Genomic DNA, 51,798 nt, shown 5'->3' on the forward strand with positions numbered 1-51,798 from the left:
CCCGGGTCGAGTGGTCGAAGGGCTGGGCCTACACCGAGCAGGCCGCGTGGAGCGACGAGGAGGTGCTGGGCACGGCGATCCCGGGCTCCTTCGGGGAGTCGGTGTGGGGGCAGGCGGCGGGCACCTTCGACCGGCTCGATCCGCACGGGGTGTTCGGGAACGCCTTCCTGGACCGACTGTTCGGCTAAGTCGTCTCTGATGGCGTCGCCACACCCTTCGGGCGTCCCGACCTAGGGGTGAACGGCAGCCGCGGACAAGGTGACCACCCGGTCGAACCGGCTGTCGAGAGCCTCGTCACCGTGGTGCACGACGAGGAGGCCGCGCCCGTGGGTGTGCTGTTCGAGCGCCCGCAGCACCAGGTCCCTGCCGGTCTCGTCGAGATTCGCGAACAGCTCGTCGACGAGGTACACGTCCGCGTCCTCGCACAGGAGCGCCGCGACTCCGGTCCGCTGTCGCTGGCCGGACGACAGTTCCGAGGGGAGTTGGTCGGCCAGCCCGTCCAGCCCCATGACCATGCGCAGCCGCTCGTCGGCGACCAGTTCACGCACGGGCAGCGGGGGCAAGTTGACCGGAGCGGTCAGGGCGGCCACCCGGGTCGGCAGGGTGACCATCCCGCAGTCGGGGGCCAGCGTTCCGGAGATGAAGTGCAGGAGCGTTGTCCTGCCGCAGCCGTTGAGGCCCCGGAGCAGGACGTGCTCGCCGGCGCCCATTTCGAAGTCCTCGATCGTCACGTCCGCGCCGTCGCTGTACCCGACACGGGCGGCTTGGACCAGCACCATCCGTCCCTCGTCGTGGTACGCCGACGCCCCGAGGAGCGCAGAGCGCCGATCCGCTTGAGCACGGCGGTGTTCCGGCGGGCCTGCGGGATCATGTGGACGAGGTCGAAGATTCCGGTGACGGCCCGCCACAGCGAGTTCACGAAGGCGAGGAAACTGCCGAACGACATCCTGCCGACGAACACGAAGTACGCTCCGATGATCATCGACGTGGTGTCGGAGAGGCTCGCCGGCGCCTGCTGCGCGGCATGGGCGCGTCGGTCCGGCAACGGCGCACGGGGACCGAGCACGTGCCGCCGGATCTGCGCCGGTACGGGGTCACCGTCCGTGAGTTCGAGGTGGCCCGGCTGCTCGCCGAGCGAATCGGCAACAAGGACATCGCCGGCTGGCTGCACATCTCGCCGCGGACCGTGGAGAAGCATGTGGCGAGCCTGCTCCGGAAGACCGGCCACTCCGACCGCGCCGCTTTCGCCGCCGCCGCCCGCGGCCTGGTGGCTGAGCGCGCGCACCACCTCCGGAGCGTCGTCGGCCCGCATGCGGCGGTGCCGGCCTTCGGCCGGAGCCTGTCCCGGTGATCATGTGCGGAGCCGGGTGGTTAGGCTGTTCGCAGATCATTGAGAACGGGGAGAATCGTGATCAGCTGGCCGACCGCCCTGACCAAGGCGGGCATCACCGATCCGCGACTGCGGCGCGCCTACGACGCCCAGCGCGGGCTCGTCCGCAGGTTCGCGCTCCACGAGTACGTCGCGGTACGGCTGTTGCTGCCGGCGGAGCTGCATCCGCCGGTCATCGCAGCGGTGGCCTACATGCACGTGACCGACGAACTGATCGACACCGGTGACGTGGACGTCCGTACGGCGATCCTCGAATCCTGGGACGCCGAGACCACGGCGGCCCTCGACGGCAGTGAACCGCCCGACCAGGACGCCCTGTTGGCGCTCCGGAACACCGCGCGCCGCCACCCGCACATGGCGGCCCGGGTGCGTGCCTTCCTCGACGGCGCCCAAGTCGAGGCGAGTTGGACCGGCTTCGAGACCGAAGCCGACTTCCAGGCGTACGTGGACAGTTACGCGCTGCCCGCCCTGATGCTCACCGCGTCGCTGCTCGCGCCCGATCCCGACGCCGGAGCCGACGAGCCGTTCGTCCGAGGGTGCCGCGCCCTGATCGAGGGCTTGCAGCGCACCGACTTCCTGGCCGACCTCGCCGAGGATGCCGAGAACGGCCGTATCGGCATCCCGGAGGATGAACTGGTCCGTCACGGGCTGAAGTTCGAGGATCTGCGGAGCAGGTCCGAGGCGTGCGTGCCCGCGCTGGACCGTCTGGTCCGGGCGCAGGCCGATCTCGCGGAGGCCACGCTGACGGAGGGCCGTCGGCTTCCCGCTCTCGTCGCGCCCGAGTACCGGCCGTTTCTCGACGCCCTGATCGCCGTCCAGGAACTGCGGCTCCGTGCGGTGCGTCGCGAGGGCGGAGGGCTCCTGCGGCGTGGGGCGAGTCCGGCGGCTTTCGCCTCCTTGCGTGTCCTGGCCCGGGAGTACCGTCGCGCGCGGGCGGAGCGACGCCGGGCGCGGTAGCTCAGCGGGGCGTCAAGTGGGCCTGCACGGTGGGTCCGTAGCGGTCCACGATGGTGTCGATCGCGGTCGCGCGCAGTCGGGTGCCGCGGGCGATGCCGTACATGACGCCGAGGCCGAGCAGCGTCGCCACGGCGAGTTCGGCGCGCAGGGCGGCGTCGGGGCCGGGGAGACGTTCGGCGAGGCGGTCGACCACGTGGGCGCGGAAGTTGACGCGCAGGATGTCGCCGTGGTCGCCCTGGAGGGGCGCGAACGCGATCCGCAGCAGCGGGTCGGCGCCCCGCTCGCGCTGGCTGACCAGGACGTGCCGGACCATGTGGCGGCCGAGTCCGTCGAGCGGGGCGTCGAGGAGGTCCTCCGCGTCGGTCTCGAAGGACATGACGCGGGCGAACAGGGCGTCCTTGTTGCCGAAGTACTTGAGGATCAACGGCGCGCTGACACCGGCGCGTTCGGCGACGGCCTTGAGGGTGATGTCGGCGTGCGCGTTGCGGGCGAGGAGGTAGCGGGCGGCCCTGAGGATGGCCGCCTTGGTCGCCTCGGCGTCCCGGCGTGCGGGCGGGGACGCGGTGGGTGGAGTGGTGCTCACGGCACTCATGCTCCCTCCAACGCCCCGTCCCGCGCGCCCTCGGCACGCTCGCGGGCGGGCCACGTCTCGTCGGAGGCGGGGTCGCCCGGGATGGTCAGTGCCGCCGCGCACGCCACCAGGGCGATCACGCCGGCGATGGCGAACGCCATCAGGTATCCGTGCAGCGTGGGCAGCGGGAGCCCGTCGACCAGGCTGGTGTGGTGCACCAGTACGGCGGCCACCACGGCGCTGGAGACGGCCTGGCCGATGGTGCGCATCAGGACGTTGACGCCGTTCGCGGACGCGGTCTGGCCGGCCGGGACGGCGCGCAGGATGAGCGTGGGCAGCGCGGAGTAGGCGAAGGTGGTGCCGGTGGCCACGACCGTCGCGCCCAGGATGATCGTCCACAGGTCGCGGCTGTCGGCGATGCGCACCACATAGCCGAGCGCGATGATCGCGGCGCCGATGGCGAGTGTGATGCGCGGGCCGCGGGCCGCCGAGATCCGGGCCGAGACGGGTGAGAGCAGCAGCATGGTGATGCCGCCGGGCAGCAGGCACAGGCCGGTCTGGACGATGGTCAGTCCGAGCCCGTATCCGGTGGTCTTGGGCGCCTGCACCAGCTGGGCGGTGACCAGGGAGTTGGCGTAGAACGCGAAGCCGGTCAGCAGGGCCGCCACATGGGACAGGCCCACCCGGGGCCGGGACACCAGCCGCAGGTCCACCAGCGGTTGTTTCACCCGGAGTTGCTGCCACCACCACAGGCCGAGCACGACGACCGTGGCGAGGAACAGCGCCAGGATCCGCGCACTGCCCCACCCCCACTGGCCGCCCTGGGACACCCCGAGCAGCAGACACACCAGTCCTACGGCGAGTCCCAGCGCGCCCAGCACGTCGAAGCGGCCCGGCTCCCTGACCGGCGACTCGCGCACCGCCCACCAGATCCCCCACACTCCGATCGCGCCGAGCGCGCTGGTCGCCCAGAACATGACGTGCCAGTTGGCGTACTGCACGATCAGCGCCGCGAGCGGCAGTCCGAGTGCGGCGCCGATACCGACCGTGGAACTCATCAGCGCCACCGCGCTGCCCCGGCGTTCCGGGGGCAGTTCGTCCCGCAGGATGCTGATCGACAGGGGGACGACGGCCGCCGCGGCACCTTGCAGGGCGCGGGCGAAGATCAGTACGCGGATGTCGGAGGACAGGGCGCACATGACCGAGCCGACGGTCATCAGAGCGAGGGCGCTGGTCAGGACCCGTCGCTTGCCGTACATGTCGCCGGCCCGGCCGAGCACGGGGGTGAGGACGGCGCCGGAGAGGAGGGTCGCGGTGACCATCCAGGAGACGGCGCCCGCGGAGGAGTGGGTCAGCCGGGGCAGGGACGGCAGCAGCGGGACGACCACGGTCTGCATGACCGCCATCAGGATCCCGCCGAACGCCAGCACCGGAACGGTGAGCCGGTCCCGCAAGGGAGTCCGCCCGGCGAGGCCGCCGGGCGGGTCGGGTATCGGGACGGGCTGGCCCATGGGCACTCCAGCTGGCATGAAAAAAGAAGGTGAATGACTATTCACCCTAACTGGTGAATAGTCATTCACCCAACCTCCCCAGGCCGCTCGCGGAGGGCGCCCTACTTGCGGGAGGCGAGCGCCCTCGCGTGCACGGTCCGCGCGACCTTGGGGCCGAGCCAGCGCTTGAACCGGCGCAGCGGCTCCAACCGTCCCGCCGCCTTGTCGAGGCCGTAGTACACCTGGGGCGGGACGTACGGCAGCAGGGGCGAGTGGCGCTGGCCGAGCAGGGCGAACATGCGGTGCGGGGGCAGGTGGATGTAGCGCTGCAGGTTCTCGTACCACTGGGCGCTGTAGCGGGCCGCGCTCTGGATCGACAACAGGGCGGATCTACGGCGCTGTTCGTAGGCGGCGAGGGCCTGCGGCAGCTCGGTGTGGTCGCGCAGGGCGTCGGCGAGCGCGATGGCGTCCTCCAGGGCGAGGGTGGTGCCGGCACCGATGGAGTAGTGGGTGGTGTGGGCGGCGTCGCCGAGCAGGACGAGGTTGTCGCGGTGCCAGGTGCGGTTGGTGAGGGTGCGGAAGTTCAGCCACTGGGCGCTGCCGTCGGCCGAGGCGCGGCCGATCAGGGAGTGGCCGTCCAGCAGGTCGGCGAAGAGCTTCTCCAGCAGGGCGAGTCCGTCGGCCTCGGCCGCGGTGTCGAGGCCGAGGCCGGTCCAGGTCTCGGGTGCGCACTCGATGACGCAGGTGCTGCCCTCGGGGCCGAACGCGTAGCCGTAGCACCAGATCCAGCCGTGGTCGGTCTCCACGAAGGCGAAGGTGAAGGAGCCGAAGACCTTGCTGGTGCCGAGCCAGATGTACTGGTTGCGGCCGGGCTTGAGTTCGGCGCCGAAGTGGTCGGCGTGCCGGGTGCGCAGCGCGCTGTTGACACCGTCGGCGGCCACGATCAGATCCGCGTCGGGCAGGTCGTCGGCCGTCACCTCGCACTCGAACTCCAGCCGCACGCCCAGAGATCGGGCCCGTTCGGCGAGGATCCTGAGGAGTCGGTGGCGGCCGATGCCGTGGCCCTCGTCTCCGGGCTGAGTGGTCGTCAGGTCCCGGATGCGGGCGACGCCGTCGCTCCAGCGCACCGAGTGCTCGTCGACGGCCTGCGCCGACTCGGGGTCGTACTCCCGGAGTTGGTCGAGCAGTCCGCGCCAGTACGTCACGCCCCAGCCGTAGGTCGAACCCTCGGGGTTGCGCTCGTAGACGGTGATGTCGTGGGACGGGTCCTGACGCTTCAGCAGGATCGAGAGATACAGACCGGCGGGCCCGCCTCCGACACAGGCGACCTTCACGCGCACACCCCTGGGGATTACTCAAAGTGGTCAAGTGGAACCGCAGAGTAGCAGGCTGGAGGGACAGTCCTGCCACATCCCCGCCGGGACTCGAAGGCCACCAGGCCCCCCTCACCGACCCGGTGTTCTGGCTGTGCCGCGCCTGCCTACCATCGGACGGTGGACTGGGGAACTCTCGCGGGCACCGCCCTCGGCGCGATTCTGGGCGTCGGCACGACACTGCTCGCCGAGCGGTCACGGTGGCGACGGGAGAACACGGCGCGCGAGCGTGCCGTCAAGCAGCGGTTGTACGCCGAATACCTCGGGGCGCTTTCGCTCACCACGCACCGGCTCCGGGACCTGAAGCGCAACACCGGCCTGACCAGGGAAGAACGCATCAGGCAGGCGGGCGAGATCCTGGGCTCCACCGACGCCTACCAGCTCCGCTACCAGATGCTGATCATCGCCCCCGAGCCGCTCGGCGACACGGCCAACCGGGCGTTCAGAACGGTCCGGGACCTGCGGGACCGCTTCGACGGACCAGACGTCAGCGCCGACCCCGAGTGGTCGTCCACCATGGCCGCCGTCGGCCAGGCGCTCAACTCCCTGCGTACGGCGATGCGTTCCGATCTCACCGTGGAGTGAACCGGCCCGCCGGGATGCTTATGCCTCGGCCGTGCGGCACTCCGGGTGGCCCCAGCCCTGGGGGTTCTTGCTGATGGGCTCGCCGGCCGCGTAGGCGCGGCCGCACAGGCAGCGGCCGGGGAACTTGGCCTTGATGGTGCGGGAGGCCGAACCGGCGCTCTTGCGGGGCGACTTGGCGCCGGCGGAGCGGGCGGGCTTCTTCGGGGTGTCGGGCGAGGGGGGCGGCTCCGGGGAGCCGAGGTCGCTGCCCGCGGGCTCCTGGACGATGGCCGCCTGGCTGGCCGCGCGGTCGGCGAAGTCGTTCAGCGGGTCGCCGTCGACCTGGTGGGCGGGGACGTAACGGAACTCGACCGAGCGGCCGTCGAGGAGTTCGTCGATGCGGACGACCAACTCCTGGTTGGCGACGGGCTTTCCGCCGGACGTCTTCCAGCCGTTGCGCTTCCAGCCGGGCAGCCAGGTGGTGACGGCCTTCATGGCGTACTGCGAGTCCATGCGGATCTCCAGCGGCACGTCCGGTGCGGTCGCCGTCAACAGGCGCTCCAGCGCGGTGAGTTCGGCGACGTTGTTGGTGGCCTTGCCGAGCGGCCCCGCCTCCCAGCGGGCCGGGCTCTCCTTGTCGTCCGACACGACCCACGCCCAGGCCGCAGGACCGGGATTCCCCTTCGAAGCCCCGTCGCACGCGGCCACCACACGTTCACGCATGCGCCCGATCATGCCATGGCCGCGCGACGGGCTCGGCGTCCCCCTCGGCGAGCGGGGTCCGCCCGAGATGCGGCGTTCACAGCGACTGCTAATATACATGTGTCAATTAGCCCACCTTTTGGGGTTCCAGATGTTCAGTGCGGACACAACCGCCGCCGAAGTGATCGACGGCGTCGACCTGCACGGCCGCCGGGCCGTGGTGACCGGAGCCAGTTCCGGGATCGGGGTGGAGACGGCCCGGGCGCTCGCCGCGGCGGGAGCCGATGTCACCCTGGCCGTACGGGACACCGACGCGGGTGCCCGGGTGGCGGAGCGCCTGGCGAAGGAACTGCCGCCCGGATCGGGGCAGTTGACGGTGGGGCGGCTCGATCTGGCCGACCGGTCGACGATCGCCGCGTTCGTGGCGGCCTGGCAGGGCCCGTTGCACATCCTGGTCAACAACGCCGGGGTGATGGCCACCCCCGAACTCACCCGCACGCCCGAGGGCCGCGAATGGCAGTTCGGCGTCAACCACCTCGGCCACTTCGCCCTCACCACCGGCCTCCACCCGGCCCTCGCGGCGGCGGACGGCGCACGGGTCGTGTCGGTGAGCTCCATCGGCCACCTCTTCTCCCCGGTCGTCTTCGACGACCTGGACTACCGCTTCCGCCCCTACGACCCCTGGACCTCGTACGGCCAGTCGAAGACGGCCAACGCCCTGTTCGCCGCCGGTGCCGCCGAGCGCTGGGCCGACGACGGCATCACCGCCAACGCGCTGATGCCGGGCAACGTCGGTGACACGTCGCTGGCCCGGCACATGGACATGGACCAGGTGGCCGCCTTCATCGCCTCGGGCGAACTCGCGCTGCCGCCGCAGAAGTCGGTCGAGCAGGGCGCCGCGACCTCGGTACTGCTGGCCGCCTCGCCGACCGTCCAGGGCGTCACCGGCCGCTATTTCGAGGACTGCGCCCCGTCCGAGCCGGTCACCGAGCGGGCCGGTGCCGTCGCCGGCGTCGCACCGTACGCCCTGGACCGGGACAACGCGGCCCGCCTGTGGGCCGTATCCGAAGATCTCGTCCGCTAGCGCCCTACGCTGCGCGCATGATCTCGCGACAAGAGCAATTGGCCCGGGTGCGCCGCCAGTTGTGGCGACCCCCGCGCCCCCACGGCGAGCAGCCGCGCGAGCGGGTGGTCGGGCCGCTGGAACTCTTCTACGACCTGGTCGTGGTCGTACTGGTCGCGCAGGCCGCCCACCATCTGTCCGGGGAGCTCGACTGGCGCGGACTGGGTCTGTTCGCGGCGGTGTTCGCGCTGGTGTGGATCGCCTGGCTCAACGGCAGCCTGCACCACGAGCTGCACGGGCACGAGGACGCGCGCGGCCGGAGCATGTTCCTGCTGCAGATCCTCGTGCTCGTCCCGCTGGGCGCGTTCATCCCCGGCGCGGGCGGCACACGCGGAGCCGCGTTCGCCGTGGACGCGGGGGTGCTGTTCGCGGTCCTGGCGCTGTTGTGGCTGCTCGCCTCGCGCAGTGACACCCCCGAGTTCCGGCGCCCCAGCATGCTGTACGTGACGGGGACGGCGGCCTGCGCGGTCGTGCTGGCGGCGAGCGCCGCCCTGCCCGCGGACGCGCGCGTCCTGACGTGGGGTGTGCTGGCCGTCGTCTACCTGGCGGGGTTCGTGTTCATCATCGGGAGAGCCATTCCGGAACAGGTGGTCGCGCTCAGCGTGACCGACGCGCTCACGGAACGGTTCGGGCTGTTCATCATCATCGTGCTCGGCGAGAACGTGACCGGGGTGGTCGACGGACTGGCCCACGAGCCGACCAACGCGCTCACCCTCGCCGTCGGGCTCGTCGCCGTGGTCGTCGGGTTCGGCGCGTGGTGGACCTACTTCGACTTCGCCGGGCACCGGCTGCCGCGGCCCACGCGCGCCGGCGCCCTGCAGTGGATGGTGGTCCACCTGCCGATCACGGCCGCCGTGGCCGCCATGGGTGCCGCGATGGTCGGCCTCGTCGAGCACGCCCACGACAGCCGGACCCCTGCGGCCACGGCCTGGGTGCTCTGCGGGGGCGCGGCCGTCGTGCTCTGCGCGACGATGGTGCTCGCGGCGTCCCTGCGCCACTGGAACGAGAACCCTGGGCTCTATCGCCCCCTGGCCCGCACATGCGTCGCCATGGCCGTCCTGTGCGTGGGAGTCGGCGCCCTGCGCCCGGCCCCGCTGGTCCTCGGCCTGGCGCTCGTGCTGCTTTTCGGCATCCCCTGGGGAGTCGCCGTGGCCAATCGCGTGTCCCACTACGAGGAGGTGGCCATGTGACCCCGAGCGGGTCGGCGGCTTCCTGCGGCGGGACCGGAGTGGGCGTCGCCCATGACAGAGTGCGACGTGATCACAAAGCCGCGGACCAAGGAGGGCAGAGCACTGAGCGACCGGATCGATCCGCGCATCACCCGTACGACGCGGGCCTTCGAGGAGGCCATCGTGGAGCTGGCCGGCCGACGGCCCGTCTCACAGATCACGATCGGCGAACTGGCCGACCGGGCCGGCGTCACCCGGGCCACGTTCTACAACCGCTACAGCTCCCCGCTGGACCTGCTCATCCAGGTGCTCCACGCCGACCTGGAGCGCGGCCACCGGCTGGAGGCCGAGCGCCGTACGCAGGGCGACCCGGCCCCCAAGCTGCTGCGCCTGGCCACGGCGGAGGTCGCCGACCACGTCGAGCGGTACCTGCCGATATACCGGCACGCCCTCGACGACCCGGCGGACAGCGGTGTGTACGAGGCGCTCGTGCACCACTTCAGCGACTACACGCTCGCCTTCATGGCCGACGGCCACCACCCGGGACTCCCCGAGGCCAACCGTCAGGTGATCGCGCAGTTCATGGCACGCGGCTTCGCAGGAGCCATCAGGGCCTGGCTCGACGACCCATCCGTCACGAAGGACGACCTGGTCGACGCCGCCGTGGCCTGCGCTCCCGCCTGGTGGGCGGCCGACGGGAGCTGATGAACGGCCTCGGCTAGACGTCCGTGCTCGTCGGCAGCTCTCCCTTGGTCGTGGTCACGTCGATCACCGTGAACGCGGCGCCCTGCGGATCACTCAGGGCCGCGAACCGCCCGAAGGGACTGTCCATGGGGCCGAAGCGGACGATGCCGCCGAGCTCGGTGGCCTTGGCGACGGCCTCGTCACAGTCGGGGACGGTGAAGTACACGTTGACGTACGACGGCACCTCGGGCGGGAACTCGTCGCCCATCGCCATCCGGCCCAGCACCGTCTCGTCGCCGACGTTGTACATCCGGTAGTCCATGCCACCGCCGTCCATCTGCTTCTGCGCGTACGGGAAGACCGCAGCGAAGAACGCGTCCGCCTTCGCGGGCTCGCGGGTGAAGACCTCGGCCCAGGCGTAGGCGCCGGGCACGCCCGTGGCCTCGAAGCCCTCGTGGGTGCCGCCCTGCCAGACGCCGAAGACGGCGCCGCTGGGCTCACTGGCCAGGCACATCGTGCCGAAGTCGCCGACCTTCATCGGCTCCATCAGCACTTGACCGCCGTTCTCCCGGATCTTCGCCGCGGTGGCCGCCGCGTCCGGTGACGCGAGATAGAGGCACCACTGCGAATGCCCCTCCTGGCCCGGCATCGGCGGTACGACGGCCGCTACGGCCTTGTCGTCGACGAAGGCCTGCGTGTAGCTGCCGTACTCCGACGACGCGTCGCCGAAGGTCCAGCCGAGGACCTCGCCGTAGAAGCGCTTGGCCCCCTCCACGTCGCTGAACATCGCGTCGGCCCAACAGGGGGTTCCCTCAGGTTGTACGGCCATGATTGCGGCCCTCTCCGATAGGTCGGGTTGTCCGAATTCTCACGCTAGTCACCCGGAGAGCGAGGCGCGCGCCGAACGCCGCGTTCCGTTCCACACTGGACGTATGGCGGATACGACGACGATGCGCGCGTGGGCCGTGACCGAGCCGGGGCCGGTCGAGGAGGGCGCTCTCCGGTGGGTGGAGAAGCCGGTGCCGGTGCCGGGTGACGACGAACTGCTCGTGCACGTGCGCGCGTGCGGGGTGTGCCGGACCGATCTGCATGTCACCGAGGGGGATCTGCCGGTGCGGCGCCCGGGGGTGACTCCGGGGCACGAGGTCGTCGGGGAGGTGGCGGGGCTCGGGGCGGCGGTGAACGGGTTCGCGCTCGGTGACCGGGTGGGCGTCGCGTGGCTGCGCCGTACCGATGGCACCTGCGCGTACTGCCTGCGCGGGGCCGAGAATCTCTGCCCGCGCTCCGAGTACACCGGCTGGGACGCCGACGGCGGTTACGCGGAGTACACGACCGTACCGGCCGCGTTCGCCCACCGACTGCCCGCCGGCCTGGACGACGTGGCCCTGGCACCGCTGCTGTGCGCCGGGATCATCGGCTACCGCGCGCTGCGCCGAGCCTCACTCCCGCCGGGCGGCCGGCTCGGTCTCTACGGCTTCGGGGGCAGCGCCCATCTGTGCGCCCAGGTGGCGCTCGCCGAGGGGGCCACCGTGCATGTGCTGACCCGGGGCCGGGCGGCGCGGCGGCTCGCGCTGGAGCTGGGGGCGGCCTCGGCGCGTGACGCGTACGAGGCGCCGCCGGAGCCGTTGGACAGCGCGATCCTGTTCGCGCCGGTCGGCGACCTCGTGCCGGTCGCGCTGCGCGCCCTCGACCGGGGCGGGGTCCTCGCGGTCGCGGGCATCCACCTCAGCGACACACCGCCCCTGGACTACGAGCACGAGCTGTTCTACGAGAAGGAGTTGCGCAGCGTCACCTCCAACACCCGTGCGGACGCGAGGGAGTTCCTCGGCCTGGCCGCCCGGCATGACGTGCGCGCGACCACGCACGCCTATCCGCTCTCGCGGGCCGCGGACGCGCTGACGGATCTGAAGGCAGGCCGCTTCGACGGGGCAGCGGTGCTGGTGAACGACCTCAACGGGTAGGCGGCGCACGGGGTTTCGCGCAGGTGAGGCGTTCCAGCGCCCTGCGCGCCGGGGCACGGGAACGATCGCTTCCTCTCCCCGCCTCGATCGACGGTTTACACCCTCCAGGGCGTGAAGCCGCCCCCTGCGCGCGGTTCCCGGCCCCGGGCAGGACTGTTTGGCTTGTACACCGACGACGCGCTCACCCCTGTTCACCTCCCGGGAGGGAATGTGTCCACTCCGGAAAGCGCCCACGGACCCGCCACCGACGAACCCGACCCCTCGACGCCCGGCAACGGACAACCCACCAGCCTCAGCACCCTGGCGGCACGTCAGCTCGCCACGACCACCAAGTCCGAACCGCAGATGCAGGCCATCACCTCGCGGTGGCTGCTGAAGATGCTGCCCTGGGTGGACGTGCGGGGCGGCGCCTACCGCGTCAACCGGCGGCTCCAGCTCCGCGTCGGCCGCGGCCGGGTGCAGTTCGAGCAGAACGGCGCCGACGACATCAAGGTCATCCCCGAGACACTCACCGAACTGCCCGTGTTGCGCGGGTACTCCGACACGGCGGTCCTGAAGGAGGTCGCGGGCCGGTTCCGGGTCCGTGAGGTGCGGGCCGGCCAGATCCTCTTCGAGGCCGGACAGCCCGTCACCGAGGCCTACTTGGTCGTGCACGGCCGCTTCACCCGCTACACCACCGGCAAGTACGACGAGGAGGAGATCCTCGGCGTCGTCACCGACGGCGACCAGATGGGGGACGAGGCGATCGGGCAGTCCGACCCCCTGTGGCTGAGTTCCGTGCGCGCCGAGACCGCGGGCGTCCTGCTCGTGCTGCCCTGGGACGTCGTGGACGAATTCACCGACCGCGTACCGTCGTTGGCCGCGCATCTGGAGGCGTACGCCGAGCAGCAGCGGCTGCCGATGAACCGCAAGGGCGAGGCCGACGTCCCGGTGCAGGCCGGTCATGTGGGTGAGCCGACGCTGCCCGGCGGCTTCGTCGACTACGAACTCGCCCCGCGCGAGTACGAGTTGTCTCTCACCCAGACCGTGCTGCGGGTGCACACCCGGGTCGCCGACCTCTACAACGACCCGATGGACCAGACCCAGCAGCAACTCCGCCTCACCATCGAGGAGATCCGCGAGCGGCAGGAGTGGGAGCTGGTCAACAACCGGGAGTTCGGGCTGCTGCACAGCATCGACTACACCCAGCGTATCAGCACGTTCACCGGTCCGCCGACCCCGGACGACCTCGACGAACTGCTCGCCATGCGACGCAAGACGCGGCTCTTCCTCGCCCATCCGAAGGCCATCGCGGCCTTCTTCCGGCAGTGCAACCGGCGCGGTCTGGTGCCCGGCACGGTGAATGTCGAAGGGCACGAGATCCCCGCCTGGCGCGGTGTCCCGTTCTTCCCGTGCGGCAAGATCCCGATCACCCCGCAGCACACCAGCAGCATCATCGCGCTGCGCACCGGCGAGGCCGACCAGGGAGTCGTCGGGCTGTTCCAGACCGGTATCCCCGAGGAGTTCCAGCCCGGTCTGAACGTGCGCTTCATGGGCATCGACTCCGCCGCGATCATCCGCTACCTCGTCACCGCGTACTACTCGATGGCCATCCTGGTCCCCGACGCGGCGGGGATCCTCGAAAACGTCCAGATCGGCCGGACCGCCGAATGACGGCGTGGAGCACTCCATGACCACACCCACCACGACCTCCCTCCCGCTGCCGGGGCCGCCGAACCTGGCCCGTACCGTGCGGGCCAGGCGCACCGGGGCGATCCCCGGCCTCACGTACCGGCCCGCGGCCCCCGCCGACCCGGAGAAGGCCGCGGAGATCGACCGCAGGCTGGAGGCCTGGGCCCGCGGCCACGATCTGTTCCCGGCCGCGTGGGACGGGGACTTCGCCGGGTTCCGGTTCGGCCGGGCCGTGGTGCTCCAGCACCCTGGGGCGCTCGACCTCGAACGGCTCACCGCCGCGGGCGAGTTGCTGCTCGCCGAGAACATCGTCGACAACTGCTACTGCGAGGAGGACGAGGACAAGGGCGGCTCGCACCGCGGGCTGGGCGGACGGCTGATCTTCGGGCAGTCGGCGCTCGACCCGTTCCACTCCACCCCCGAACTGGAGGCGGAGTGGCGGCACGGAACGCAGGCCGACGGCCCGCTGCGTTCGTACCACTTCGCGCTGAAGGACTACGCCCTCCTCGCCACCCCCAGCCAGACCGACCGGTTCGTGCACGACATCGCCCGGCTCCACCTCGGCTATCTCGCCGAGGCCGCCTGGGCCGAGATCCGGTACAGGCCGCGCGTCTGGGAGTACCTGGTGATGCGGCAGTTCAACAACTTCCGCCCCTGTCTGTCGATCGTGGACGCGATCGACGGCTACGAACTGCCCGAGCAGGTCTACGCCCGCCCCGAGATCCAGCGGATCACGGCCCTCGCCGGCAACGCCACCACGATCATGAACGACCTCTACTCCTTCACCAAGGAGCTGTCCGACCCCGACCACCTCAACCTTCCGCAGGTCGTCGCAGCCAACGAGCGGTGCGGACTGAAGGCGGCCTATCTGAAGTCCGTCGAGATCCACAACCGGATCATGGACGCCTTCGAGGAGGAGTCCGCGGTGCTGTCCGCGGCCTCGCCCCTCGTCGAGCGCTACACCCAGAGCCTCGCCGCCTGGGTGGCCGGCAACCACGAGTGGCACGCGACCAACACCCACCGCTACCACCTGCCCAACTACTGGTAACACACCGGTCCCTGACGCCCTGTCAGACGTATCACGCTAGGAGTCACCGTTGACCACCGCCGACGCCGGCACCACAGCAGCACCGGTGCCGACCCAGTCCACGTACCAAAACCGTGTCGCGGACTACTGGAACGCCGAAGAGAACCCGGTCAACCTCGACCTCGGGCAGATCGACGACCTGTACCACCACCACTACGGAATCGGCGGGGCCGACGAGTCCGTGCTCGACGAACCCGACCCCGTCCGGCGCCGGGAGCGGCTCACCGCCGAACTGCACCGCCTGGAGCACGCACAGGCCGAACTCCTCGCCTCCCTGCTCGGTCAACTCACCCCCGCAGACCGGGTCTTCGACGCCGGCTGCGGGCGCGGCGGCGGCAGCGTGGTGGCGCATCTGCGCCACGGCTGCCGGGCCGACGGGGTCACGATCTCCGCCAAGCAGGCCGAGTTCGCCAACGCCCAGGCACGCAAGCGGGGCATCGACGGCAAGGTGCGCTACCACCACCGCAACATGCTCGACACCGGCTTCCCGACAGGCGAGTTCGCCGCGTCGTGGAACAACGAGTCCACGATGTATGTGGAGTTGGACCTGCTGTTCGCCGAGCACGCCCGGCTGCTGCGCCGCGGCGGACGCTATGTGGTGATCACCGGCTGCTACAACGACACCTACGGCCGGGCCTCGCGCGAGGTGTCCCTCATCAACGCCCACTACATCTGCGACATCCACCCCAGGTCGGAGTACTTCCGGGCGATGGCCCGCAACCGGCTGGTGCCGGTCCACGTCCAGGACCTGACCGAGGACACCATCCCCTACTGGGCGCTGCGCAAGCAGGCCGACCATCTGGTCACGGGGATCGAGGACACCTTTCTGACCGCCTACCGCAACGGCAGCTTCCAGTACCTGCTGATCGCGGCCGACCGGGTCTGACTCTCGCCGCCCGGCGATCCTGGAGGCCGCCTCCGGGAGGCCGGGCGCCGGATCCAGCACGTCCCGCGTGCCGTGTGCCCGCAACAAGCGCACGGTACGTGAGGCGCGCACCAAGGCAATGCCCGCCTCACGCTTGCGCTGACCGATCTGCCGGCGTTTCCGGAGAGCCCCGAGTAGTCGTGTCGGGCGTCTTCCTCCTGTCGCCCGGCTGTGCTTGCCTGAGGGGCCGTTTTCCGGTGCCCGGGGCGGGAGTTGCCGTATGCGGAAGCCGTGGATCGTGGGTGTGGTGCTGGCCGGAGTGCTGCTCGGCGCGTGCACGGACCCGGCGTCCGGGCCCGAGGCCGCACCGCCCACCCCCTCCGTGCCGGTCACGTCGGCCGCCACCACGCGGCAGCAGGCGCCGGTCTCGCCGAGCAGTGCTCCGGTGGTGAAGTCGGCGCCCCGTGTGCTGTATCTCGGGGACTCCCTCGCGATGGAGAGCCAGAACGTGCTCGGGCGGGCACTGCGCGGCGAGTTGGACGCGACGTACACGAGTGCCCCGTACTCGGGGACGACGCCGTGCGACTACCTGGAGGGCACCAAGGAGGGTTCGCTGGTCCCGGCCGGGGACAAGGCGGCCGTGCTGGTGCGTGCGCTGCACCCGGACTTCGTGGTGCTGCAGTTCTGGGGCAACGCGTGGGGCTACACGCCCTGCATGGACGGGATCACGTACGACGCCGACCGGGAGGCGTACTTCGACCGGTACGCGGCCGACATCAGGAAGCTCACCGCGCAGATCGCGACCGCCGGGGGCGCCCAACGGCCCACGATCGTCTGGGTGTTGCAGGGTCCCGACCCGATCACGCCCGAGCGCGTCCAGGCCGTGAACGCGCTCTACGAGTCGCAGGCCGGGTCCACGGGCGACATCGTCGCCGACGCCGGCCGGACCGTGAGCCGCACCGGAGCCCGCTACACCTGGACCCAGTACCTCCCCTGCACCGCCTACGAACGCGCCCACCCCGACTACTGCACCCAGCCGGCCAGCGGCCGCACGGCCCTGCACCTCGACAAGGACTACCTGCACTTCTGCCTGGCGCCGACGACATCGACGCCCAGGCCGTGCCCGGTGCCCTCCCCCGGCATCCTGCGGATCGCCCGGGAGATCACTCGGGTGATCGGCGCCCAAGTTCCGTCTCGATGAGGCGGTTGAGGTGACGGCGGGCGTCCTGGGTGCTCAACGGGGGTGCCTGGCGCAGCCGTTGCAGGGCGAGGCCGTCGGCGAGGGCGGCGAAGCGGACCGTGAAGCCGTCGAGGTCGTCGGCGCTGAACTCGCCGTCGGTGACGCCCCGTTGGGCCAGTGCGCGGATCTGCTGGTGCCAGGTCTCGTAGCGGTGGGCCTGTCCGCCGCTGAAGGCCTCGTCCGTGCCCTGTTCGCCCGCGTTCCAGTAGTCGAACCACATGCGCCAGTGCCGGTCGGTGTCCTCGGTGAACAGCGCGTCGACGAGCAGCCGCAGCGCCTCGGCCCCGCTCGTCGCCTGTTCGGCCGCCTCGCTCAACTCGGCGTAGTAGCGCTCGATGTGCAGGACCATCGCCTCGGAGAGGATCTCCTGCACACTGCCGAAGTGGTAGGTGACGGTGCCGACGGAGACCCCGGCCGCCGCCGCCACGTCCCGTACACCGACCGCCGCGTAACCCCGTTCCGCTATCAGCGGGACGGCCGCCTCGACGATGAGCCGTCGGCGCACCTCCGTGGGCTGGCGGGTACGGTCGGCGGCGGCGACGGCACGACGCGGGGACTTCGGGGCCGCCGGGGACTTCTCGACCTGCCGAGGCTTGGCGGCCTGTGAGGGCTTGGCGGCCGTCATCCCGACGTCCTCGGGGTGGTGCGGTGCCATGCTCGCTTGGCCACTGTCTCTCCGTTCGCCCGCGCTTCGACGCGACTGTCCATGACGAAGTCCGCGGCCGTGGCGCGCAGCTCCGTCCGCGCCATGATCTCAGCGTCCCACTCGTCCCCGCGCCGCAACCGGATCCGCCACTCGGACACGGCCCGCGCGGACAGCGGGTCATCACCGCGGATGCGGTACGTCTCCCGCGCGCTCTCCTCGAAGCGCAGCCCGTCCGGATACGTCCGTGATCCCCCGTAGTTGGGATCGACCTCCAGCGTCCACTCGCCCTTGGCGACATCGTGCGTGACGAGTCGCTCGGGGGTCGGCTCGGCGGGCTGGTCGTAGGTCACGTCGAGCGGTGTGGCCTGCTCGGGCTCCTCGAAGCGGATCGGCGGCTCAACTCCGGCTTCCCGAACGGGCAGTTGTACGGCGCTCTCGGCCGGGACGACCCGCAGCTCGCCGCGCTCGCCGTGCGGCCAGACCCACGGCCAGTAGGTGTCGGAGACGGCGAGCCGGATGCGGTGGCCGGGCGGGACGGCGTAGCCGATGCCGGTCAGCTCGAACTCGACGTCCTCGTACGTCCCCGGTGTCCACTCGACGGCCCGGTCACGGCCGTGCCTGCTCAGCAGGTTGAGCACGCCACGGGTGACGAGCGTGGACGAGCCGTCCGGGGCCACGTCGCACAGGCGGGCGATGACATGGGCGCGCGGGGTGGTGCTGTCGAGGCGGAGCCGGACGCGCGGGCGGCCGAGGATCTCGACGCGTTCGGTGAGCGGTTCGGAGTCGAAGCAGACCGAACGGCCGTCCTCCTCGCGCTGGTCCGGCGGCAGGTCGCTCGCGTTGCCGAAGGGGAAGAAGCGGCCGGCGTCGAGGCCGGTGTGCTGTGGGGAGCGCACGACGACCGGGACGGTTCCGGTGCCCAGCGGGCGCTCGTCCCAACCGACCTTCGGGGACGGCCAGTTGGTGTCCCCCACCCAACGGCCCGGCAGCACGTCGTACGACGTCGCCGGCGGGACCGGGTCGGTGATCCAGGCCCGCAGCAGCGGCTCCCCCATGACTCCCGTGTCGATGCCCTTGAGGTGCTGGTCCCACCAGCGCAGGGTCTCCTGGAGGAAGCCGATCGCCGGGCCGGGCGGCAGTCCCCGGTCGGGGTACTGGTGTGACCAGGGACCGATGATCCCCCGGACGCGATCGCCGGGCAGGTTCTCGACGAGCCTCAACACCGCGTCCCGGTACGGGTCGTTCCAGCCACCGACCGCGAGGACGGCCGCGTCGATCGCGGTGTAGTCCTCGCAGACGCTGCCGTGCTTCCAATAGGCGTCGCGCTGTTGGTGTTCGAGCCAGGTGTGGAGGAAGGGTTCTAGGGCGTCGAGGCGTTCGCGCCACATCGGCAGCCAGCGGTCCGTGCCGACGTTCGTGGGGTCCGGCGGACGGGACGCGAAGGCGAGCATGGTGCCGGCCCAGGCGAGCATGTCGATGCCCAGGACGGCGCCGCCCGTGTAGTGGACGTCGTTGTCGTACCGGTCGTCGGTCGAGCAGACGGTGACGATCGCCTTGAGGGGTTCGGGGGCGAGGGCGGCGATCTGGAGGGAGTTGAAGCCGCCCCAGGAGATGCCGAACATGCCGACCTTGCCCGTGCACCAGGGCTGTGCGGCAAGCCAGTTGACGACATCGACGCCGTCGGCGAGTTCCTGCGCGTCGTACTCGTCGCCGGGCAGGCCCTCGCTGTCGCCGTGGCCCCGGATGTCGACGCGGACGGAGGCGTAACCGTGTCCGGCGTACCAGGGGTGGCGCTGGGCGTCGCGGGGCGCGGTCCAGTCGCTCTTGCGGTACGGGAGGTATTCGAGCAGTGCGGGTACGGGGTCCGACTCGGCGTCGACCGGCCGCCAGATACGGGCGTGCAACCGGGTCCTTCCGTCCCGGGTGGGGATCCAGACGTCCTCACGGACCACCTGGCGGTCGAACTGGTCTCGGTACTTCACAGAATTCCTTCCGCCACGGGGGCGTTGAGGGGGCGCCAGCGTCGGACGCGGTGGCCGTCGTCACCTTGGTCGGTCCAGATGTCGTCCCCGTCCGCCGCGTCGGCCCAGTCGGCGGTGTCGTCGACGTAGGGCTGTGCGTCGGGGTCGGGTTCGAGGGCGGCGGCCATGAGCTGGCGGGTGTAGGGGTGTTGGGGGTCGGCGAAGACCGTCTCCGTCGGGCCCTCCTCCACGACAACTCCGTGGCGCAGTACGACGACCCGGTCCGCGATGCCCCGTACGACGGCCAGGTCGTGACTGATGAACAGGCAGGCCAGATCACGCTCGCGCCGCAGGTCGTCGAGGAGCCGCAGCACGTCGGCCTGCACCGACACATCGAGGGCGGTGGTGATCTCGTCGGCGATGAGGACGTCCGGCTCGCCCGCCAACGCCCGGGCGATTCCTATGCGTTGACGCTGGCCGCCGGAGAGTTGCGCGGGCAGGCGGTCGGCGAGGGACGGGTCGAGGCGTACGTCGGCGATGAGTTGGCGGGCCCGCTCGGTCGCCTCCGTACGGTCGGTCACCGTGCCGAAGAAGCGCAGGGGGTGGCGGACCGCGTCGCCCACGGAGCGGCGGGGGTTGAGCGAGGTGTCGGCGTTCTGGAAGACGAGCTGGACCCGGCGGCGCAGGGACAGCGGCCGTTGCTGCGCGGGGCGGGCCAGGTCGCCGTCCGCGTGGTTCATCGTGCCGCCGGACGGGGTGCGCAGCCCGGCCAGGGTCCAGGCAAGGGTGGACTTGCCGCTGCCCGACTCGCCGACGAGGGCGAGGACTTCGCCGCGCCGGACGTCGAAGGAGACGCCGTGCACGGCGCGGGTGCTGCCGTAGTCGATGGTGAGGTTCTGCGCGGACACGGCCACGGGGGCGTCGGCGGGCACCTCGGCCCTGGGCCTGACCTCGCGCTCCCCCGCCTCTCCGACGACGGCGAGCCCGGTGTCGTCGAGGCGCGGCACGCTCGCCAACAGGCGGCGGGTGTACGGGTCCTGGGGCTGGGCGAACAGCTGCCTGGTGGGCGCCGACTCCACAACCCCGCCCGACCGCAGGACGGTCACCTCGTCTGCCATGTGGGCGACGACGCCGAGGTCGTGGCTCACCAGCACTGCGGCGAGGCCGAGTTCGTCGCGCAGGGCGGCGATCAGGTCGAGGACACTGCGCTGGGTGAGGACGTCCAGGCCTGTCGTCGGCTCGTCGAGGACCAGGACCTTGGGGCGGGCCGCGATGGCCATGGCGATGGCGACGCGCTGCTGCTGGCCGCCGGAGAGTTCGTGCGGGTAGCGGCGGGCGAGTTCGGCGGGGTGCGGCAGCCGGACCTGTTCGAGGAGTTCCACGACGGGGACGTCACCGCCCGCCTCGGCGATCTGCCGTCCGATGCGCATGGAGGGGGTGAGGGCGTGGCCGGCGTTCTGGCCGACCATGGCGACCGTTCCGCCGCGCAGGCGCCTCAACTCCCGTGCGGGCAGGGCGAAGACGTCGGCGCCGGACACCTGGACCGAGCCCCCGGTGATCCGCGAGCCGTGTCGCAGGTGACCGAGGAGGGTCGCGGCGATGGTGGACTTGCCGCTGCCGGACTCACCGACGAGCGCGTGGGTCTGCCCCTCGGCGACGTCCAGCGACACCTCGTGCACGACGGGTACGTCCTGGCCGCCCGAACGGTAGGCCACGGACAGGGAGTTGACGGACACGATCGAGGCCATCAGGAGCCCTCCCTGATCCGGTCGACGCCCCACGCCTTGGACAGGCCGTCGGCCGCGAGGTTGAGCCCGACCACAAGGGTGGCCAGGGCGATGATGGGGGCGAGGCTGGCCATCGGGACGACGGTGATGGCGGTGCGGTTCTCGGCAACCATCAGGCCCCAGTCGGGAGTTGGCGGGTCGGCGCCGAAGCCGAGGAAGGACAGCGAGGAGATCAGCAGCACGACCCAGGAGGCCCGCATCGCGAACTCCACGCACACCACGTCCATGATGTTGGGCAGGATCTCCCGGCGCAGGATCGACCAGGTGCTCTCCCCGCGGGCGCGGGCGGCGGTCACGTAGTCGGCGGGGACGACCGCGAGGGCGGCGCCGCGGACGACGCGGACGACCTGCGGGACGAAGACGATCGCGACGGCGAGGACGATGACCGCCGGGCCGGTGCCCAGCGCCGTCACGACCACGAGCAGCGCCAGGATCGACGGTACGGACAGCACCGCGTCCAGCACCCGCCCCAGTACGTCGTCGAACCAGCCGCCGCGCAGTGCGGCCGCGCAACCGATCACCGTGCCGAGTGCGACGGTCAGGACGGTGCCTGCGACGGAGACTCCGAGCGCGTACCGGCCGCCGTAGAGGACGCGGGCGAGGACATCGCGGCCGTACTGGTCGGTGCCGGCCCAGTGGCTCCAACTCGACCCGAGGAGCGCGTGGTTGGCGTCGTTGGCGATGGGGTCGTAGGAGGTGAGGAGGGGGGCGAGCAGGGCGATCAGGACGTGTACGGCGACGATCGTGAGGCCGATGAGCGCGGTGCGGGAGCTGCTCAGGGTGCGCCAGGCGCGGACGGTGCGGGCGCCTCGTACGGTCGTCGGCGGGACGGTGTCGAGCGTGGTCATCGGGTCCTCCCTCGGGTGCGGAGCCTGGGGTTCAGTGCCATGGTGGCCAGGTCGGCCGCGAGGTTGCAGACGACGTAGACGACCGCGCTGATCAGGGCGATGGCCTGGATCGTGGGCAGGTCGCGGTTCTGCACCGAGGAGAGCATCAGCTTGCCGATGCCCGGGTAGTTGAAGACGTTCTCGACCACCGCGACCCCGCCGACCAGCCACGCGACGTTGAGCGCGATGACGTGCAGCGTGGGCAAAAGGGCGCTCGGCAGGGCGTGTCGGGTGACGACCCGCCAGGTGGACAGGCCCTTGAGGCGGGCGGTGGTGACGTACTCGGTGGCCATCACGTCGATGACCGAGGTGCGGGCCATGCGGACGATGTACGCGGCCATCACCACGGCGAGGGCGAGGGCGGGAAGCCATACGGCGGGCAGGAGTTGGGAGACGGTGGCGTCGGGGCCGTAGAGGACGACCGCCGGGAACCACGGGAGTGCGACCGAGAAGCACAGGACGAGCACGGTGGCCACGACGAACTCGGGGACGCTCATACCGACGAGGCTGACGGTGGAGATGAGGTGGTCGGGCCAGCGGTCGCGGTACAGGCCCGCGAGGATGCCGAGGACGATCGATCCGGTGACCGCGAAGAGGACCGTGACGACGGCGATCAGGGCGGAGTTGCCGAGATACATGGACACTTCGCCGCCGACGGCCTTGCCGGAGACGAGGGAGGTGCCGAAGTCACCGTGGAGCGCGCCCCACACCCAGTTCCAGTACCGCTCCCAGGCGGGCTGATCGAGCTTGAGCTGGGTGCGCAGGGCGGCCACGGCGTCCGGCGTCGCGTCCTTGCCGAGGATCTGGGTGGCGACGTCGCCGGGCAGGGCCTGGACGGCGAGGAAGACGAGGATGGAGGAGAGGAAGAGGGTGCCAACGGCCGCCGCGATACGGCGGGTTATGAAGGAGAGCATGGTCAGGCTCCCTTCAGGCCGATGGTGAGGTAGTCGAACTCGAAGCCGTGCTCGGCGTATCCGCGCACCTTGCGGGAGATGCCGACGAGCCGGTCGGCGAACATCGGGGTCATCGCCCCGCCTCTCTCGATCACCAACGTCTGCGCCTCGCCGTAGAGTTCGCGACGTTTGGTCTCGTCGATCTCGGCCCGGGCCCGGTCGAGCACCGCGTCGAAGGTCTTGTCGGACCAGGCGGTCTCGTTGTAGGAGGAGCCACTGCGGAAGATCTGGGTGAAGAGCTGGTCGACGGGCCGGCCCGTGAACCAGTAGGTGGCCATCAGCGGCTTCTTCATCCAGATCTGTGTGTAATACGAGTCCGCGGAGGCCGTCTTGACCTTGATCCGGATACCGGCGCGCTTCGCGGAGTCCTGGTAGGCGAGCGCCATCGGCGTGAACAGCGGGTCGTAGGAGGAGGTGTAGAGGTCCATCGCCAGGCCCTCGTGGCCCGCCTGTTTCAGCAGGTACTTCGCCTTCTCCGGGTCGTGCTTCGGGTGGGCGGAGATGTACGCGGGGTCGCTCGGCGGTACGGGGTTGTCCCAGCCGGCGGTGCCCGCGCCCTGAAGGGCGACCTTCACCACGTGCTCGGGGTCGTAGGCGAGCTTCATCGCCTGGCGGACGCGGACGTCGGTGAAGGGCTTCTCGGTGGTGAGCATCGGGAGGACGTACCACTGGGCGTTCTTCACACGGGCGATGGTGGCGCGGTCCGAGGCGGCGACCACCCGGGCGGTCGCGAAGTCGAGGTTGGTCTGTGAGAGCAGGTCAACCTGCCCTGCCAGCAAGGCGTTTGAACGGGCCGACATGTCGGCAACCGAGTAGAAGGCGATCGCGTCGAGGACGGGGCGGCCCGCGAAGTGGTCCTTGTACGCGGTGACGCGGCCGGGACCTGCGGGCGCGAACGACTCCAGCTTGAAGGGGCCGGTGCCGATACCGGTACGGCCGATCGACTTCGCGCTGCCGTCCGGGATGACATAGCAGTTGTAGTGCGTCAGCAGGCTCGGGAACTCGGCGTTCGGGCTCTTCAGCGGTACGACGAGGGTGTGGGCGTCGGGCGTGCCCAGCTTGTCCGGGTCGATGAGCGGGGCGAGGACCGCGGCCTGCGGGGACGCCGTCGTCTTGTCGAGGATGTGGCGCAGGGTGTAGGCGGCGTCGGCGGAGGTGAAGGCGCGGCCGTTGTGGAAGGCGACGCCCTTGCGGAGGCGGAAGGTCCAGGTGCGGGCCTTGGCGTCGGTCTCCCAGGACTCGGCGAGGTCGGGGGCGAGCTCGCCGTTCGCGGCGACGCGGACGAGCCGGTTGTAGAGGGCGCCCAGGTACTCGTACGCGGACAGGGAGCTCGCCGGGTCGAGGGTCTCGGCGTCGGAGGCGGGCGGCCGGGCGATGCGGAGGGTGCCGCCGCGGTCGGGGGCGCCCTTCTCGGCGGCGGCCGGCAGGACGGGGGCGGCCTCCGCCCCGCTGCAGCCGGTCAGCAGCCAGGACCCGCCGAGCGCGGCGGCCTAGGCGACGCCCGCGGCGAGCACCGACCGGCGGCCCGGGTGATGGATGTCGGACATGTACCGACCGTCCTTGTCGCTATTCGTTCAGCCGAACGATTGAGTGAAGTTGGTGAACGATAACGAGGGGATGGTTTCCCGCCAACCCTTTGGGCCCGGAAATTAACGTCCGAAACGCAGTGGTTACGCGGAGGGGTCGCGCCGGGGTCGCGGGACGGGCCGTGCGGTCACTCCGAGGACGGTCGCTCAGCCGGTGATCTCGCGGGCCCAGGGCAGCAGCGCCCGCTCCGCGAGGACGACGGCATAGAAGAGCAGCACGCTCATGGCGCTGAGCAGGGCCATCGCCGCGAAGGCGAGGGGTGTGTCGGCGTTGCCGCCGGAGGCCACGATGACGTAGCCGAGGCCTTGGTCGCCGCCCGCGAACTCGCCGACGACCGCGCCGACGACGGCCAGGGTGACGCCGAGGCGCAGGCCGATGAAGACCTGGGGCAGGGCCCAGGGGATGCGGAGTTTGCGGTAGGTCTGCCAGCGGGAGGCGGTGAGCGAGTGGGCCAGCTCGGTCAGCTCCAGCGGGACCGAGGTCAGCCCGGCCATGGTCGACACCACGACGGGGAACCAGGCGAGCAGCGCCACCATGAACACCTTGGGGGCCGTCCCGAAGCCGAGCCAGACCACGAGGAGCGGTGCCACCGCGATCTTGGGTACGGCGTTGACGGCGACCAGGAGCGGCATGACCGCGCGTTCCACGCCGCGGGACGCGGTGAGCAGGACGGCGGTCGCGAGTCCCGCGCCCACGGCCAGGCCGAAGCCGACGGCCGTCTCGGTGAACGTCTGCCAGGTCTGCCGGAGCAGATAGCCGGGCAGGCGGTCGAAGGCGTCGACGACGTCGGGCGGTGCGGGCAGCAGGAACGGCCGGATGCCGAAGGCGACGGTCACCAGCCACCACCCGGCCAGGGCGCACATCGCCGCCAGGACCGGCGATCCCGCCGACAGGGCGCGTCTCATTCCGGGGGCCTGCGGCCGATGGTCGAGTAGGTGAAGTGGCCGCGCACCAGCAGCCGGGGATCGGCGACCAGCCGGTCCAGCTCGGCCAGTTGGGCCTTGGTCATGCCGGCCGCCAGGAAGTCCTCCCGCGCCTGCGCGATGTTCGCGCCGATCAGCAGCGCGCCCGCGGTGCCGCCCGGCCAGGACCGGGAGTGGATCACGGTGTCCACGTCGGTCAGGCCCGCCTCCAGCATGGCGGCGGGCACCCGCCCCGCCCAGGTGGGGTCGTTGCCGTGGGCGGGCAGGACATGTTCGACGAGCAACTCGTGGTAGCGGTCGACCAGTTCGGCGGCCTGCGGGGTGGGGGCCGCCAGCACCAGCTTGCGGAAGGTCGTCTCGAAGTCCTCCACCACCAGCGCGCCACCGGGTGCCAGCGCTGCCGCGAGCCTCCGGAGAACCGCTTCCCGTCCGGGCAGGTGCAGGAGCACCAGCCGGGCGTGGATCACATCCCACGGGCCGTCCGGCACCGGTTCGTTCTCCAGGTCGTGCACGAGCACGTCGTACGGCGGACTCGGCGGCAGATGGCGGGTGTTGACGTCGGTGGCCAGCACCCGCCCCGTCGGTCCCGTCGCGCGGGCGAGCCAGTGGGCGATGCTGCCGCCTCCGGCGCCGGTCTCCAGACAGCGCAGGCCGGTCAGGTCACCGAGGGACGACAGCCGCGAGATCGTGAACTCGTCGAGGATCGCGGGCAGTTGGCCGTGCCGGTCGGCGGCTTCGGGGTGGTCGTTGTCGAAGACATACGGGAGCGGGGTCTCCAAGTCCGTCAACTCCCCTTCATGGCCGCGAAGTCGACGATGTCCTGCGGGGTCATCCCGGGCTGGATGACCCCGGCGTTCTGCAGACTGGTGAGGGCCCGCCGCATCCGCGCCTCGGTGATCAGGCCGATGGACGACTCGCCCTCGGCCGTCACGGACGGTGTCATCAGCTTGATCTCCGCGGTCGCGGCCGTGGCGTCGGTCTCCGGGTGCTTGGCGTGCAGCAACGTCCCGGCCTCGTCGGGGTGTTGGATCGTGTACTTCAGCCCCTTGAGCAGGGCGGTGCGGAAGCGCTTGACCAGGTCCGGCTTCTTCGCGGCGAGAGAGGTCGTGGTGACGGTCGCGTTGCCGTACAGGTCGGGCAGATAGGTGCTGTAGGGAAACACCACGACATGCTTCGACCTGGCCTGCACGGTGGCCTTCTCGATGGTGGGCCGGCCGATCAGGAACGTGCTGAGCGCGTCGGCCTTTCCGCTCGCGAGGGCCGGGCCCAACTGGACGGGCTGGACCGCGATCCAGTGGATTCCGGCGGTGTCGACACCCGCGAGTCTGGCGTAGCCGGGGAAGAGCAGCTGGTTCACGGAGTTGGCGGCGGCCGCGATCCGCTTGCCCTGGAGATCTTTCGGGGTGCTGATGCCCGACCCCTGCATCGCCATGATGGAGACGAGGGTCCGCTGATGGATGGCGAGCACGGCACGGAAGTCGCGATAGGCCGTGGAGTTCTTGGCGCCCGCGGAAATCGTCGCGCCCGTCAGGTCCAGGCTCGCGAACTGGGTTTTCCCGGAGGCGAGAGCCTTCAGGTTCTCGCCGGTGGCCTTTCCGAGTTCGATCTGTACGTCGATTCCCGCCTGCCGGAAATAGCCCTTCTGCTCGGCCACCCAGGCGAACGCGTCCCGTCCCGCCGCGCCGAAGGCGGTGACGTACGTGACGTGATCCTTGGCCGAACTCCCGCTCTTCGACGCCGAGTTGGAGTCACAGGCAGCGGCGGCCAGTAACGTGACCGCCGTACAGAACACTGTCGCTGTGCGGTATGAGCGGATCATGCGACCTCCCCGGAGGGGAATCGGTGGGGGACGACGGCAACGGGCCGAGCCGTGGAGCCGGGATCGCGATCCGGCAAATCGTACGCGCGACTGCCGCAATCCAGCAGAGCGATTTTCGGTACTCCGCGCACGGCGGCCGACGGGAGTCGACGCGTGATCCAACTACGGGGTGTGTCCAAGGAGTTCGCGCATCGGCGAGGTTCCGTCGAAGCGCTTCACGGCATCGATCTGGAGGCGGCCGACGGCGAGTTCGTGGCGGTCGTCGGGCGGTCCGGTTGCGGGAAGTCGACGTTGCTGCGGCTGATCGCCGGGCTGGTGCCGCCGACGCGGGGCGAGGTTCTGATGGGCGGCCGTGCCGTCACCGGGCCGCGCCGCGACTGCGCCGTCCTCTTCCAGCGGCCGGCGCTGCTGCCGTGGCGGTCGGTGCTGGACAACGTGCTGCTGCCTGCGGAGATTTCGGGCGAGCGGCGCGATGGCTCGCGCGAACTGGCGCTGGGACTGATCGAGACGATGGGCCTCGACGGCTTCCAGCGCCGCCTGCCGCACGAGCTGTCCGGCGGGATGCAGCAGCGGGTCGCGCTGTGCCGGTCGCTCATGCAGCGACCCCGGGTGCTGCTGATGGACGAGCCGTTCTCCGCGCTCGACGCGCTCACCCGGGACGAGCTGTGCGCCGAGTTGCAGCGGACCCACCGCGAGCATCCGTCCACCGTCGTCCTCGTCACCCACTCCGTGGACGAGGCGGTCCTGCTCGCCGATCGGGTGGTCGTCCTCACCCCCCGGCCCGGCCGGATCCGTACGGTCCTCGACATCACCCTGCCCCGGCCGCGCACCCGCGCCGAGGTCGGCCAGGCGGAGCAACTGGCCCGGCGGGCAGCCGAGTTGCATGCACTGCTGCTGGACAGTGAGAGCCGGCCGTAAGCGAGAGCCGACCGCATCGGGCCACGACCACGACGGCACGCACTCCACCAAATGCATACCGAGGGGTATCCGATACCGATCGGTATCCGTTATTGTTGGCGGCATGCCCCGAGGAACGACCAAGAGACGCCCCGCGACGATCGCGGCCCTGCTGGACGCGGCGTGGGAGCTGTTCGCCGAGCAGGGCTTCGCCGCCACTTCCATCCCGGACATCTGCGCACGCGCGGAGCTGACGAAGGGAGCGTTCTACTCGAACTTCGCCGACAAGGACGCGCTGTTCCTCGCACTGTTCGACCGCCAGTGGCGCACCCGCGCCGACCGGGTGCGCCATGCCCTGCCGACCGGCCGGGAGCTGTCCCGGATCCTCGACGGGGAGGCCGATCTGCCGCTCGCGGCGATGGAGCCGGACCGCAGGTGGGTGCTGGTGTCGATGGAGTTCACCCTGCACGCCATCCGCACCCCGCCCGTGGCCGTCCTGCTGGCCGAGCACGAAGCGCGCGGACGGGCCGAACTGACGGCCGCGCTGACCGCCGCGCTCGACGCGTCGGGACACACCCCGGCCATTCCCGCCCACGAGCTGGTACGGCTGCTGGTGGCGCTGGCGGAGGGCTGCGACATCCAGGCGCTGACGGAACAGGCAGCCACCGGTGTGGCCCCGGCGGACCTGACCGCGAAGGCCCTGACCACCGTGGTGCGGCATCTGTCCACGCCGCACGCCGAGTCGGCGGAATCAAGCCGCCGCGCCACCCCGTCACCCGCCGCCGAGCCCACCGATCCGACCGAGGAAGTCCGCCCGTGACGGCTCCACACCGGCCTCCCAAGGGTCGTACCGACTCCATCGCCGATGCGTTCGACCCCGTAGAAGCTCTCGACCGCCTGCTCGCCGACACCGGCCTGAAAGCAGCCGATACCGGCGGTACGGTCACCTTCGCCGGACGGGACCCCATCGTCCCCGGCAGACACCGCCTGGGCGCCTGCATCGGCATACCGGTCATGGCGGGCGCCGTAGCCGCGGTAGCCCTCCACCGGCACCGCGGCGGTCCCGCCCAGGACCTGCACCTCGATCTGCGACAGGCCGTCCACGGCATCACGCCGCACGCCTTCTGGCACCCCACGCTCGGTGGCGAACTCCCGCCCCACCCCATCGTCGCCGACAACCCCTTCCTGCTCGACGCCTACCGGACCCGCGACGGGCGCACGGCGCTGGCCTCCGGCGTGTATCCGCATCTGGCCGCCAAGTGGTGCCGTTTCCTGGACGTCCCCCCGGACCGCGACAAGGTCGCGGCGGCCATCGCCACCTGGGACGCGTTCGCACTCGAAGAGGCCGCGAACCGGGCCGGGTTGCCCCTGTGCATCGCCCGCACCCCTGATGAGTGGCGCGCGCATCCGCAGGGCGCGCTGTTGGCCGAGCAGCCGGTGATCGGCCTGCGGCGCGTCGGTGATGCCCCGCCCCGGCCCTTCGCCCCCGCCGACCGCCCGCTCGACGGCGTGCGCGTGCTGTCGTTCACCCATGCCATCGCGGGCCCGACCGTAGGACGCACCCTCGCCGAGCAGGGCGCCGACGTGCTGTGCGCGACCCGGCCCAACGACTACGAACACGACTTCATCTACGCCGAGGCCAACGTCGGCTCCCGCAGCGCCTACCTCGACCTCACCACGGAGGCCGGACAACAGCGGGCGCATCAACTCCTCGCGGAGACCGACGTGGTGGTGAACAACCACCGCGGCGACAGACTCGAAGCCCTCGGCCTCGACCCCGCCGCCCTGGCCCGGCAGTACCCGGGCATCGTCTGCGTCTCCGTCTCCTGCTACGGGTCCACCGGCCCCTGGGCCGAGCGCGGCGGCTTCGACATGAACGGCTCGGCGGCCTCCGGACTCATGACCCTCGAAGGCACCCCCGAAGCTCCCCGTCTCCCGGTCACCGGCATGATCAACGACTTCATCACCGGATACATGGGAGCAGTCGGCGCCACGGCCGCCCTGCTCAAGCGCGCCACCGAGGGCGGCTCCTGGCACGTCACGGTCAACCTCACGAGGACCGCGATGTGGTACCAGGACCTCGGCCTCGTCGACCCGGCAGCGGCCGGCAGCGACGAAGAACACTCACTGCGCGAACCGGTCGCCTACGACACGCCCAGCCCCCTCGGCGACGTCCACATGCTCGCGCCGCCCGTCCGGTTCTCCCGGACTCCGGCCGCCTGGCCGACGCCGATCCTGGTGCCCCGGGGATCGAGCAGGCCCCAATGGCTTCCATGAGCCGGAGCCTGCTCCCGCGATCGCTCGTCCACCGCTGATCTCTCCGGTCCGGCCGTCACTCCCCCGCGAAGGCCTTCTCCAGTGCGGCGAGGTCGAACTTGCTCATCGCCATGAAGGACTCCGTCGCGCGGGCCGCCTTCGCGGGGTCCGGGTCGGTGATCATCTCGATGAGCCGGGTGGGGACGACCTGCCAGGACAGGCCGAACTTGTCCTTGAGCCAGCCGCAGGGGCCGGGCTCGCCGCCGCCGTCGAGGAGCTTGGTCCAGTAGTAGTCGATGTCCTCCTGGTTCTCGCACGGGATCTGGAAGGAGACCGCCTCGCTGAACTTGAACTCCGGGCCGCCGTTCAGCCCGACGAACTTCTGGCCGAAGGCCGTGAACTCCACGGTGAGCACCGATCCCGCCGGCTGCGGGGCACCCTCGCCGTAGCGGCTGACGCGCCCGATGCTGGAGTTCTTGAAGATCGACACGTAGTGGTGGGCGGCTTCCTCGGCCTGGCCGTCGAACCAGAGACACGTGGTGAATCCGTCGGTGGTCACTTCGGTGGTCATGAGCTCCTCCATGGGCTCCAGGTGCATCGAACACGGTCATCTGTATCGACCGGTGCCCGCCGCGAAACTCATCGGTCGGCGGCCGAATGGTTCAGGTGGCCGATCCCCGGCGTGGTACCGGACAGCCTTGGAGAAGGCCCGTGCGGTTGCGCGCCCCGGAAGGGGCGCGGGGCTGTATCGATATGCAGCTCCGCTGCTGGGCGCGACCAGCCCCCACCGGCCCGCAGGTTCATCCACCCGCCCCCAGCGGAGGGCTTACGCTCGGATTCCATGACGTCCGAGCAGCCAGACAGCGTCCACCCGTTCCGTATCGACATCCCGCAGGCCGACCTCGACGACCTGCACGCCCGCCTCGACCGCACCCGCTGGCCCGACGAGCTGCCCGGCACGGGCTGGGCGTACGGCGTACCGGCCGGGTATCTGCGGGAGCTGGTGCGGTACTGGCGGCACACGTACGACTGGCGTGCGGCCGAGGCGGAGCTGAACGCGTGGCCGCAGTTCACGACCACCATCGACGGGTCGAACGTCCACTTCGCGCACATCCGCTCCCCGGAACCGGACGCCACCCCGCTGATCCTCACCCACGGCTGGCCGGGTTCGATCGTCGAATTCGTCGACATCGTGGGCCTGTTGACCGATCCGGCGGCCCACGGCGGCGATCCGGCCGACGCCTTCCACGTGGTCGTGCCCAGCATCCCGGGCTTCGGGCTGTCCGGGCCGCCGGCCGACACCGGCTGGGAGGCGGGCCGTATCGCCGACGCCTGGGCCGAGTTGATGCGGCGCCTCGGCTACGACCGGTTCGGCGCGCAGGGTGGCGACTGGGGTTCGGCGATCTCCCGCGAGCTGGGCCGCGCCCACCCCGACCGCGTCATCGGCGTCCATCTCAACCTGTTGCCGGGTGCGCAGGCACTCACCGAGCCCACCGCCGAGGAACTGGCCGCGCTCACCCCCGAGGAACAGGCGGACGCCCTGGAGTCCTGGCGCCGCTGGACCGCCTGGTCGCGCGAGGGCACCGGATACGCCGTCCTGCACGCCACCCGCCCGCAGACCCTGGCGTACGGCCTCACGGACTCGCCGGTCGGCCAACTCGCCTGGATCGTCGAGAAGTTCAGGGAGTGGACCGACTCGGAGGAACTGCCCGAGGAGGCCGTCGACCGGGACCGGCTGCTCACCAACGTGATGCTGTACTGGCTGACGGGGACAGCCGGTTCGGCCGCCCGCATCTACTACGAGCGGGCCCACGCCACCGGCGCGCGGGCCGCCGCGCCCACCCTCGCGTCGACCGCCCCCACCGCACTCGCCGTCTTCCCGGCCGAGATCCAGGTCCCGCTCCGCCACAAGGCCGAGCGGACCGAGAACATCGTCCGCTGGACCAAGCTCGACCGGGGCGGCCACTTCGCCGCCATGGAGGAACCGGACCTGCTCGCCGAGGACGTACGGGCCTTCTTCCGGCAGCTGCGCGAGAAGGGCTGACGGCTGAGCCGAACCTGGGACGACCGGCTGCCGCTCTGCTCACCGCGAATCTGCTGAGGGCCTAGAAATCCCCAGGCCGGGGCATTGTCGGCCGACAGTGGAGACAGGTCACGACACTCTCGACACCTTCGACAAGGAGTGCCCATGTCTCCACTCACGGCCGGTTTCGCACCGGCCCTCATGCCCCGCGCCGAGGAGGGCGACACCCCGGCGTCCCGCTTCGACGACCACCTGGCCGCCCAACTGCTCGGGCAGCGGATCGTCTTCCTCGGCACGCAGGTCGACGAGGTCTCCGCGAACCGCGTCTGCGCCCAGTTGCTGCTCCTGTCCGCGGAGGACCCGCGCACGGACATCAGCCTGTACATCAACAGCCCGGGCGGCTCGGTGACGGCGGGCCTCGCCATCTACGACACGATGCAGCTGATCCCGAACGACGTCGCGACGCTGACGATGGGATTCGCCGCCAGCATGGGCCAGTTCCTGCTCAGCGTCGGTACCCACGGCAAGCGCTACGCGCTCCCCCACGCGCGGGTCATGATGCACCAGCCGTCGGCGGGCATCGGCGGCACCACGGCCGACATCGAGATCCAGGCGGAGAACCTGGACTTCACGAAGAAGACCATCGAGCGGCTGACCGCTCAGCACACGGGCCAGAGCGAGGAGACCATCTCCCGCGACGGCGACCGCGACCGCTGGTTCACGGCCGAACAGGCCAAGGAGTACGGCATGGTGGACCGGGTCGTCGCCTCTCTGGACGACGTGCGCCCGGCCGCCTCGAAGCGACGGATGGGGCTCTGACATGGGGACGTACACGATTCCGAACGTCGTCGAGCGGACCCCGAACGGCGAGCGTTCGTACGACGTGTTCAGCCGGCTGCTGTCCGAGCGGATCATCTTCCTCGGCACCGACATCGACGACGGCGTCGCCAACGTCGTCATCGCGCAACTCCTCCATCTGGAGTCGTCGTCCCCGGAGAGCGAGATCGCGATCTACATCAACTCGCCCGGCGGATCGTTCACCTCACTGATGGCGATCTACGACACGATGACGTACGTGCAGGCGCCGATCTCGACGTTCTGCGTCGGTCAGGCCGCCTCGACGGCGGCCGTGCTGCTGGCCGGCGGGGACCCCGGACGGCGGTTCGTCCTGGAGCACGCGCGCGTGCTGCTCGGCCAGCCGGCGAGCGGCGGGCAGCGCGGCATGGTCTCCGATCTCGCCCTCCAGGCGAAGGAGATGGTGCGGATCCGCGCCCAGGTCGAGGAGGTGCTGTCCCGGCACACCCATCACGACATCGCCACGCTGCGCGCCGACATGGACCGCGACAAGGTGTTCACCGCGCAGGAGGCCGTGGCGTACGGCCTGGCCGACGAGGTGGTCAGCCGACGCCTCGGCCCCAACTGAGCGGCGCCGTCAGGCGGCGACCAGGCTGAGCTGTCCGTTGTACGGCGAAGTGACCCTGCTCCGGCGCCTGTTGCTGTGCTGGGTGAGTTCGCTCTGGGCCAGCGACAGCAGGTCGCCGAGGTCGAGACCGAGGGCGTGGGCGGCGGCCGCGAGGACCTCCGAGGAGGCCTCCTTGCGGCCCCGCTCCACCTCCGAGAGATACGGCATGGAGATCCGGGCGGCGTCGGCCACATCCTTCAAGGTGCGTTCCTGAGCGAGGCGTTCCTGTCGTAGGACGTCACCGACCAGGTCGCGCCACAGGGGTTCCTTGGGGGCGGGAACCTGTGGCTCCGGCAGGTGAGGGGCCGGCTCGTGCGGGCGCAGCGGAATCACGCGGGCTTGGTTCGGCGCTTGGTTGCTCACCCCCTCAGACTAAAAGCCTTGGACGTGAGGGCAAGGGATCGGCATTCTGCCCTGGGGGGAATCGCCGATACGAAGGGTGCGGGAACGGTGCTGCGCGACACGTTCGACGGGGCGGCGGAGCGCTACGACCGGGCCCGCCCCCGGTATCCGCGCCCTCTGGTCGATGAACTGGCCCGTTCGGCGAACCTCGGCCCGGACAGCCGGGTCCTGGAGATCGCCCCCGGCACCGGTCAACTCACCGTCCCGCTCGCCGAGTTCGGCTGCGGGCTGACCGCCGTGGAGCTGGGGCCGTCGCTCGCGGCGGTGGCCCGGCGCAATCTGAGCGCGTTCCCGCGGGTGGACGTACAGGTCGCGGACTTCGAGCTGTGGGAGGTGCCGGACGAGCCGTTCGACCTGGTGGTGATCGCGACGGCGTACCACTGGTTCGATCCTCGGAGCTTCCTCGCGAAGGCGGCGTCCGCGTTGCGTCCCGGCGGGCGGCTCGCGGTCGTCACCACCCACCATGTGGCGGGCGGCACGCAGGACTTCTTCGACCGGATGCAGCGCTGCTACGAACGCTGGGACCCGGCCACCCCGCCCGGCCTGCGGAGTCCCACCGAGGACGAAACGGCAACGGACACCGGGGAGTTCGAGCGCTCCGCGCACTTCGAGGACGTCGCGGTGTGGCGCGGGGCGCGGGAGATCACGTACACGACTGACGAGTACCTGGACGTCGTGCTCACGTACTCGGGCCATCTCGCCATGGACGAGCCCTCACGCCAGGGCCTGCTGGCCTGTCTGCGGGAGCTGCTGGAGACGCGGCACGGCGGCCGGGTCACCAAGCGGTACCTGCACGAACTGATCACGGCCACCCGGACCGGGGCGTGATCGCCTAGCGGTCCTCGCCGCTCAGGTACACCACGGCGCGCACCCGCTTGCCGACCGGTACCCGTTCGACGGTCACCTGCGCGGCCAGGGCGTGGACTATCTCCAGGCCGTGCCGGCCGATGCGCTCGGGGTCCCGGGCGAAGAGCCGGGGCAGGGCGACGCTGCTGTCGCAGACGGACACCGTCACCGAGGTGTCCGTGCCCTCCAGCTCCAGGATGTACGGGCCGTTGCTGTGCCGGTCCGCGTTGGTGACCAACTCGCTGACCAGCAGGAGCAGTTCGCCGTCGGACTGGTCGTCGATCGTGGCGCACCACTCGGTTCTGAGCTGCTCCAGGAACTGGTGGGTGAAGTGCCGGGCCGCGGAGATGCAGCCGGGTTCGCCGGTGTAGTGCGCCGCCCGCCGCAGCGGTTCCACGGGCACGTCGAAACGAGTCGGTATCACTACCCCGTCCCGGTGGTCGATCATGCGTGTCTCTCTCGGAAGGCGGCACTGCCGGTCGCTGTCGTACCAGTGCTCGTACCCAGCCCCACGCCCGGCAGTCCCCCCGATCAGAGTGACGGTGAACTCGTCACCGACGAAACCGGCGCGCTGAAGCCGGACGACGAGGTCGTGGTCGTGTCGGAAGCGAGCGATTCGGGTGGGGACGACGAGGCCGAGGAGGCGGAAGAGGCAGCTGACGACTCCGTCGACGGCGGCTCGGAGGACGGCGACTCCGAGCTCGGGGACGAGGAGGACGGTGCGCTCGACGTCGGCGGGCACGGGCTCGTGGACGCGCCGGGCGTTCCCGGCGTAGCGGGGGCCGTGGAGGCGCACGGTGACGGGGAGTTGGAGGACGGTGACGTCGGCGGGGACACGGTCACCGAGGGGCTGGCCGGGTTCACCGGCGGCGGGGTCTTGTGGTCGTGCTTGCCCGTGTCTCCGTGGTGGCGGCCGAACCAGTGGCCGTTGTCCGGGTTGTAGATCACGAAGATGTTGATGATCTGCGGTGCGGGGGTGACCACGACGACGTTCTGCGGGCGGTACGAGGACCAGGTGTCGCCGGTGCGCTTGGGGGTGGTCTGCTGGGCGACGGGCGGCGACAGCGGGTTGCCGCAGGCGCAGCGGACGCGGGGCACGCCGTGGCCGTCGACGAGGACGGCGGTGCCGGTCTGGAGGACGGCCTGGTAGCTCGTGGCGGCGCCGTCGCGGTAGCCGTGGTTGGTGACGCGGGTGTCCATGCGCAGTTGTACGGGGGTGAGTGAGCGCAGGTAGGCGGGGACTCCGGCGGGCTGGACGCCGGCGACGGACGCGAACGCCGTGTTCTTCGCCGGGGCCGCCTGGAGGGCCTTGATCTGCTTCTCGACGTCACAGCTGGAGACGTTCTGGGTGCCGCCGTAGAGGCCGGGAGCGCCGCCGTCGACGCCGCGTACCGCGTTCACGGGTTCCGAGGCGGTGGGTGAGGCGGAGACGGGCGGGGCGGAGTTCTCGGTCGCGGTGGACTCCGTGAACGGGTCAGGGCCGGTCTTGGCCGCGGACTGCAGGAAGACCTCGCCCTTGCCGGCCGTGTTGCCCGAACCGCCGTCGGAGCGGGTGAAGACGACGGCCAGGACCACGGCGGCCACCACGACGGTGGTGAGGATCGCGACGCGTGGCGCCGACTTCCACCAGGGCCGGTGCGGCTCAGGCGCCCCGGCACCGCCGCCGCCCGAGGGCTGCGAGGGCGGGCCCGAAGGTGGCTGGGAGGGTCCCGACAGCGGGCCGGAGGGCGGTCCGGTGGGGCGGCCTGAAGACGGAGGTTCGACGCTCACGAGCTCTTCTTCCCGACGCGGGCTCAGGCGGCATTTCTTATGATTCATGCCGCTTTATCCACAACGAACCCATTGTGTGCTCCGGTCCCGGTCCGCCCGCAAGCCGACGCGGACGGCCCTCCCGGCGGGCGCGCTCCCCTGCCGCTGCTTAGCGTGACAACGTGACCCTCCGAACCCCCTCTGACCAGGCAGTAGCCCGCCACGGCTGGCTCCAGGCCCTGAGCACGGTGCTGGCCGGACTGCTCTCCATGGGCGTGGTCGCCGCGCTGGGCCTGTGGGCGGCGGGCGCGACGGACCTCCCGGACGGCGCGTTCCCCCGGGTCGTCACGGCAACGGTGGTGACGGCCGTGGGCGGCACCGTGAAACTCACCGGCAACGCCGGCTCCCTCGCCGACACAAAGGCAGGCCTGACCGTCATCCCCCTCTCGGTGACACTGGCCGGCGCCCTGATGACCGCAGCAGGTTTCCTACGACCCCTGCGGCACCGGGCGGTCGCCTCGGCCACCGAACTGGCCGGCTGGGCCGCCCGTATCGCCGTCCTGTGGCTGCTCGGCCTGATCGGAGTGGCCCTCGGCGCGCGCCAGAAGTTCTCGATCTCCGTCGGCACCGGAACCCTCGGCGACATCGGCGACCTGCTGGGCGCGTCCCCCGAGGTCGGCTTCGAGGCGGACGTACCGCAGACGGTGCTGTTCGGCCTGCTGTGGCTGGCAGGGGTACTGGTCCTGGCTCTCCTGGTCTCCCCCGGCGCGCCCCTCCCCGCCGGCGTCCTCCGCTTCCACGCGTCGGTACGCCCGGCCGCGTTCGCGGTGGTAGCCCTGCTCCTGGCCTACGTAGCACTCGGCGTCGTCCTGGCCCTCGTCGTGGCGGCGACACGCGGCTACGCCGCCCAGACCTTCGCCCTGATCCTGCTGGGCATGCCGAACCTGGTCTGGCTGGCCCTCACGATCGGCCTCGGCGCCACCTGGAACGGCCGGGTCGACGGCCCCTTCGGCCTCCCCGTCCCACGCCTCCTGAACGAGGTCCTGCGCACCCCGGACGTCTCCACCCTGAACCTGCGCTCGCTCGCCGCCCACGACAACGGCGTGTGGTGGCTCCTGGCCGTGAACGCGCTCCTGCTCCTGGCCACCGCGTTCCTGATGGCCGCCCGCTCACCGGCCCGGGTACGCGCCTGGCAGCACGCCGTCCACCTGGCGGTCGCCTTCGCCCTCGCGGTCCTCATGATCTGCCTCGTCGGACGCGTCTCGGCCCACTACGGCCTCTCCCTCCTCGGCATCGGGGACGTGGGCGGCGGCCTGTCCGGAGACCTCTTCCTGAAGCCCGAGGTGTGGTCGGCGGTGGGGCTGGCCGCGCTGTGGGGATTGATCGCGGGTTTCCTCGGGGCCCTGTTGGCAAGGCCGGTCCACCGGCGAGGCGAGGTCGAAATCCCCAAGCAGCCGCAGCACCAGCCATGAGAGTGTGCGCCCACCCGAGGAAAGGGCAGACATGGCATTGCCTCTCGAAGACCGCCTGGCCATCACGGAGTTGATCGCACTCCACGGCCACCTGGTCGACGAGGGCGAACTCGACCGCGCCGCCGAGGTGTTCACCCCGGACGTCGAGTACGACCTCACCGACTTCGACCAGGGCACACTCACCGGCCTCACCCAACTCACGGACGCGGCCCTCGCGTTGGGCGCCGCGAACTCCGTCGCCCACCACGTCACCAACGTGGTGATCGAGGAACTGCCGGACGGCCGGATCCGGGCGCGGTCGAAGGGGCTGGGCATCAGAGCGGATGGTTCGTGCGGATCGGTGACGTACGTGGACACGGTGGTGCGGGTGGAGGCGGGGTGGCGGATCAGGCGTCGGAGGGTAGAGGCGCGGCGCGTGCCGCTGAACGGCGCGGGACAAGTCTAGCTATTTCATTCAGATCATCAGATCGTTGGTCTGGTTGTGTCGTTGACTCGCGCGCAGTGGGCACGGATCGAGCCGCTGTCCGTGGACTCCGCGATCGTCCGCGCTCACACGATCCACGAGCACCTGCGCAGCCATAGCATCCCGGCGGTCAGCCCGCTGACGTAGGCGAAACGGGCCGGCTGTACGCGTCGCGATATCTGCCCAGCCGGGGGGCGCGTACGGCGGGTAGCCGGACCAGGGTGTCCTCGAAGGCGCGGTGGTGGGGTGTCAGTGGGCGCCAGGGGCGCAGCGGCAGGGGGTAGTCGTCGCGAAGGACGCCCTCAGGGAGGCCTCCGGTCGCGGGCATCGGCGAGGTCTCGCCCGGATGGGCGAGGTACGCCCAGACTCCGCTGTCCAGCGGCACCACAGCCCCCTCATGGCCTGGCTGACGCCAGGAGGCCCCCGTGAGGGGGTGGCGTGGGACGAGGAGGACGTCAGGACGCGGCCGGGGCAGCTGGATACCCGGGCCGGCCAGGTCCAGGGACCGGGCCCCGGGGCCGCCGGCGAGATACCGGCCGACGGCGTGGCCGAGCAACCCGGCGAGGGGACCGGCGGGGAGGTTCACCGGCCGGTCCTCGGTGACCGCCACGAGATGGGCCAGTGCGACGCCGACCGCCGCCTCCCAGCGACGGCTCCACGACCCGTCGAGTTCGATGGGTGGGACGCGATGTTCAGTGCGTTCCAGATCGTCCCAGTCCGGAGGCGGACCGGCCGCGAGCCCCGAGGGGCGGCGTACGACCGCGTTGGGCTCAAGCCACACCGTCTGCCACATTCCGCAGTCGTCCAGGCGGGTGGCCACGGCCCGCTCGCACCGCTCGCACGCCAGGTTGGGACCGGCCCGGCCATCCACACCCCGGCAGTAGCCTTCGCACTTGTCGGGGATCAGGGTCATGGACCGGGAGTCGCCGGGGGCGATGACGATCCTGTTCCGCGCGCCGAAGCAGACCGAGTACACCGGCGCGAACACGCCCTGCCTAGCAGCGGCTTCCGCTCCGACCTCATTCCACAGCCGCCAGGGCGCTCCGGTGGGCTGAGGGTCGACTGCGTACGTCGCGGGCTCCATCAGCGGAGGGTGAAGTTCCTCCCAACCCCCGTAGTGGGTGTGGACGGGGAGGGCGACCCGGGACACCGGCGCCGTCAGCTCCGTGCCGCACCCGGCACACGCGAACACGTCCAATCAAGCTCCCCCTCGCCCCGGTTCCCCGGGGATTGTGCCTCGCCCGCAGCGGAGAATCCACTGGATTTGGGACGACTCGTAGGGCGCCTCCTTTTCGGATCACCTCCCCGCCGTCGTCCTGTCGTCAGTGGAGTGATTCGAAGGAAACGGCCTGGTTCCGGCAACTGCAGCGCGCCCCAAAGGTGCGCGGGGAACTGCGCGACCAACCACATCGGACCCGCAGACAAAACACCTCAGTCACGCCGCTTGAACACCGGCTCCGCCCACTGCGGCGGCGCAGGAGGCCCCTCATTCCGTCCCCGAGCCACCCGTAGGTCCACCTCGGTAGGAGCATGCCCGGACTCACCCCCGCGCAACTCCGTCACAAACGCCAGGCAGGACTCGTACCGATCATCAGGGCTCTTCGCCAACGCCCTGGCGAAGACCTCGTCGACGTGAACCGGCAGATCAGACCGGGACTCGCTGACCGCCGGAGGCATGTCGTACTGGTGCGCCCACAGCAGAGCCATGTCGTCGTCCCGCCGGAACGGCGGCCGACCCGCAAGGGTCTCGTAGACGACGCAGGCGAGCCCGTACACGTCGCACCGCCCGTCGACCGGCCGCCCGGAGATCTGCTCGGGAGCGACGTAGTCGAGCGTGCCGACGAACTGTCCCACGGTCGTGAACCCGGTCAGGGACAGCGACTTCTTCGTCAGGCCGAAGTCGGTGAGGTAGACGTGCTCGGGGTGGTCGCTGTCGGTGCCGCGGGCCACGAGGATGTTGCCGGGTTTCACGTCCCGGTGGACGAGCCCGTGTTCGTGGGCGGCGTCCAGCGCGGACGCGACCTGCGTGGCGATGCGCGTGGCCGTCGGGAGCGCCAACGGGCCTTCCCGGTCCAGGAGATGACGCAGGTCGCTGCCGGCGACGTAGCGCATGGCGATGTACAGGACGCCGTCCGTCTCGCCCGCCTCGAAGACGGGGACGATGTGCGGGTGGTCGATCGCGGCGGCGACCCGGGACTCATGGGTGAAGCGTTTGCGGAAGGTGTCGTTGCGGGCGAGTTCGGGGGCCAGGAGCTTGAGGGCGACCGTGCGGTCGAGGCGCAGGTCGTGGGCGCGGTAGACGACGGCCATGCCGCCGCGGCCGATCTCGTCCTCGATGCGGTAGCCGGCGATCTGCTGCCCGATCAGCTCGGAGGGCCGGCCGGAGAACAGGCTCGCGTCACGGGCCATCGGGGCTCACGACCTGGGTGGGGGCGTGGCCGGGGTCGGCCGGTTCGGCGTGGGGTCCGTCGTCCGAGGCGTAGGTGCTGAGGCGGGTGCCGTCGCCGTAGACCCAGCGCTCGTGGTCGGCGTCGTAGAGCCAGACGGATTCGCCGTCGACGACCACGCCGATCCGCAGGCCCTTGGTGCGGCCCTGGAAGGTGGCGCCGTCGAGGCCGCCGCCCGCGAGGTCCTCGACGGCGCTGCGGTAGCGGACGAGGGCCTGTTCGGCGCGGGCGAGCAGCGGGCGTGGGTCGGCGGTGCGGGTCAATGGGCCGCCGGCCGCCGGCGGGTCCTGGGAGACGGAGATCAGGTGGCGGCCGTCGACCCAGGCGGACCAGCCGTTGGAGCACAGGGCGTGGGCCCAGTCGCCGCGCCGCTCCAGCAACTGGACCGGGAGCAGCGCGTCGAGCGGCACGGTGGGGCGGGCGGGGTCCGGGGCCTCCCAGGCGGGCATCCCGTGCTCGGGGACGACGTGCGTGGGCCGGAAGCCGGCGGGCGGGATCGTCATCGTGGCGGCCCCTATTTCCGCATCACGGCGGGTTCGTGCCGCCGCAGCAGCCGGGACACCAGGAAGCCGAAGAGCAGCGACAGCACGATCAGCATGCCCATGTTGAGCAGCCACACCCCGGCCGAGTGCCGGAACATCGGATCGCCGGTCAGCTCGCCCGGCACGATCCTGGCCAGCCCGATGGTGCCGGCCATCCCGCCGAGCGCCCACCGGGAGGGAACGAGCCACGACAGCTGTTCCAGGCCGGGTACGCCGTGCAGCTTCAACAGGGCGCCGCAGAACACCACTTGGACGATGGCGAGCAGCACGAGCAGCGGCATCGTCACCTCCTCCTTGCGCACCGTCGCGGAGACCAGCAGCCCGAGCATCATCGCGGTGAAGGCCAACAAGGCCACGGCCACGGTGATTTCGATCAGGGGTGGCATCAACACCCCTTTGCTGCGTGGGGCGTTGAGGTCGACACCGAACAGTCCGACCAGGGTGAGCACCACGGCCTGCGCCACGGTGATCGCGCCCAGGACGACGACCTTGGAGAGCAGATACGCCGATCTGGACAGGCCGACGGCTCTCTCGCGCCGGTAGATCGCACGTTCCTTGACGAGTTCGCGCACGGCGTTGGCCGCGCCGGTGAGGACGCCGCCGACGCACAGGATGAGCAGCGCGTTCATCGCCGTCTCCCGGGTCAGTTCACTCCCGGCCAGTGCGCGGGCCATCGCGCCCATGACGAACGGCAGCGCGATCATGATGACGAGGAAGGTCCGGTCGGCGGCGAGAGCCGCGGTGTAACGGCGGACCAGGGTGCCGAGTTGTGCGCTACGGCTGCGGGGCCTGGGCGGTGGTGCCACGGCGACCGGGCCCGAGCCGAGCAGGTGGGGCTGCGCGGTGGCATTGACGATGTACCGGCGTTGGAAGGGCGAGTCCCTGAACTCCCCTGCCCAGTCCCGTTCCTGGTCCCGCTCGAAGGCCTCGAAGGCCTCCGGCCAGTGCTCGAAGCCGAAGTAGGCGAGGGCGTCGTCGGGCGGCCCGTAGTAGGCGACCTTGCCGCCGGGCGCGAGCACGAGGAGGCGGTCGCAGACGTCGAGGCTGAGGACGCTGTGGGTGACGACGATGACGGTACGGCCGTCGTCGGCGAGGCCGCGCAGCATGTGCATCACCGAGCGGTCCATGCCCGGGTCGAGTCCGGAGGTCGGTTCGTCGAGGAAGAGCAGCGAGGGCTTGGTCAGCAGTTCCAGGGCCACGCTGACCCGCTTGCGCTGGCCGCCGGAGAGGCTGTGCACGGGCTGCGCGGCACGCTGTTCGAGGCCGAGTTCGCGGATGACCTCGTCGACCCTGGCCTGCCGTTCGGCCTTGGCGGTGTCCTGGGGGAAGCGCAGCTCGGCCGCGTAGGACAGGGCGCTGTGCACGGTCAGCTGGGCGTGCAGGATGTCGTCCTGCGGGACCAGGCCGATGCGCTGGCGCAGTTCGGCGTAGTCGCGGTAGAGGTCGCGGCCGTCGTAGAGGACGGTGCCGCGGTCGGCGGGGCGCTGGCCGGTGAGCGCGTTGAGCAGGGTGGACTTGCCGGCGCCGCTGGGTCCGACGACGGCGAGCAGGCATTTCTCGCCGACCGGGAACGACACCTGGTCGAGGAGAACCTTGCGGCCGTGGTCGACGGCGACCGTGAGGTCCTGCACGTCGAGGGAGACCTCGCCGGTGTCGACGTACTCCTGCAGCTGGTCGCCGACGAGACAGAACGCGGAGTGTCCGATGCCGACGATGTCACCCGGTCCGATCGGGGCGCGGGCGACGGGCTGGCCGTTGAGATAGGTGCCGTTGTGGCTGCCGAGGTCGACGATCTCGTACGTCCCGTCCGGCATGGCCCGCAGCTCGGCGTGGCGGCGGGAGACGATCAGGTCGTCGACGACGAGGTCGTTGTCGTCGGCCCGGCCGATGCGAACGGTACGGCTGGGCAGCGGTCGTACGGTGGTCGGCTGCCGGAAGGTGCCGGTGAGGGCGGGCATGGACACGGCTGAGGGGCGTTCCGGGGCCGGGGCGGGACGGTCGGCGAGGACGACGCGCGGGCCGTCGGCCGGATTGCCGAAGCGGATCACGCTGCCCGGGCCGACGCCCCACGCGTCGACGCGGCGGCCGTCGGCGTAGGTGCCGTTCGTGCTGTGCTCGTCCTCCAGCGTCCAGTGGCCGGCGTCGGGCCGTAGGACCGCGTGGTGCCAGGAGACCCGGGCGTCGTCGATGACGATGTCGCTGAGCGGATCGCGGCCGACGTGGTAGTCGCGGCCCGGGGTCATGACCGTGGAGCCCGATTCCGTCTCCAGGAGGAGTTCGGGCGCAGTCGGCGCGTTCGGCCGCTCTGACATGCCCCGAATTCTACCGATTCGTCCACCTGTGCGCCCGGCCAGCGGTCAGGGGGGGCGGTGATCGACACGTGTCAGGCGACGGGGACGACGAGTGCCGGAGTGGTCCGCTGCATACGGAGGGCGTCCACCGATTCGGCGAGCAGCTCGTACTCGGTGGTTTCATCACTGACGGCGATCTGCACCAGCCGTCCGGCCGCCAACTCGTAGGCGACCTGCTCCTGTTGACCGACGTCACGCGACCAGGTACGTAACGCCCGGGGCACGTCGGGGGCCGTATCGGAGACCGGTACCAGGGCACCCCTGGGGAAGCGCGGGTTCTCCGGTTGCGGGTCGAGCCGGTCGGCCATCCACACCGCGCGGTCCCGTAACCACCACAAGGCGAGTGCCAGGGTCGGCGCACGGTAGGTTCCCAGAGGCACCCCGACGCGCTGTCCGCCGCAGGTACCGTACGCGGTGACATGGCACAGGAATTCGTCGTGCACGATCACTCCCCCGTCGCGTGTCGATTGCCGGTCGGGCCTCGCTTTCCATGCGGCTCTGATGGCGGCTCGGGTGGCTCAGGTGGTGCGCACGATGGCGGATTTGCCTCGTGAAGCTATGCCCTGGCATTCGGGAAGTTATGCCCTAGCAGACGAGTATGTTCACTCCTGAAACACTGTCACCACGACTTTTTAGCCACTCTCTTGGCATATTCACAGCCTTCATTGGCCGAAAAGCTTCGCAGCCCGTTTTGCGGTGTTCTCCCACCGTCATTACCCGAGGGGTAATCGACGCTTCCCGCGAGCCCCGGCAGAGTGGAGGCACCGGGTCGGCAGGCATCGGGATCCGGGCCCTGACCAGTACGAACGACCTCGCTGGAGGCTGATTCACCATGTCCGCGAACACCGACCGATACGAGAGTGCCGTCGCCCGTTACTTCGAGGCCTGGAACGCGGGCGAACCGGAGGCCCTGGCGAAGGCCGTCGCCGCCGCCTGGTCCGTCGAGGGTACGTACACCGACCCGCTGGCGACAGTCACCGGCCACACGGAGATCGCGGGGCTGATCGCCGGGGCGCACGAGCGGTTCCCGGGGTTCGCCTTCCGTCCACTGGGCGCCGTCGACGGGCACCACGACACCGCGCGCTTCTCTTGGGAGTTGGTGAGCGAGGATGGGGGCACCCCCTCCGGGGGAGGGTCGGCGCCCGTCGCCGGGTTCGACGTGATCACGCTGGACGGGGACGGCCGTATCCGCTCCGTGCTCGGGTTCCTCGACCGGGTGCCCGCCGGGGCCTGAGGGCCGGCGTCCGCGATGAGTTTTCCCGCTCGGGCTGGTCTCTTGTACGTCAGGCCACCCCGAGCGGAGGACATCATGAGTACGGGCACCCCGTTGAACGAGGAATTCACCGCCGAATTGATCAAAAGCCCGAACGACGCGGGCTGGACCTATCTCGTCTGGCCGGAGTCCGTCGCGTTCTTCGGCACCCGCGGTCTGGTCAAGGTCCGCGGCACGATCGACGGACACCCTTTCCGCAGTTCGTTCATGGCCCTCGGCGACGGCACCCACAAACTCCCCGTGAAAGCCGATCTCCGCAAGGCCATCGAAAAGGGCGAGGGCGACCGGGTCACCGTGCGCCTCCAAGAACGGCTCAGCTCCTAGCCAGGGCTTCCTCTCGATACCGCCGCGGCGCCACCCCGACCGCCCGCTTGAAGGCGTTGCTGAAGGCGCTCTCGGAGGTGTAGCCGACGGAACGGGCGAGCGCGCCGACCGGGGCGGCGTCCTGACGGAGGGCCCGGGCGGCAAGATTCATACGCCAGTTGAGCAGGTACGTCAGGGGCGGCACGCCGGCCGCCTCCTTGAACCGTACGGCGAACGTGGTGCGGGACATCGCCGCAGCCCGGGCCAGCTCCTCCAGCTGCCAGGGGTGGGCCGGGTCGCCGTGCATCAGGCGCAGGGCGGGGGCGAGCCGTTCGTCGGCGAGGGCGCGCAGCCAGCCGGGCGGCAGCCCGTCCGAGTCGGTCAGGCAGACCCGCAGCACCTGCACGAACATCAGCTGCGCGAGCTGCGCCGAGACGAACTCGACCCCGGCCCGGCGCGTCCGCATCTCCGCCGCCAACTGCCCGATGAGCCACCGCAGTACACCCGCCTCGGGCGAGTCGGCCCGTACGTGGACGAGTTCCGGCAACGCCCGCCGCAACAGGTCGCCGCGGTCGCGGCTCAGGTCGATGTGACCGGACACGCAGGCGACGTCCACCGCCTCGCCCTGCCCGAGCCGGCCCATCCGGGTCTCCGGGTCCATGACGACGTCCTCGGAGTCGGTCGGCTCGACGCCGGGCCGGCTGCACAGTGTGTACGGCTGCCCGCCGTCGGAGATCACGACGTCCCCCTCGGTGAGCCGCAGGGGTTCGCCGCCCGGCTCGCGGACCAGCAGACAGCTGCCCTGCACCACGGCGTTGACCTTCAGCCGGTCGCGTCCGCGCAGTTGGATGGCCCAGTCGCCGCCGGCCGTGAAACCGCCGGAGAACACACTGCGGGCGTCGGCGACGGCGAGGGCGTCGGACAGGGGATCCGCGGTCATGCTCGAACTATCACGCAAGTTATGCGGATTTTCAAGTATTCATCGTACGGATCCGTCCTCCTACGGTGGTCTGGACAGCTCGGGTTGAGCACGTCGAGGACGTTGAGGAGAGAGCCAGTCATGACCACCACACAGCAGCACCCCCTGGGTTCCGGCTTCGGCGCCGCGTCCACCGCCGAGGAGGTGATCAAAGGCGTCGACCTGACCGGCAAGGTCGCGATCGTCACGGGCGGCTATTCCGGCATCGGCCTGGAGACGGCCCGCGTGCTGCACGGCGCCGGGGCCCGGATCGTCGTGCCGGCGAGGGATGTGGAACGGGCCCGGAAGGCACTTGAAGTCATCCCCGGAGCCGAGGTCGAGCACATGGACCTGCTGGACCCTGCGTCCATCGACGCCTTCACGGAGAAGTTCCTGGGCTCCGGGCGTCCGCTGCACCTCCTGGTCAACAACGCCGGGATCATGGCGACCCCGCTGGCGCGGGACGCGCGCGGCTACGAGGCGCAGTTCGCCGCCAACCACCTCGGCCACTTCCAGCTGACGACCCGCCTGTGGCCCGCGTTGGTCGCGGCGAAGGGCGCGCGGGTCGTGGTGCTGTCGTCGCGGGGCATCCGCTTCGCCGGGGTCGACTTCGACGACCTGCAGTTCGAGCACAGGAAGTACGAACCGTTCGTGGCCTACGGCCAGTCGAAGACCGCCAACGCCCTGTTCGCCGTGGAGGCGGACCGGCGCGGCCAGGCCGAGGGCATCCGGGCCTTCGCTGTGCACCCGGGCCTGATCATCGACACCGGTCTGGTCAAGCACCTCGACCCGGCGGTGCTCCAGGCTGCGGGAGCACTCGACAGCGAGGGCAAGCCCGTCCGTGACCCCGAGCGCCAGCTGAAGACCGTGCAGCAGGGCGCGGCCACCAGCGTCTGGTGCGCGACCAGCCCGCAGCTCGACGGTCTCGGCGGGGTCTACTGCGAGAACGTCGACATCAGCCCGCTGGTGACCCCCGAGAACGAGGCCGCCTGGTACGCCGGGGAGAACACCCCGGGGGTGCTGCCCTACGCCGTCCACCCAGAGGCGGCCGCCCGCCTCTGGGAGGTCAGCGAGCGGCTTACGGCCTGACGATGGCGTCGATGCGGGCCAGCTCGTCGGCGTCGAAGTCCAGGTTGCGGGTGGCCGCGACGCTGTCCTCGATCTGCTGCGGGCTGCTCGCACCGACCAGTGCGGAGGTCACCCGCCCACCGCGCAGCACCCAGGCCAGGGCCAGCTGGGCCAGCGTCTGACCGCGCCCCTTGGCGATCTCGTTGAGGGCGCGCAGCTGTCCCACCAGGTCCTCGGTGACCGCGTCGGAGTTCAGGAACGGGCTGTCGCTCGCCGCCCGGGAACCCTCCGGGATGCCGTCGAGGTAGCGGGAGCTGAGCAGCCCCTGCTCCAGCGGCGAGAAGACGATGGAGCCGACCTGGAGCTCGTCGAGGGCGCCGAGCAGGCCCTCGTCCTCGGGGCGGCGGTCGAGCATCGAGTAGCGCGGCTGGTGGATGAGGAGCGGGGTGCCCAGCTCGCCGAGGATGCGCGCGGCCTCCCGGGTCTGCTCCGCCGAGTAGTTGGAGATGCCGACGTAGAGCGCCTTGCCCTGCTGGACCGCGGAGTGCAAGGCGCCCATCGTCTCCTCCAGGGGAGTCTCCGGGTCGGGGCGGTGCGAGTAGAAGATGTCGACGTAGTCCAGGCCCATCCGGCTGAGGCTCTGGTCCAGCGAGGACAGCACGTACTTGCGCGAACCCCACTCGCCGTAGGGGCCGGGCCACATCAGATAGCCGGCCTTGGTGGAGATCACCAGTTCGTCGCGGTACGACCCGAAGTCCGCCTTCAGCGCCTCGCCGAGGGCGGACTCGGCGGCGCCGGGCGGCGGGCCGTAGTTGTTGGCCAGGTCGAAGTGGGTGACGCCGAGGTCGAAGGCGCGGCGCAGGATGGCGCGCTGGGTGTCGACCGGGCGGTCGGGCCCGAAGTTGTGCCACAGGCCGAGCGAGATCGCGGGCAGCTTCAGACCGCTGCGTCCGGTGCGCCGGTAGGGCAGGTCCGCGTAGCGGTCGGGGTGTGCGGTGTACAACGCGACTCCAGAGGGGTTGGCACACGGGATACCGGTTCCAGGGAACCACCGCCCACTCTGTCGTGACCTGCGGGCAGTGGTCCAACAGAAGAATCCGATGGAATTCAGCGGTTACGCTTCTCAATCATGGAACTGCGTCATCTCCAGCATTTCATCGCCGTCGCCGAGGACCAGCACTTCACCCATGCGGCCGAGCGGCTGATGGTGTCCCAGTCGGGCCTGTCGGCGTCGATCCGCGCCCTGGAGCGGGAGTTGCAGACCCCGCTGTTCGTCCGCACCACGCGCCGGGTCACGCTCACGGAGGCCGGCCGGGCGCTGCTCGGCGAGGCGGAGCGCATTCTGGCGCAGGTCCGCTCGGCGCACGAGGCGGTGGCCGCGGTGCAGGGCGTGCTGCGCGGCACGCTGTCGCTGGGCACCGAGCAGTGCATCGCCGGGGTGCATGTGGCGGGACTGCTCGCGGCGTTCCGGCGCCGGCATCCCGACGTGGAGATCCGCTTGCGGCAGGCGGGTTCGGGCGCGCTGGCGGAGGAGGTCGCGGCCGGACGCCTGGACCTGGCGTTCGCCTACCGCACTCAAGCGGACACCGATCAACTCCGTTCCGTATCGCTGACCAGCGAGCCGATGACCGTGCTGTGCCATCCCAGCCACCGGCTCGCGGAGACCGGCGCGGCGGTCACTCCGGACGACCTCGGCGGCGAGGTCTTCGTCGACTTCCACCCGGACTGGGCCTCGCGCCGCACCACCGACGCCGTCTTCGCCGCGGCGGGCGTACGGCGGACCGTCGCACTGGAGGTCAACGACGTGCACAGCCTCCTCGACCTGATCGACGAGAACCTCGGTATCGCGGTGGTCCCCCAGCACTTCCGCCACAAGCGCGAGCCCCTCACCGCGCTCCCCCTCAAGGGAACCGGCGAGGAGGTGTACGAGACGGTGGCCCTGCTCCCGCCCCCGCAGGCCACCAGTCCGGCGGCCCGGGCCCTGATGACGCTCCTGGAAACCGGCACTCCGGCCGCATGACGGACGGCGATGCGCGATGGTGGTCGTATGCATGCCAACGACATCCTCATCGACGCGTACGGCCGCGTCCAGGAAGAAGTCCATGCCGCCCTCGACGGCCTCACCCCTGACCAACTGCACGCCCGCCTGGCCCCCGACGCCAACTCGATCGCCTGGCTGGTCTGGCATCTCACCCGCGTCCAGGACGACCATGTCGCCGACGCCGCCGGCCTCGACCAGGTATGGCTGGCCCAGGGCTGGGAGAAGCGCTTCGGCCTCGATCTGCCGGCCAAGGACACCGGGTACGGCCACACCGCCGCGAAGGTCGGCAAGGTGCGCGTCGAGTCCGCCGGGCAGCTCACCGGGTACTACGACGCCGTCCACGACCAGACGCTCGCGTATCTGCGCGGGCTGACCCCCGAGGACTACGAGCGGATCGTCGACGAGCGCTGGGACCCGCCGGTCACCCTGGGCGTACGGCTGGTCAGCGTCCTGTCCGACGATCTTGAGCACGTCGGACAGGCCGCGTATGTGCGCGGGCTGCTTCAGAGCGCGGAGGCGTAACCCGGCAGGACGACGTCCTCGATGAGGGCCCTGCGCTCGTCGTACGGGATGAACGCGCTCTTCAAGGCGTTCACCGTGACCGTGCGCAGGTCCTCGACGCTCCAGCCCGCCTCCTCGACCAGCAGGGACATCTCGCGCGTCATCGTCGTACCGGACACCAGTCGGTTGTCGGTGTTGAGGGTGACGCGGAAGCCGAGGTCCTTCAGGGCGGTGATGGGGTGCTCGGCGATCGAAGTGGCCGCGCCCGTCTGGAGGTTGGAGGTCGGGCACATCTCCAGGGCGATACGGCGGTCACGGACCCAGCCGGCCAGGCGGCCGAGCTTGCCGTCGACGATGTCCTCGGTGATGCGGACGCCGTGGCCGATGCGCTGGGCGCCGCACACCTGCAGTGCCTGGTGGATGCTGGGCAGGCCGTGCGCCTCACCGGCGTGGATGGTGAACGGGACGCTCTCGCGGCGCAGGTGCTCGAAGGCGGCGAGGTGGTCGGCGGGCGGGAAGCCGTCCTCGGCACCGGCGATGTCGAAGCCGACGACACCGGCGTCCCGGAAGGCCACCGCGAGGTCGGCGGCCTCGCCGACCCGGTCGAACATCCGCATCCCGCACAGCAACGTCCGCACCTGGACCGGTGTCCCCGCTGCCGCGGCCTTGGCCATACCTGCCGCGAGACCCTCCTGGACGGTCTCGACGACCTCGGCGAGCGCGAGCCCGCCGTTGGTGTTCAGCTCGGGGGCGTAGCGCACCTCGCCGTAGACGACGCCGTCGGCGGCCAGGTCGAGGACGTACTCCTCGGCGGTTCGCAGCAGGCCCTCGCGGTTCTGCATCACGGCGAGGGTGTGCTCGAAGGTGGCGATGTAGCGCACCAGATCACCGGAGTTGGCGGCGTCGAAGTACCAGGCGGCGAGTTCGTCCGGGTCGGTGGTGGGCAGCGTGTGCCCGACCGCCTCCGCGAGCTCCACCACGGTGGCGGGGCGCAGACCGCCGTCGAGGTGGTCGTGCAGCACGGCCTTGGGGAGCCGGCGGAGGGAGTCGGCGTCTATGCGCGTAGATGACATGTGCGGTGGTTCCTCGGTCGTCGTTCGGTGAGCGGGATGAGGGGGCGCGGGGGGCCAGGGGTACGAGGGTCAGGCGGCGGGCTGGAGCAGGTCCCAGCGGTTTCCGTACAGGTCCTGGAAGACGGCGACGGAACCGTACGGCTCGTGGCGCGGCTCCTCCAGGAAGATCACGCCCGCGGCGAGCATGTGGGCGTGGTCGCGGGCGAAGTCGTCGGTGTCGAGAAAGAACCCGACCCGTCCGCCGGTCTGGTTCCCGACCCG

Annotated in this window: 56 protein-coding genes (1 of these 56 cut by a window edge); 27 read left to right on the top strand and 29 right to left on the bottom strand. The window is 70.8% G+C overall.

The features are described from left to right. Positions 1 to 188, top strand: partial view of a cholesterol oxidase substrate-binding domain-containing protein gene (locus ACFWP5_RS08225; RefSeq protein ID WP_384152108.1) — the final stretch only. The gene continues 1,546 nt to the left of window position 1, outside the view; 188 of the gene's 1,734 nt are visible here — the last part of the coding sequence; its start codon lies off the left edge, out of view; its stop codon occupies positions 186 to 188. A gap of 42 nt (positions 189 to 230) precedes the next feature. Here the strand turns inward: ACFWP5_RS08225 and ACFWP5_RS08230 are convergent, their stop codons facing one another. Both ACFWP5_RS08230 and ACFWP5_RS08235 read right to left on the bottom strand, forming a co-directional pair. Further along, positions 231 to 779, bottom strand: a complete 549-nt coding sequence (locus tag ACFWP5_RS08230) for an ATP-binding cassette domain-containing protein (protein ID WP_384152111.1) — start codon at positions 777 to 779, stop codon at positions 231 to 233. Beyond that, positions 728 to 982, bottom strand: coding sequence for a hypothetical protein (locus tag ACFWP5_RS08235; protein WP_384152114.1), 255 nt, complete (start codon positions 980 to 982; stop codon positions 728 to 730). The genes ACFWP5_RS08230 and ACFWP5_RS08235 overlap by 52 nt, the downstream gene beginning before the upstream one ends. A gap of 42 nt (positions 983 to 1,024) precedes the next feature. Here ACFWP5_RS08235 and ACFWP5_RS08240 point away from each other — a divergent pair, with 42 nt between their 5' ends. Both ACFWP5_RS08240 and ACFWP5_RS08245 read left to right on the top strand, forming a co-directional pair. Further along, positions 1,025 to 1,351 carry a response regulator transcription factor gene (locus ACFWP5_RS08240; protein ID WP_384152117.1) on the top strand — a complete coding sequence of 109 codons (327 nt, stop codon included), beginning with the start codon at positions 1,025 to 1,027 and terminating at the stop codon, positions 1,349 to 1,351. Positions 1,352 to 1,408: 57 nt separating this feature from the next. After that, on the top strand, positions 1,409 to 2,347 hold the full coding sequence (locus ACFWP5_RS08245) for a squalene/phytoene synthase family protein (protein ID WP_384152120.1): 939 nt from the start codon (positions 1,409 to 1,411) through the stop codon (positions 2,345 to 2,347). A gap of 1 nt (position 2,348) precedes the next feature. On the opposite strand, the gene ACFWP5_RS08250 is transcribed toward ACFWP5_RS08245, so the two are convergent. The 3 genes from ACFWP5_RS08250 to ACFWP5_RS08260 form a co-directional block, all read right to left on the bottom strand. Continuing rightward, positions 2,349 to 2,939, bottom strand: a complete 591-nt coding sequence (locus ACFWP5_RS08250) for a TetR family transcriptional regulator (protein ID WP_384152123.1) — start codon at positions 2,937 to 2,939, stop codon at positions 2,349 to 2,351. Further along, a complete protein-coding gene (locus ACFWP5_RS08255) occupies positions 2,936 to 4,429 on the bottom strand; it encodes an MFS transporter (protein ID WP_384152126.1) in 1,494 nt (497 codons plus the stop codon). Before ACFWP5_RS08255 ends, ACFWP5_RS08250 begins: the two co-directional genes overlap by 4 nt. A 101-nt stretch (positions 4,430 to 4,530) precedes the next feature. After that, entirely contained in the window at positions 4,531 to 5,742 is a 1,212-nt protein-coding gene (locus ACFWP5_RS08260; RefSeq protein WP_384152129.1) for an FAD-dependent monooxygenase, read from the bottom strand. A gap of 159 nt (positions 5,743 to 5,901) precedes the next feature. Here ACFWP5_RS08260 and ACFWP5_RS08265 point away from each other — a divergent pair, with 159 nt between their 5' ends. Beyond that, on the top strand, positions 5,902 to 6,366 hold the full coding sequence (locus tag ACFWP5_RS08265; protein WP_384152132.1) for a hypothetical protein: 465 nt from the start codon (positions 5,902 to 5,904) through the stop codon (positions 6,364 to 6,366). An 18-nt stretch (positions 6,367 to 6,384) separates the two neighbouring features. On the opposite strand, the gene ACFWP5_RS08270 is transcribed toward ACFWP5_RS08265, so the two are convergent. Then, entirely contained in the window at positions 6,385 to 7,080 is a 696-nt protein-coding gene (locus tag ACFWP5_RS08270; protein ID WP_384152135.1) for a ribonuclease H, read from the bottom strand. 118 nt (positions 7,081 to 7,198) lie between these two features. Between ACFWP5_RS08270 and ACFWP5_RS08275 the strand changes: the two genes are divergently transcribed. From ACFWP5_RS08275 to ACFWP5_RS08285, 3 genes are all read left to right on the top strand, one after another. Beyond that, positions 7,199 to 8,131, top strand: coding sequence for an SDR family NAD(P)-dependent oxidoreductase (locus ACFWP5_RS08275; RefSeq protein ID WP_384152138.1), 933 nt, complete (start codon positions 7,199 to 7,201; stop codon positions 8,129 to 8,131). Between the two features lie 17 nt (positions 8,132 to 8,148). After that, the gene (locus tag ACFWP5_RS08280; RefSeq protein ID WP_384152141.1) at positions 8,149 to 9,360 is read left to right on the top strand and encodes a low temperature requirement protein A; all 1,212 of its coding nucleotides are present in this window, start codon (positions 8,149 to 8,151) and stop codon (positions 9,358 to 9,360) included. 66 nt (positions 9,361 to 9,426) lie between these two features. Further along, positions 9,427 to 10,044, top strand: a complete 618-nt coding sequence (locus ACFWP5_RS08285) for a TetR/AcrR family transcriptional regulator (RefSeq protein ID WP_384152144.1) — start codon at positions 9,427 to 9,429, stop codon at positions 10,042 to 10,044. 13 nt (positions 10,045 to 10,057) lie between these two features. Here the strand turns inward: ACFWP5_RS08285 and ACFWP5_RS08290 are convergent, their stop codons facing one another. Further along, the gene (locus ACFWP5_RS08290) at positions 10,058 to 10,852 is read right to left on the bottom strand and encodes a VOC family protein (RefSeq protein WP_384152147.1); all 795 of its coding nucleotides are present in this window, start codon (positions 10,850 to 10,852) and stop codon (positions 10,058 to 10,060) included. A gap of 121 nt (positions 10,853 to 10,973) precedes the next feature. On the opposite strand from ACFWP5_RS08290, the gene ACFWP5_RS08295 reads away from it, so the two are divergent. The 5 genes from ACFWP5_RS08295 to ACFWP5_RS08315 all read left to right on the top strand — a co-directional run bounded on the left by ACFWP5_RS08295 (position 10,974) and on the right by ACFWP5_RS08315 (position 16,808). After that, positions 10,974 to 11,984 (top strand): zinc-binding alcohol dehydrogenase family protein, encoded by a 1,011-nt coding sequence (locus ACFWP5_RS08295; protein ID WP_384152280.1) that lies wholly within the window; start codon positions 10,974 to 10,976, stop codon positions 11,982 to 11,984. A 210-nt stretch (positions 11,985 to 12,194) separates the two neighbouring features. After that, the gene (locus tag ACFWP5_RS08300; protein ID WP_384152150.1) at positions 12,195 to 13,637 is read left to right on the top strand and encodes a family 2B encapsulin nanocompartment shell protein; all 1,443 of its coding nucleotides are present in this window, start codon (positions 12,195 to 12,197) and stop codon (positions 13,635 to 13,637) included. A 16-nt stretch (positions 13,638 to 13,653) separates the two neighbouring features. Then, complete coding sequence (locus ACFWP5_RS08305; RefSeq protein ID WP_384152153.1) at positions 13,654 to 14,703, top strand: family 2 encapsulin nanocompartment cargo protein terpene cyclase; 1,050 nt, start codon at positions 13,654 to 13,656, stop codon at positions 14,701 to 14,703. 49 nt (positions 14,704 to 14,752) lie between these two features. After that, a complete protein-coding gene (locus ACFWP5_RS08310; RefSeq protein WP_384152156.1) occupies positions 14,753 to 15,628 on the top strand; it encodes a geranyl diphosphate 2-C-methyltransferase in 876 nt (291 codons plus the stop codon). A gap of 259 nt (positions 15,629 to 15,887) precedes the next feature. Next, complete coding sequence (locus tag ACFWP5_RS08315) at positions 15,888 to 16,808, top strand: SGNH/GDSL hydrolase family protein (RefSeq protein ID WP_384152159.1); 921 nt, start codon at positions 15,888 to 15,890, stop codon at positions 16,806 to 16,808. Here the strand turns inward: ACFWP5_RS08315 and ACFWP5_RS08320 are convergent. The 9 genes from ACFWP5_RS08320 to ACFWP5_RS08360 form a co-directional block, all read right to left on the bottom strand. Further along, positions 16,771 to 17,502 (bottom strand): TetR/AcrR family transcriptional regulator, encoded by a 732-nt coding sequence (locus ACFWP5_RS08320; RefSeq protein WP_384152162.1) that lies wholly within the window; start codon positions 17,500 to 17,502, stop codon positions 16,771 to 16,773. The genes ACFWP5_RS08315 and ACFWP5_RS08320 overlap by 38 nt on opposite strands. Next, positions 17,469 to 19,475 carry a CocE/NonD family hydrolase gene (locus ACFWP5_RS08325; RefSeq protein ID WP_384152165.1) on the bottom strand — a complete coding sequence of 669 codons (2,007 nt, stop codon included), beginning with the start codon at positions 19,473 to 19,475 and terminating at the stop codon, positions 17,469 to 17,471. The genes ACFWP5_RS08320 and ACFWP5_RS08325 overlap by 34 nt, the downstream gene beginning before the upstream one ends. After that, complete coding sequence (locus ACFWP5_RS08330) at positions 19,472 to 21,202, bottom strand: dipeptide ABC transporter ATP-binding protein (RefSeq protein ID WP_384152168.1); 1,731 nt, start codon at positions 21,200 to 21,202, stop codon at positions 19,472 to 19,474. The genes ACFWP5_RS08325 and ACFWP5_RS08330 overlap by 4 nt, the downstream gene beginning before the upstream one ends. Continuing rightward, positions 21,202 to 22,089 (bottom strand): ABC transporter permease, encoded by an 888-nt coding sequence (locus ACFWP5_RS08335; RefSeq protein ID WP_384152171.1) that lies wholly within the window; start codon positions 22,087 to 22,089, stop codon positions 21,202 to 21,204. The genes ACFWP5_RS08330 and ACFWP5_RS08335 overlap by 1 nt, the downstream gene beginning before the upstream one ends. Continuing rightward, on the bottom strand, positions 22,086 to 23,042 hold the full coding sequence (locus tag ACFWP5_RS08340; RefSeq protein ID WP_384152174.1) for an ABC transporter permease: 957 nt from the start codon (positions 23,040 to 23,042) through the stop codon (positions 22,086 to 22,088). The genes ACFWP5_RS08335 and ACFWP5_RS08340 overlap by 4 nt, the downstream gene beginning before the upstream one ends. Before the next feature lie 2 nt (positions 23,043 to 23,044). Beyond that, positions 23,045 to 24,547, bottom strand: a complete 1,503-nt coding sequence (locus tag ACFWP5_RS08345) for an ABC transporter substrate-binding protein (RefSeq protein WP_384152283.1) — start codon at positions 24,545 to 24,547, stop codon at positions 23,045 to 23,047. Between the two features lie 267 nt (positions 24,548 to 24,814). After that, entirely contained in the window at positions 24,815 to 25,573 is a 759-nt protein-coding gene (locus ACFWP5_RS08350) for an ABC transporter permease (RefSeq protein WP_384152177.1), read from the bottom strand. Beyond that, positions 25,570 to 26,370, bottom strand: a complete 801-nt coding sequence (locus ACFWP5_RS08355; RefSeq protein WP_384152180.1) for a class I SAM-dependent methyltransferase — start codon at positions 26,368 to 26,370, stop codon at positions 25,570 to 25,572. The genes ACFWP5_RS08350 and ACFWP5_RS08355 overlap by 4 nt, the downstream gene beginning before the upstream one ends. A 5-nt stretch (positions 26,371 to 26,375) precedes the next feature. Beyond that, on the bottom strand, positions 26,376 to 27,410 hold the full coding sequence (locus ACFWP5_RS08360) for an ABC transporter substrate-binding protein (protein ID WP_384152183.1): 1,035 nt from the start codon (positions 27,408 to 27,410) through the stop codon (positions 26,376 to 26,378). A 153-nt stretch (positions 27,411 to 27,563) separates the two neighbouring features. Between ACFWP5_RS08360 and ACFWP5_RS08365 the strand changes: the two genes are divergently transcribed. From ACFWP5_RS08365 to ACFWP5_RS08375, 3 genes are all read left to right on the top strand, one after another. Next, positions 27,564 to 28,328, top strand: coding sequence for an ABC transporter ATP-binding protein (locus ACFWP5_RS08365; protein ID WP_384152186.1), 765 nt, complete (start codon positions 27,564 to 27,566; stop codon positions 28,326 to 28,328). A 103-nt stretch (positions 28,329 to 28,431) separates the two neighbouring features. Beyond that, positions 28,432 to 29,127 (top strand): TetR/AcrR family transcriptional regulator, encoded by a 696-nt coding sequence (locus tag ACFWP5_RS08370; RefSeq protein ID WP_384152189.1) that lies wholly within the window; start codon positions 28,432 to 28,434, stop codon positions 29,125 to 29,127. Then, complete coding sequence (locus tag ACFWP5_RS08375) at positions 29,124 to 30,584, top strand: CoA transferase (RefSeq protein ID WP_384152192.1); 1,461 nt, start codon at positions 29,124 to 29,126, stop codon at positions 30,582 to 30,584. Before ACFWP5_RS08370 ends, ACFWP5_RS08375 begins: the two co-directional genes overlap by 4 nt. Positions 30,585 to 30,639: 55 nt before the next feature. Here ACFWP5_RS08375 and ACFWP5_RS08380 read toward each other — a convergent pair whose 3' ends face one another. Next, positions 30,640 to 31,134: a VOC family protein gene (locus ACFWP5_RS08380; RefSeq protein ID WP_384152196.1), complete on the bottom strand. Its 495-nt coding sequence runs from the start codon at positions 31,132 to 31,134 to the stop codon at positions 30,640 to 30,642. Positions 31,135 to 31,404: 270 nt separating this feature from the next. Here ACFWP5_RS08380 and ACFWP5_RS08385 point away from each other — a divergent pair, with 270 nt between their 5' ends. The 3 genes from ACFWP5_RS08385 to ACFWP5_RS08395 all read left to right on the top strand — a co-directional run bounded on the left by ACFWP5_RS08385 (position 31,405) and on the right by ACFWP5_RS08395 (position 34,009). Then, positions 31,405 to 32,607, top strand: coding sequence for an epoxide hydrolase family protein (locus tag ACFWP5_RS08385; RefSeq protein ID WP_384152199.1), 1,203 nt, complete (start codon positions 31,405 to 31,407; stop codon positions 32,605 to 32,607). 144 nt (positions 32,608 to 32,751) lie between these two features. Further along, complete coding sequence (locus ACFWP5_RS08390; protein WP_384152202.1) at positions 32,752 to 33,405, top strand: ATP-dependent Clp protease proteolytic subunit; 654 nt, start codon at positions 32,752 to 32,754, stop codon at positions 33,403 to 33,405. A 1-nt stretch (position 33,406) separates the two neighbouring features. Next, positions 33,407 to 34,009 carry a ClpP family protease gene (locus tag ACFWP5_RS08395; RefSeq protein ID WP_384152205.1) on the top strand — a complete coding sequence of 201 codons (603 nt, stop codon included), beginning with the start codon at positions 33,407 to 33,409 and terminating at the stop codon, positions 34,007 to 34,009. 9 nt (positions 34,010 to 34,018) lie between these two features. Here ACFWP5_RS08395 and ACFWP5_RS08400 read toward each other — a convergent pair whose 3' ends face one another. Further along, positions 34,019 to 34,411 (bottom strand): helix-turn-helix domain-containing protein, encoded by a 393-nt coding sequence (locus ACFWP5_RS08400; RefSeq protein ID WP_384152208.1) that lies wholly within the window; start codon positions 34,409 to 34,411, stop codon positions 34,019 to 34,021. 87 nt (positions 34,412 to 34,498) lie between these two features. Here ACFWP5_RS08400 and ACFWP5_RS08405 point away from each other — a divergent pair, with 87 nt between their 5' ends. Then, positions 34,499 to 35,278: a class I SAM-dependent methyltransferase gene (locus tag ACFWP5_RS08405; protein WP_384152211.1), complete on the top strand. Its 780-nt coding sequence runs from the start codon at positions 34,499 to 34,501 to the stop codon at positions 35,276 to 35,278. A 4-nt stretch (positions 35,279 to 35,282) separates the two neighbouring features. Here ACFWP5_RS08405 and ACFWP5_RS08410 read toward each other — a convergent pair whose 3' ends face one another. Then, positions 35,283 to 35,744, bottom strand: coding sequence for an ATP-binding protein (locus ACFWP5_RS08410; protein ID WP_384152213.1), 462 nt, complete (start codon positions 35,742 to 35,744; stop codon positions 35,283 to 35,285). An 83-nt stretch (positions 35,745 to 35,827) separates the two neighbouring features. Continuing rightward, positions 35,828 to 37,066: a DUF6777 domain-containing protein gene (locus tag ACFWP5_RS08415; RefSeq protein ID WP_384152216.1), complete on the bottom strand. Its 1,239-nt coding sequence runs from the start codon at positions 37,064 to 37,066 to the stop codon at positions 35,828 to 35,830. 161 nt (positions 37,067 to 37,227) lie between these two features. Between ACFWP5_RS08415 and ACFWP5_RS08420 the strand changes: the two genes are divergently transcribed. From ACFWP5_RS08420 to ACFWP5_RS08430, 3 genes are read left to right on the top strand one after another with little or no spacing between them, the layout of a single operon-like run. Next, a complete protein-coding gene (locus ACFWP5_RS08420) occupies positions 37,228 to 38,517 on the top strand; it encodes a streptophobe family protein (RefSeq protein WP_384152219.1) in 1,290 nt (429 codons plus the stop codon). 31 nt (positions 38,518 to 38,548) lie between these two features. Next, entirely contained in the window at positions 38,549 to 38,962 is a 414-nt protein-coding gene (locus ACFWP5_RS08425; RefSeq protein ID WP_384152222.1) for a nuclear transport factor 2 family protein, read from the top strand. A 42-nt stretch (positions 38,963 to 39,004) separates the two neighbouring features. Beyond that, a complete protein-coding gene (locus tag ACFWP5_RS08430) occupies positions 39,005 to 39,127 on the top strand; it encodes a hypothetical protein (RefSeq protein WP_384152225.1) in 123 nt (40 codons plus the stop codon). On the opposite strand, the gene ACFWP5_RS08435 is transcribed toward ACFWP5_RS08430, so the two are convergent. The 5 genes from ACFWP5_RS08435 to ACFWP5_RS08455 form a co-directional block, all read right to left on the bottom strand. Next, on the bottom strand, positions 39,111 to 40,064 hold the full coding sequence (locus ACFWP5_RS08435) for a hypothetical protein (protein WP_384152228.1): 954 nt from the start codon (positions 40,062 to 40,064) through the stop codon (positions 39,111 to 39,113). The genes ACFWP5_RS08430 and ACFWP5_RS08435 overlap by 17 nt on opposite strands. Positions 40,065 to 40,411: 347 nt before the next feature. Beyond that, complete coding sequence (locus ACFWP5_RS08440) at positions 40,412 to 41,389, bottom strand: serine/threonine-protein kinase (RefSeq protein WP_384152231.1); 978 nt, start codon at positions 41,387 to 41,389, stop codon at positions 40,412 to 40,414. Beyond that, on the bottom strand, positions 41,379 to 41,930 hold the full coding sequence (locus tag ACFWP5_RS08445; RefSeq protein ID WP_384152234.1) for a hypothetical protein: 552 nt from the start codon (positions 41,928 to 41,930) through the stop codon (positions 41,379 to 41,381). The genes ACFWP5_RS08440 and ACFWP5_RS08445 overlap by 11 nt, the downstream gene beginning before the upstream one ends. A gap of 11 nt (positions 41,931 to 41,941) precedes the next feature. Next, on the bottom strand, positions 41,942 to 44,281 hold the full coding sequence (locus ACFWP5_RS08450) for an FHA domain-containing protein (protein WP_384152237.1): 2,340 nt from the start codon (positions 44,279 to 44,281) through the stop codon (positions 41,942 to 41,944). 71 nt (positions 44,282 to 44,352) lie between these two features. Beyond that, complete coding sequence (locus ACFWP5_RS08455) at positions 44,353 to 44,763, bottom strand: hypothetical protein (RefSeq protein WP_384152240.1); 411 nt, start codon at positions 44,761 to 44,763, stop codon at positions 44,353 to 44,355. 389 nt (positions 44,764 to 45,152) lie between these two features. Between ACFWP5_RS08455 and ACFWP5_RS08460 the strand changes: the two genes are divergently transcribed. Next, positions 45,153 to 45,554, top strand: a complete 402-nt coding sequence (locus tag ACFWP5_RS08460) for a nuclear transport factor 2 family protein (RefSeq protein ID WP_384152243.1) — start codon at positions 45,153 to 45,155, stop codon at positions 45,552 to 45,554. A 75-nt stretch (positions 45,555 to 45,629) separates the two neighbouring features. Beyond that, complete coding sequence (locus ACFWP5_RS08465; protein ID WP_384152246.1) at positions 45,630 to 45,917, top strand: DUF1905 domain-containing protein; 288 nt, start codon at positions 45,630 to 45,632, stop codon at positions 45,915 to 45,917. Here the strand turns inward: ACFWP5_RS08465 and ACFWP5_RS08470 are convergent. Then, entirely contained in the window at positions 45,907 to 46,836 is a 930-nt protein-coding gene (locus tag ACFWP5_RS08470) for an AraC family transcriptional regulator (protein ID WP_384152249.1), read from the bottom strand. The two genes, ACFWP5_RS08465 and ACFWP5_RS08470, sit on opposite strands and share 11 nt — an antisense overlap. 120 nt (positions 46,837 to 46,956) lie before the next feature. Here ACFWP5_RS08470 and ACFWP5_RS08475 point away from each other — a divergent pair, with 120 nt between their 5' ends. After that, positions 46,957 to 47,943, top strand: coding sequence for an oxidoreductase (locus ACFWP5_RS08475; RefSeq protein WP_384152252.1), 987 nt, complete (start codon positions 46,957 to 46,959; stop codon positions 47,941 to 47,943). Here ACFWP5_RS08475 and mgrA read toward each other — a convergent pair. Continuing rightward, on the bottom strand, positions 47,933 to 48,925 hold the full coding sequence (mgrA, locus tag ACFWP5_RS08480) for an L-glyceraldehyde 3-phosphate reductase (protein ID WP_384152255.1): 993 nt from the start codon (positions 48,923 to 48,925) through the stop codon (positions 47,933 to 47,935). The genes ACFWP5_RS08475 and mgrA overlap by 11 nt on opposite strands. A gap of 126 nt (positions 48,926 to 49,051) precedes the next feature. Between mgrA and ACFWP5_RS08485 the strand changes: the two genes are divergently transcribed. Then, the gene (locus ACFWP5_RS08485; RefSeq protein WP_384152258.1) at positions 49,052 to 49,942 is read left to right on the top strand and encodes a LysR substrate-binding domain-containing protein; all 891 of its coding nucleotides are present in this window, start codon (positions 49,052 to 49,054) and stop codon (positions 49,940 to 49,942) included. A gap of 27 nt (positions 49,943 to 49,969) precedes the next feature. Continuing rightward, entirely contained in the window at positions 49,970 to 50,485 is a 516-nt protein-coding gene (locus ACFWP5_RS08490; protein WP_384152261.1) for a DinB family protein, read from the top strand. On the opposite strand, the gene ACFWP5_RS08495 is transcribed toward ACFWP5_RS08490, so the two are convergent. Next, positions 50,467 to 51,537, bottom strand: coding sequence for an adenosine deaminase (locus ACFWP5_RS08495; RefSeq protein WP_384152264.1), 1,071 nt, complete (start codon positions 51,535 to 51,537; stop codon positions 50,467 to 50,469). The genes ACFWP5_RS08490 and ACFWP5_RS08495 overlap by 19 nt on opposite strands. A gap of 69 nt (positions 51,538 to 51,606) precedes the next feature. Then, the coding region (locus ACFWP5_RS08500) for a VOC family protein (RefSeq protein WP_384152267.1) at positions 51,607 to 51,798 on the bottom strand (192 nt) is incomplete at its 5' end.

Source organism: Streptomyces sp. NPDC058469, assembly GCF_042721125.1.
Lineage (GTDB): Bacteria > Actinomycetota > Actinomycetes > Streptomycetales > Streptomycetaceae > Streptomyces.

Coding starts and splice junctions, on each gene's coding strand:
- ACFWP5_RS08230 (WP_384152111.1), bottom strand. CDS start 779: ATGGTGCTGGTCCAAGCCGCCCGTGTCGGGTACAGCGACGGCGCGGAC.
- ACFWP5_RS08235 (WP_384152114.1), bottom strand. CDS start 982: ATGATCATCGGAGCGTACTTCGTGTTCGTCGGCAGGATGTCGTTCGGC.
- ACFWP5_RS08240 (WP_384152117.1), top strand. CDS start 1,025: ATGGGCGCGTCGGTCCGGCAACGGCGCACGGGGACCGAGCACGTGCCG.
- ACFWP5_RS08250 (WP_384152123.1), bottom strand. CDS start 2,939: ATGAGTGCCGTGAGCACCACTCCACCCACCGCGTCCCCGCCCGCACGC.
- ACFWP5_RS08255 (WP_384152126.1), bottom strand. CDS start 4,429: ATGGGCCAGCCCGTCCCGATACCCGACCCGCCCGGCGGCCTCGCCGGG.
- ACFWP5_RS08270 (WP_384152135.1), bottom strand. CDS start 7,080: ATGATCGGGCGCATGCGTGAACGTGTGGTGGCCGCGTGCGACGGGGCT.
- ACFWP5_RS08275 (WP_384152138.1), top strand. CDS start 7,199: ATGTTCAGTGCGGACACAACCGCCGCCGAAGTGATCGACGGCGTCGAC.
- ACFWP5_RS08280 (WP_384152141.1), top strand. CDS start 8,149: ATGATCTCGCGACAAGAGCAATTGGCCCGGGTGCGCCGCCAGTTGTGG.
- ACFWP5_RS08290 (WP_384152147.1), bottom strand. CDS start 10,852: ATGGCCGTACAACCTGAGGGAACCCCCTGTTGGGCCGACGCGATGTTC.
- ACFWP5_RS08295 (WP_384152280.1), top strand. CDS start 10,974: ATGCGCGCGTGGGCCGTGACCGAGCCGGGGCCGGTCGAGGAGGGCGCT.
- ACFWP5_RS08305 (WP_384152153.1), top strand. CDS start 13,654: ATGACCACACCCACCACGACCTCCCTCCCGCTGCCGGGGCCGCCGAAC.
- ACFWP5_RS08315 (WP_384152159.1), top strand. CDS start 15,888: ATGCGGAAGCCGTGGATCGTGGGTGTGGTGCTGGCCGGAGTGCTGCTC.
- ACFWP5_RS08320 (WP_384152162.1), bottom strand. CDS start 17,502: ATGGCACCGCACCACCCCGAGGACGTCGGGATGACGGCCGCCAAGCCC.
- ACFWP5_RS08330 (WP_384152168.1), bottom strand. CDS start 21,202: ATGGCCTCGATCGTGTCCGTCAACTCCCTGTCCGTGGCCTACCGTTCG.
- ACFWP5_RS08335 (WP_384152171.1), bottom strand. CDS start 22,089: ATGACCACGCTCGACACCGTCCCGCCGACGACCGTACGAGGCGCCCGC.
- ACFWP5_RS08340 (WP_384152174.1), bottom strand. CDS start 23,042: ATGCTCTCCTTCATAACCCGCCGTATCGCGGCGGCCGTTGGCACCCTC.
- ACFWP5_RS08350 (WP_384152177.1), bottom strand. CDS start 25,573: ATGAGACGCGCCCTGTCGGCGGGATCGCCGGTCCTGGCGGCGATGTGC.
- ACFWP5_RS08360 (WP_384152183.1), bottom strand. CDS start 27,410: ATGATCCGCTCATACCGCACAGCGACAGTGTTCTGTACGGCGGTCACG.
- ACFWP5_RS08370 (WP_384152189.1), top strand. CDS start 28,432: ATGCCCCGAGGAACGACCAAGAGACGCCCCGCGACGATCGCGGCCCTG.
- ACFWP5_RS08380 (WP_384152196.1), bottom strand. CDS start 31,134: ATGACCACCGAAGTGACCACCGACGGATTCACCACGTGTCTCTGGTTC.
- ACFWP5_RS08385 (WP_384152199.1), top strand. CDS start 31,405: ATGACGTCCGAGCAGCCAGACAGCGTCCACCCGTTCCGTATCGACATC.
- ACFWP5_RS08390 (WP_384152202.1), top strand. CDS start 32,752: ATGTCTCCACTCACGGCCGGTTTCGCACCGGCCCTCATGCCCCGCGCC.
- ACFWP5_RS08395 (WP_384152205.1), top strand. CDS start 33,407: ATGGGGACGTACACGATTCCGAACGTCGTCGAGCGGACCCCGAACGGC.
- ACFWP5_RS08410 (WP_384152213.1), bottom strand. CDS start 35,744: ATGATCGACCACCGGGACGGGGTAGTGATACCGACTCGTTTCGACGTG.
- ACFWP5_RS08425 (WP_384152222.1), top strand. CDS start 38,549: ATGGCATTGCCTCTCGAAGACCGCCTGGCCATCACGGAGTTGATCGCA.
- ACFWP5_RS08435 (WP_384152228.1), bottom strand. CDS start 40,064: ATGGAGCCCGCGACGTACGCAGTCGACCCTCAGCCCACCGGAGCGCCC.
- ACFWP5_RS08440 (WP_384152231.1), bottom strand. CDS start 41,389: ATGGCCCGTGACGCGAGCCTGTTCTCCGGCCGGCCCTCCGAGCTGATC.
- ACFWP5_RS08445 (WP_384152234.1), bottom strand. CDS start 41,930: ATGACGATCCCGCCCGCCGGCTTCCGGCCCACGCACGTCGTCCCCGAG.
- ACFWP5_RS08450 (WP_384152237.1), bottom strand. CDS start 44,281: ATGTCAGAGCGGCCGAACGCGCCGACTGCGCCCGAACTCCTCCTGGAG.
- ACFWP5_RS08460 (WP_384152243.1), top strand. CDS start 45,153: ATGTCCGCGAACACCGACCGATACGAGAGTGCCGTCGCCCGTTACTTC.
- ACFWP5_RS08465 (WP_384152246.1), top strand. CDS start 45,630: ATGAGTACGGGCACCCCGTTGAACGAGGAATTCACCGCCGAATTGATC.
- ACFWP5_RS08470 (WP_384152249.1), bottom strand. CDS start 46,836: ATGACCGCGGATCCCCTGTCCGACGCCCTCGCCGTCGCCGACGCCCGC.
- ACFWP5_RS08475 (WP_384152252.1), top strand. CDS start 46,957: ATGACCACCACACAGCAGCACCCCCTGGGTTCCGGCTTCGGCGCCGCG.
- ACFWP5_RS08485 (WP_384152258.1), top strand. CDS start 49,052: ATGGAACTGCGTCATCTCCAGCATTTCATCGCCGTCGCCGAGGACCAG.
- ACFWP5_RS08490 (WP_384152261.1), top strand. CDS start 49,970: ATGCATGCCAACGACATCCTCATCGACGCGTACGGCCGCGTCCAGGAA.
- ACFWP5_RS08495 (WP_384152264.1), bottom strand. CDS start 51,537: ATGTCATCTACGCGCATAGACGCCGACTCCCTCCGCCGGCTCCCCAAG.